Annotated in this window: 53 protein-coding genes, 1 pseudogene and 1 riboswitch (1 of these 55 cut by a window edge); of the genes and pseudogenes, 28 read left to right on the top strand and 26 right to left on the bottom strand. The window is 66.3% G+C overall.

The annotated features are described in order from the left end of the window. Positions 1-1,110: the 3' portion of a DNA polymerase Y family protein gene (locus Q0627_RS11585; RefSeq protein ID WP_298810006.1), read on the top strand. The gene continues 432 nt to the left of window position 1, outside the view; 1,110 of the gene's 1,542 nt are visible here — the last part of the coding sequence; its start codon lies beyond the left edge, outside the window; the stop codon is at positions 1,108-1,110. A gap of 4 nt (positions 1,111-1,114) precedes the next feature. Here the strand turns inward: Q0627_RS11585 and Q0627_RS11580 are convergent, their stop codons facing one another. From Q0627_RS11580 to Q0627_RS11570, 3 genes are all read right to left on the bottom strand, one after another. Next, entirely contained in the window at positions 1,115-2,497 is a 1,383-nt protein-coding gene (locus Q0627_RS11580) for an FtsX-like permease family protein (protein WP_291015973.1), read from the bottom strand. A 74-nt stretch (positions 2,498-2,571) separates the two neighbouring features. Further along, positions 2,572-3,366 (bottom strand): ABC transporter ATP-binding protein, encoded by a 795-nt coding sequence (locus tag Q0627_RS11575; RefSeq protein ID WP_291015953.1) that lies wholly within the window; start codon positions 3,364-3,366, stop codon positions 2,572-2,574. A gap of 365 nt (positions 3,367-3,731) precedes the next feature. Next, a complete protein-coding gene (locus Q0627_RS11570; RefSeq protein WP_298810001.1) occupies positions 3,732-3,923 on the bottom strand; it encodes a hypothetical protein in 192 nt (63 codons plus the stop codon). A gap of 88 nt (positions 3,924-4,011) precedes the next feature. Between Q0627_RS11570 and Q0627_RS11565 the strand changes: the two genes are divergently transcribed. Next, positions 4,012-7,275 (top strand): error-prone DNA polymerase, encoded by a 3,264-nt coding sequence (locus Q0627_RS11565; protein WP_291012904.1) that lies wholly within the window; start codon positions 4,012-4,014, stop codon positions 7,273-7,275. A 64-nt stretch (positions 7,276-7,339) separates the two neighbouring features. Continuing rightward, complete coding sequence (locus tag Q0627_RS11560) at positions 7,340-7,567, top strand: DUF167 domain-containing protein (protein ID WP_298810048.1); 228 nt, start codon at positions 7,340-7,342, stop codon at positions 7,565-7,567. 94 nt (positions 7,568-7,661) lie between these two features. Here Q0627_RS11560 and Q0627_RS11555 read toward each other — a convergent pair whose 3' ends face one another. After that, a complete protein-coding gene (locus tag Q0627_RS11555) occupies positions 7,662-8,600 on the bottom strand; it encodes a serine/threonine dehydratase (RefSeq protein WP_298809998.1) in 939 nt (312 codons plus the stop codon). Beyond that, entirely contained in the window at positions 8,597-9,061 is a 465-nt protein-coding gene (locus tag Q0627_RS11550; protein ID WP_298809995.1) for a tRNA (cytidine(34)-2'-O)-methyltransferase, read from the bottom strand. Before Q0627_RS11550 ends, Q0627_RS11555 begins: the two co-directional genes overlap by 4 nt. An 87-nt stretch (positions 9,062-9,148) precedes the next feature. Between Q0627_RS11550 and Q0627_RS11545 the strand changes: the two genes are divergently transcribed. The 3 genes from Q0627_RS11545 (at position 9,149) to Q0627_RS11535 (ending at position 12,159) form a co-directional block, all read left to right on the top strand. Next, positions 9,149-10,009: a bifunctional methylenetetrahydrofolate dehydrogenase/methenyltetrahydrofolate cyclohydrolase gene (locus Q0627_RS11545; protein WP_298809992.1), complete on the top strand. Its 861-nt coding sequence runs from the start codon at positions 9,149-9,151 to the stop codon at positions 10,007-10,009. Positions 10,010-10,140: 131 nt separating this feature from the next. Beyond that, on the top strand, positions 10,141-10,452 hold the full coding sequence (locus Q0627_RS11540; protein WP_291020024.1) for a DUF3017 domain-containing protein: 312 nt from the start codon (positions 10,141-10,143) through the stop codon (positions 10,450-10,452). 114 nt (positions 10,453-10,566) lie between these two features. Beyond that, a complete protein-coding gene (locus tag Q0627_RS11535; protein ID WP_298809989.1) occupies positions 10,567-12,159 on the top strand; it encodes an Hsp70 family protein in 1,593 nt (530 codons plus the stop codon). A 36-nt stretch (positions 12,160-12,195) separates the two neighbouring features. Here Q0627_RS11535 and Q0627_RS11530 read toward each other — a convergent pair whose 3' ends face one another. From Q0627_RS11530 to Q0627_RS11520, 3 genes and pseudogenes are all read right to left on the bottom strand, one after another. Beyond that, positions 12,196-13,380, bottom strand: coding sequence for a homoserine O-acetyltransferase (locus Q0627_RS11530; protein WP_298809986.1), 1,185 nt, complete (start codon positions 13,378-13,380; stop codon positions 12,196-12,198). A gap of 10 nt (positions 13,381-13,390) precedes the next feature. After that, a complete protein-coding gene (locus Q0627_RS11525) occupies positions 13,391-14,551 on the bottom strand; it encodes a homoserine O-acetyltransferase (protein WP_298810044.1) in 1,161 nt (386 codons plus the stop codon). A 32-nt stretch (positions 14,552-14,583) separates the two neighbouring features. Then, positions 14,584-15,895: pseudogene (locus Q0627_RS11520) on the bottom strand (bifunctional o-acetylhomoserine/o-acetylserine sulfhydrylase). 65 nt (positions 15,896-15,960) lie between these two features. Further along, a riboswitch (SAM riboswitch) is annotated at positions 15,961-16,077 on the bottom strand. A 276-nt stretch (positions 16,078-16,353) separates the two neighbouring features. On the opposite strand from Q0627_RS11520, the gene Q0627_RS11515 reads away from it, so the two are divergent. The 4 genes from Q0627_RS11515 (at position 16,354) to Q0627_RS11500 (ending at position 20,077) form a co-directional block, all read left to right on the top strand. Continuing rightward, positions 16,354-17,187 (top strand): exodeoxyribonuclease III, encoded by an 834-nt coding sequence (locus Q0627_RS11515; RefSeq protein ID WP_298809983.1) that lies wholly within the window; start codon positions 16,354-16,356, stop codon positions 17,185-17,187. Positions 17,188-17,255: 68 nt separating this feature from the next. After that, complete coding sequence (gene trpS, locus Q0627_RS11510; RefSeq protein ID WP_291020004.1) at positions 17,256-18,302, top strand: tryptophan--tRNA ligase; 1,047 nt, start codon at positions 17,256-17,258, stop codon at positions 18,300-18,302. 41 nt (positions 18,303-18,343) lie between these two features. Then, entirely contained in the window at positions 18,344-19,414 is a 1,071-nt protein-coding gene (locus Q0627_RS11505; RefSeq protein WP_298809978.1) for a YhjD/YihY/BrkB family envelope integrity protein, read from the top strand. Between the two features lie 102 nt (positions 19,415-19,516). Continuing rightward, the gene (locus Q0627_RS11500) at positions 19,517-20,077 is read left to right on the top strand and encodes a Uma2 family endonuclease (protein WP_298809976.1); all 561 of its coding nucleotides are present in this window, start codon (positions 19,517-19,519) and stop codon (positions 20,075-20,077) included. An 85-nt stretch (positions 20,078-20,162) separates the two neighbouring features. Here the strand turns inward: Q0627_RS11500 and Q0627_RS11495 are convergent, their stop codons facing one another. Genes Q0627_RS11495 through sdhC form a run of 4 tightly spaced genes read right to left on the bottom strand, consistent with a single transcriptional unit; the run spans position 20,163 to position 23,613 of the window. Continuing rightward, entirely contained in the window at positions 20,163-20,951 is a 789-nt protein-coding gene (locus tag Q0627_RS11495; RefSeq protein ID WP_291020086.1) for a succinate dehydrogenase iron-sulfur subunit, read from the bottom strand. After that, the gene (gene sdhA / locus Q0627_RS11490; protein ID WP_298809973.1) at positions 20,951-22,705 is read right to left on the bottom strand and encodes a succinate dehydrogenase flavoprotein subunit; all 1,755 of its coding nucleotides are present in this window, start codon (positions 22,703-22,705) and stop codon (positions 20,951-20,953) included. Before sdhA ends, Q0627_RS11495 begins: the two co-directional genes overlap by 1 nt. A 32-nt stretch (positions 22,706-22,737) precedes the next feature. Then, positions 22,738-23,193 (bottom strand): succinate dehydrogenase hydrophobic membrane anchor subunit, encoded by a 456-nt coding sequence (locus Q0627_RS11485; protein WP_298809970.1) that lies wholly within the window; start codon positions 23,191-23,193, stop codon positions 22,738-22,740. 12 nt (positions 23,194-23,205) lie between these two features. After that, positions 23,206-23,613 carry a succinate dehydrogenase, cytochrome b556 subunit gene (gene sdhC, locus Q0627_RS11480; RefSeq protein WP_298809968.1) on the bottom strand — a complete coding sequence of 136 codons (408 nt, stop codon included), beginning with the start codon at positions 23,611-23,613 and terminating at the stop codon, positions 23,206-23,208. Positions 23,614-23,837: 224 nt separating this feature from the next. On the opposite strand from sdhC, the gene Q0627_RS11475 reads away from it, so the two are divergent. From Q0627_RS11475 to Q0627_RS11465, 3 genes are read left to right on the top strand one after another with little or no spacing between them, the layout of a single operon-like run. Next, positions 23,838-24,242, top strand: coding sequence for a cytidine deaminase (locus Q0627_RS11475; protein ID WP_291020093.1), 405 nt, complete (start codon positions 23,838-23,840; stop codon positions 24,240-24,242). After that, a complete protein-coding gene (locus Q0627_RS11470; protein ID WP_298809964.1) occupies positions 24,239-25,567 on the top strand; it encodes a thymidine phosphorylase in 1,329 nt (442 codons plus the stop codon). Before Q0627_RS11475 ends, Q0627_RS11470 begins: the two co-directional genes overlap by 4 nt. A gap of 3 nt (positions 25,568-25,570) precedes the next feature. Continuing rightward, on the top strand, positions 25,571-26,686 hold the full coding sequence (locus Q0627_RS11465) for an adenosine deaminase (RefSeq protein ID WP_298809961.1): 1,116 nt from the start codon (positions 25,571-25,573) through the stop codon (positions 26,684-26,686). Positions 26,687-26,689: 3 nt separating this feature from the next. Here Q0627_RS11465 and Q0627_RS11460 read toward each other — a convergent pair whose 3' ends face one another. From Q0627_RS11460 to Q0627_RS11450, 3 genes are all read right to left on the bottom strand, one after another. After that, positions 26,690-27,946, bottom strand: coding sequence for a primosomal protein (locus Q0627_RS11460; protein ID WP_291020101.1), 1,257 nt, complete (start codon positions 27,944-27,946; stop codon positions 26,690-26,692). Positions 27,947-28,009: 63 nt separating this feature from the next. Beyond that, on the bottom strand, positions 28,010-29,152 hold the full coding sequence (locus tag Q0627_RS11455) for a C40 family peptidase (protein ID WP_298809958.1): 1,143 nt from the start codon (positions 29,150-29,152) through the stop codon (positions 28,010-28,012). Beyond that, positions 29,149-29,658 carry a type VII secretion target gene (locus tag Q0627_RS11450; RefSeq protein WP_298809955.1) on the bottom strand — a complete coding sequence of 170 codons (510 nt, stop codon included), beginning with the start codon at positions 29,656-29,658 and terminating at the stop codon, positions 29,149-29,151. The genes Q0627_RS11455 and Q0627_RS11450 overlap by 4 nt, the downstream gene beginning before the upstream one ends. A gap of 107 nt (positions 29,659-29,765) precedes the next feature. On the opposite strand from Q0627_RS11450, the gene upp reads away from it, so the two are divergent. Then, positions 29,766-30,389 (top strand): uracil phosphoribosyltransferase, encoded by a 624-nt coding sequence (upp, locus tag Q0627_RS11445; protein WP_291020108.1) that lies wholly within the window; start codon positions 29,766-29,768, stop codon positions 30,387-30,389. Positions 30,390-30,462: 73 nt separating this feature from the next. Here the strand turns inward: upp and Q0627_RS11440 are convergent, their stop codons facing one another. Further along, complete coding sequence (locus Q0627_RS11440) at positions 30,463-31,068, bottom strand: TetR/AcrR family transcriptional regulator (protein WP_298809951.1); 606 nt, start codon at positions 31,066-31,068, stop codon at positions 30,463-30,465. Positions 31,069-31,119: 51 nt separating this feature from the next. On the opposite strand from Q0627_RS11440, the gene Q0627_RS11435 reads away from it, so the two are divergent. Both Q0627_RS11435 and Q0627_RS11430 read left to right on the top strand, forming a co-directional pair. Continuing rightward, positions 31,120-31,242, top strand: coding sequence for a hypothetical protein (locus Q0627_RS11435; protein ID WP_298809949.1), 123 nt, complete (start codon positions 31,120-31,122; stop codon positions 31,240-31,242). After that, positions 31,242-31,481, top strand: a complete 240-nt coding sequence (locus Q0627_RS11430; protein WP_324384315.1) for a DUF1272 domain-containing protein — start codon at positions 31,242-31,244, stop codon at positions 31,479-31,481. Before Q0627_RS11435 ends, Q0627_RS11430 begins: the two co-directional genes overlap by 1 nt. Before the next feature lie 5 nt (positions 31,482-31,486). Here Q0627_RS11430 and Q0627_RS11425 read toward each other — a convergent pair whose 3' ends face one another. Further along, positions 31,487-32,272: an ABC transporter ATP-binding protein gene (locus Q0627_RS11425; protein WP_298810038.1), complete on the bottom strand. Its 786-nt coding sequence runs from the start codon at positions 32,270-32,272 to the stop codon at positions 31,487-31,489. Between the two features lie 13 nt (positions 32,273-32,285). Then, positions 32,286-33,011, bottom strand: a complete 726-nt coding sequence (locus Q0627_RS11420) for a hypothetical protein (RefSeq protein WP_324384313.1) — start codon at positions 33,009-33,011, stop codon at positions 32,286-32,288. A gap of 117 nt (positions 33,012-33,128) precedes the next feature. Here Q0627_RS11420 and Q0627_RS11415 point away from each other — a divergent pair, with 117 nt between their 5' ends. Both Q0627_RS11415 and Q0627_RS11410 read left to right on the top strand, forming a co-directional pair. Beyond that, the gene (locus Q0627_RS11415; protein ID WP_298809944.1) at positions 33,129-33,824 is read left to right on the top strand and encodes an enoyl-CoA hydratase/isomerase family protein; all 696 of its coding nucleotides are present in this window, start codon (positions 33,129-33,131) and stop codon (positions 33,822-33,824) included. Beyond that, entirely contained in the window at positions 33,821-35,002 is a 1,182-nt protein-coding gene (locus tag Q0627_RS11410) for an amidohydrolase (protein WP_298809941.1), read from the top strand. Before Q0627_RS11415 ends, Q0627_RS11410 begins: the two co-directional genes overlap by 4 nt. Before the next feature lie 2 nt (positions 35,003-35,004). Here Q0627_RS11410 and Q0627_RS11405 read toward each other — a convergent pair whose 3' ends face one another. After that, on the bottom strand, positions 35,005-35,481 hold the full coding sequence (locus tag Q0627_RS11405; protein WP_298809939.1) for a gamma-glutamylcyclotransferase: 477 nt from the start codon (positions 35,479-35,481) through the stop codon (positions 35,005-35,007). Between the two features lie 181 nt (positions 35,482-35,662). On the opposite strand from Q0627_RS11405, the gene Q0627_RS11400 reads away from it, so the two are divergent. The 3 genes from Q0627_RS11400 (at position 35,663) to Q0627_RS11390 (ending at position 38,474) form a co-directional block, all read left to right on the top strand. After that, on the top strand, positions 35,663-36,415 hold the full coding sequence (locus Q0627_RS11400; RefSeq protein ID WP_298809936.1) for a DNA alkylation repair protein: 753 nt from the start codon (positions 35,663-35,665) through the stop codon (positions 36,413-36,415). Positions 36,416-36,562: 147 nt separating this feature from the next. Beyond that, entirely contained in the window at positions 36,563-37,966 is a 1,404-nt protein-coding gene (locus Q0627_RS11395) for an NAD(P)H-quinone dehydrogenase (RefSeq protein ID WP_298809933.1), read from the top strand. A gap of 79 nt (positions 37,967-38,045) precedes the next feature. Further along, a complete protein-coding gene (locus Q0627_RS11390; protein WP_298809931.1) occupies positions 38,046-38,474 on the top strand; it encodes a hypothetical protein in 429 nt (142 codons plus the stop codon). 70 nt (positions 38,475-38,544) lie between these two features. Here the strand turns inward: Q0627_RS11390 and Q0627_RS11385 are convergent, their stop codons facing one another. Continuing rightward, positions 38,545-41,904 carry a DUF499 domain-containing protein gene (locus Q0627_RS11385; protein WP_298809926.1) on the bottom strand — a complete coding sequence of 1,120 codons (3,360 nt, stop codon included), beginning with the start codon at positions 41,902-41,904 and terminating at the stop codon, positions 38,545-38,547. A 121-nt stretch (positions 41,905-42,025) separates the two neighbouring features. Further along, a complete protein-coding gene (locus Q0627_RS11380; protein WP_298809920.1) occupies positions 42,026-42,661 on the bottom strand; it encodes a hypothetical protein in 636 nt (211 codons plus the stop codon). Positions 42,662-42,818: 157 nt separating this feature from the next. On the opposite strand from Q0627_RS11380, the gene Q0627_RS11375 reads away from it, so the two are divergent. Genes Q0627_RS11375 through Q0627_RS11365 form a run of 3 tightly spaced genes read left to right on the top strand, consistent with a single transcriptional unit; the run spans position 42,819 to position 44,036 of the window. Next, positions 42,819-43,067 carry an AbrB/MazE/SpoVT family DNA-binding domain-containing protein gene (locus tag Q0627_RS11375; protein WP_298809917.1) on the top strand — a complete coding sequence of 83 codons (249 nt, stop codon included), beginning with the start codon at positions 42,819-42,821 and terminating at the stop codon, positions 43,065-43,067. Next, positions 43,067-43,444, top strand: a complete 378-nt coding sequence (locus Q0627_RS11370) for a type II toxin-antitoxin system VapC family toxin (protein WP_298809915.1) — start codon at positions 43,067-43,069, stop codon at positions 43,442-43,444. The genes Q0627_RS11375 and Q0627_RS11370 overlap by 1 nt, the downstream gene beginning before the upstream one ends. Before the next feature lie 40 nt (positions 43,445-43,484). After that, positions 43,485-44,036: a hypothetical protein gene (locus tag Q0627_RS11365; protein ID WP_298809911.1), complete on the top strand. Its 552-nt coding sequence runs from the start codon at positions 43,485-43,487 to the stop codon at positions 44,034-44,036. A gap of 123 nt (positions 44,037-44,159) precedes the next feature. Here Q0627_RS11365 and Q0627_RS11360 read toward each other — a convergent pair whose 3' ends face one another. Then, entirely contained in the window at positions 44,160-46,934 is a 2,775-nt protein-coding gene (locus tag Q0627_RS11360) for a DUF1156 domain-containing protein (protein ID WP_298809909.1), read from the bottom strand. Positions 46,935-47,063: 129 nt separating this feature from the next. Here Q0627_RS11360 and Q0627_RS11355 point away from each other — a divergent pair, with 129 nt between their 5' ends. Beyond that, positions 47,064-47,516: a hypothetical protein gene (locus Q0627_RS11355; protein ID WP_298809906.1), complete on the top strand. Its 453-nt coding sequence runs from the start codon at positions 47,064-47,066 to the stop codon at positions 47,514-47,516. A gap of 77 nt (positions 47,517-47,593) precedes the next feature. Continuing rightward, positions 47,594-47,938: a hypothetical protein gene (locus tag Q0627_RS11350; RefSeq protein ID WP_291020142.1), complete on the top strand. Its 345-nt coding sequence runs from the start codon at positions 47,594-47,596 to the stop codon at positions 47,936-47,938. Positions 47,939-47,960: 22 nt separating this feature from the next. Here the strand turns inward: Q0627_RS11350 and Q0627_RS11345 are convergent, their stop codons facing one another. From Q0627_RS11345 to Q0627_RS11335, 3 genes are all read right to left on the bottom strand, one after another. Further along, a complete protein-coding gene (locus Q0627_RS11345; protein WP_291020144.1) occupies positions 47,961-48,185 on the bottom strand; it encodes a hypothetical protein in 225 nt (74 codons plus the stop codon). Between the two features lie 281 nt (positions 48,186-48,466). Continuing rightward, positions 48,467-49,714, bottom strand: coding sequence for an ATP-binding protein (locus tag Q0627_RS11340; protein WP_298809901.1), 1,248 nt, complete (start codon positions 49,712-49,714; stop codon positions 48,467-48,469). A gap of 176 nt (positions 49,715-49,890) precedes the next feature. Beyond that, the gene (locus tag Q0627_RS11335) at positions 49,891-53,382 is read right to left on the bottom strand and encodes a helicase-related protein (protein ID WP_298809898.1); all 3,492 of its coding nucleotides are present in this window, start codon (positions 53,380-53,382) and stop codon (positions 49,891-49,893) included. Positions 53,383-53,423: 41 nt separating this feature from the next. Here Q0627_RS11335 and Q0627_RS11330 point away from each other — a divergent pair, with 41 nt between their 5' ends. Then, positions 53,424-53,792 (top strand): helix-turn-helix domain-containing protein, encoded by a 369-nt coding sequence (locus Q0627_RS11330; protein WP_298809895.1) that lies wholly within the window; start codon positions 53,424-53,426, stop codon positions 53,790-53,792. 261 nt (positions 53,793-54,053) lie between these two features. Here the strand turns inward: Q0627_RS11330 and glpK are convergent, their stop codons facing one another. Beyond that, a complete protein-coding gene (gene glpK / locus Q0627_RS11325; RefSeq protein ID WP_298810033.1) occupies positions 54,054-55,541 on the bottom strand; it encodes a glycerol kinase GlpK in 1,488 nt (495 codons plus the stop codon). A gap of 253 nt (positions 55,542-55,794) precedes the next feature. On the opposite strand from glpK, the gene Q0627_RS11320 reads away from it, so the two are divergent. Continuing rightward, positions 55,795-56,962 (top strand): glycerol-3-phosphate dehydrogenase/oxidase (locus Q0627_RS11320; protein WP_298809891.1); only part of this gene is annotated, 1,168 nt, incomplete at its 3' end.

Here is a 56,962-nt window from a genome sequence, read left to right as displayed (position 1 = left end):
GCGCGGCGCGGGCAATGCGTCGAGCCGGGCGGTGACGCGGCCTGGCTGGCGCCGCTGCCGATTGCGGAGCTGGCCGTCGAACCCTGCTTCGACGGGCCCGGTCGGTCTGAACTGGTGGATCTGCTGCGCAGGCTGGGGATCGCCACGATCGGTGCGTTCGCCGGGTTCCCGATCCGCGATGTGGCCACTAGGTTCACCGCCGATGCCGTTGCCGCGCACCGGCTGGCGAATGCGGCACCGGCCCGGGGACCGGTGGGCGGACACATCCAGGAAGACCTGGCGATCGAGTACGACTGCGATCCGCCGATCGACCGGGTCGACGCCGCCGCCTTCGTGGGTCGGCGCCTGGCCGAGGAGCTGCATCGCCGGCTGGCCGCGGTATCGATGTCCTGCACTCGGCTCACCGTCGAAGCGGTGACCCAACTGGGGCAGCGTCATTCGAGGACCTGGCGGGCGGTGACACCACTGACCGCCGACGATATCGCCTGCCGGATCCGCTGGCAGCTCGACGGCTGGCTCACCGGTGGTCGAGGGAGTCACGTGCAGCGGCCGGATTCTCCGATCGTGATGCTGCGGCTCGAACCGGTGGAGGTGATCGGTTCCGGCGCAATGCATTACGCCCTGTCCGGGTACGGTCTGCCCGAGTCGGAGGTGGACAGTGAACGGGCCCGGACCGCGCTCGCCCGGGTGCAGGGGCTGCTCGGTGGCGACGCTGTCAAGATCCCCGTGCTCAGCGGTGGTCGGGGCCCGGCGGAACAGGTGAGATTGGTAACGCTGGGCGAAGACGCTGTGCCCCAAGGTGATCCGCTGGCCCCGTGGCCGGGACGGCTGCCACAACCCGCCCCGGCCACCATGGCGGCGGCCGCCGTCGCGGTACTCGACCCGGACGGCGATCCGGTGCGGGTATCGGCCCGGGGCGCGTTCAGTGCCGAACCGGCTCTGATCGTCGGACCCCGGAAATGGTCGGTGCAGTGGTGGGCCGGACCGTGGCCCACCGGTATCGACGGTGTCGGGGTCAGCGCCCGGGCGCAGGTCCTACTCGACGACGCCCGGGCACTGCTGCTGCACTACCGATCCGGAGGCTGGACAGTGGAAGGGGTCTACGAGTAGTTGGTCAGGCGACGGCGAGGGCGTCGACCGGTGATACCGCCACTGCCCGGCGGCTCGGGGGCAGTGACGCCACCACGGCCAGTGCGAAGGTGCCCGAGATGATCGCCACCAGCACGCCCCACGGCAGCCCGATCGGCATACCTGAGGACAGGTGGCCGATCAGTGACTGCGAGGCGATGCTGCCGAACACGATTCCGGCGAGCAGCCCGCACACCACCGCGGTACCGGTGAGCGCCAGGGACTCGCGGAAGATCATCGAACGCACCTGCCGTGCGGTGAAACCCATGGCCCGCAGCATGCCGATCTCGCGGGTCCGGGAGATCACTGTCAGCGACATCGTCGAGATGAACCCGACGGCGGCGATGATCACCGAGATCGCGATGATGGCGACGAGCACGGTCGTGGTGATCGACAGGATCTTGTCGTTGGTGGCGATCTCCTCGGGTGTCAGATCGGTCCAGTTGTTCCGGACCGCCTTGTGCAGCGATGTCATACCCGCGGCGATGGAGGTGACCAGGGTGACACCGATGAGCAGACCGACGGCCGACCGGGTGGTCCGGGTGGGGTCGCTGACCGCGTTCTTGCGGGCCAGCACCGCGCTCGGGCTCGCACCCACGGCCCGTCCGCACACCGATACCAGGCGCGGAACGATGACGGGGGCACTGATCAGAAAACCTACGGATACCAGTGCGGCCCCGAGAAATGCCGCGAAAAATCCTGCTGTGGAACCATTCTCACCCATCCGGCAGGCCAGACCCAGGATCAGGGCACCGAACGCGGCTGTCCCGGCGGCGATTACGGGACGCCACCTCGGCACGCCGCGCCGTACGGTCTGCAGCGCGGCCACCGAGGCCAGGGTGCGACGGGTGCCCACGAATGTGGCCACGACGGCGGTGCCGACGACGGCCAGCGCGGCTGGGACGACCATGACGGTGATCGCCGAATAGTCGGCCTCCGGTATTTTCCCGTTGTGCACCAGAATGATTCGGGTGATATCGACGGCAACGGTACCGACGGCGATGCCGACCGCCGCGCCGACGGCGGCCACTGCGCCCACCGCCCGGACCAGTCCGGCCCGTAGTTGCCGGCCGCTTGCGCCGATCAACCGGAGCAGCGTCAGTTGTCCGCGACGGCCCGCGATAACGGTGTCGACGCCGTTGCTGATCACGATCGCCGACACGAACAGGGCGATCAGGATGAACACCGATGCCACCGCGGAGAGCACCTGGCCGATCGGGTCGTCGCCCTCGGCCCGGCTGACGGTGTCGAGCAGATCGGCGGCACCCAGCAGCGCCGCGGAGTACGCCGCCCCGATTCCGCACACCACGCCCACCGTCGTCAGTTCACGCAGCGATCCGATGGTGAGTTTCGGGCTGGTTGCCGTGATTTCCCGATTCGTCATCGATAGTCCGGTCATCGTCCCTGCTCCTGCTCCTGTCGTTGTTGTCCCTGTCGTCATTGTCACCGTCGTGCCTCCTGCAGGCCGATGATGATTTCGGAGATCTGCCGGGGATCGAGCCCCCGGTATTCGCCGACGATCCGCCCGTCGGCGAGCATCAGGATCCGGTCGGCGTACGAGGCGGCGACCGGATCGTGGGTGACCATCGCGATGCCCTGACCGTATTCGTGAGCCGCGGTGGTCAGCAACGCCAATACCTCACGGGCAGTGCGGGTATCGAGAGCGCCGGTCGGTTCGTCGGCGAGGATGATCGACGGACGGTTCGCAAGTGCCCGCACGATGGCGACCCGCTGCTGTTGCCCGCCGGACAGTTCTGCCGGCCGGTGATCGAGGCGCTCACGCAGGCCGAGAACACCGATCAGGTGGGCGATCCACGCCTGTTGTTCGGGGGTGATCGGGTTTCCGGACAGGATGAACGGCAATTTGATGTTCTCGTTGGCCGTCAGTGTCGGAATCAGGTTGAACGACTGGAAGATGAAGCCGATATGCTTGCGGCGCAACAGGGTACGACCGGTGTCGTCGAGGGTGCCGACCGGCTCGCCTGCCAGCAGGATCTGTCCGGCGGTGATCTCGTCGAGTCCGGCGATCACGTTCATCAGCGTCGACTTGCCCGAGCCGGACGGGCCCATGATCGCGGTGAACTCCTGTCGGTACAGGTCGACCGAGACATCACGCAGCGCGTGCACCGGATTGGCCGGATCGCCGTAGGTGCGGGAGACCTCACGCAGGACGACGGCGGGGGCGTGCTGTTGCCGGGGCTGGGGGATACGTGGTCGTGTGTGCGTGTGAATTATCATGTCAATGACGCTATTTCGCATTCACGGTGCGCGCATCGGCCCCGATGACGAAATCCGGCACCCGGCTGGGATGACCGTCATACATCTCTGGATGTACGGCGGTACCAGGGTTGGGAGCCCTATCTCGCCGGACCCTTCGAGACGCGGTCGGCTCGCAAGCTCGCGCGACAGCCCTCAGGGATCAAGAAGGTGGATGAATCACTGTGACCGGTTCATGCCGTGCGATGGTGCTCAGGGATCAAGAAGGTTGTGGTCGGTCATCTTGATCCCTGAGGCCGATGCGAGGAACGAGCAAGGGTCTCGAAGGGTCCGGCGAGATGAGGCTGTACCTGCCCGGAGAACCTCGGCCCTGCCCAGATAGTAGATCACGCGAGAAGCTCGTTCAGCTTCTCCGACTTCTTCGCGATATCTGCCGACAGTCGAGCCACCCGCTTGTTCCAGATCGATTCGATGGCTTCTTCGGCCAGAACGGCTTTCTGGCTTCTTCCCGAACGCGCGGCTTCCTGTTTGATCATCTCGTGTTGTTCGTCGGTCAGTTCGACTGCCAGTGCGGGCATGTGGTGCTACTGGTACCGAACTATGGTACCCGGAATCAGTACTGCATAGTTGATCAATAATCGAAAGCGTGTTCGATATGCTGGGGTGGTGGGATGGAACAATGGGCCGCCGACCTGGTCGGAGATGGAGCGGGTGCTGTCGGGGCGCGCGCCCGAAGCGGGTGGCCGGATGGCCGAGACCTACGTGCCGGGGGATGGGAACGATTCGCCGGCCTGGTCTCGCAAGCGCGGGGCGTTTGTCGCCGACGACGTCGAACAGTGCGCGTCGAGGGTGGCCTATGCCGAACTGCACGCGCACAGTGCCTATAGCTTTCTGGACGGGGCGTCGATGCCGGAGGACATGGTCGCGCAGGCGCGGGCACTGGATCTGAAGGCTCTCGCGTTGACCGACCATGACGGCTTCTACGGGGTGGTCCGGTTTGCCGAGGCTGCCCGCGAATACGGGATGCCGACGGTGTTCGGGGCCGAACTGTCGCTGGAACGCGACGCCACCCGCACCGGCGTGCCCGACCCGCCGGGCGAGCACCTGCTGGTGATCGCGCGCAGTGGCGAAGGGTACCGGCGGCTCTCGCGCACCATCGCCGCCGCACACATGGCGGGTGGGGAAAAGGGGCTGCTGCGGTATCAACCCGATGCGCTGCCCGACGTCGCCGCGGGTCACTGGCTGATCCTCACCGGATGTCGTAAAGGGGCAGTGCGCCGGGCGCTCGAACGGGCCGGCGTGTCTGCCGCACACGAAGAGCTGCAGAACCTGATCGACCGGTACGGCCGCGACAATGTGGTCGTCGAACTGACCGCATCCGGACTGCCCGACGACGACGAACGCAACGCCGCCCTCGCCTCGATCGCCGCGGCCTGCGGTGTGCCGACGGTGGCCACCACCGGCGCGCACTTCGCCGCACCGGACCGCGGACGCCTGGCGATGGCGGTGGCGGCGGTCCGCGCCCGAACCGACCTCGACACCATCGAGGGCTGGCTGCCCGGGGTGGGTGGTGCGCATCTGCGCAGTGGCGACGAGATGATGCGCCTGCTGCCCGGACATCCCGGGGCCATCGACAACGCGGTGGGCATCGCCGCCGACTGCGCTTTCGAACTCGGCCTGATCGCCCCGCAACTGCCGCCCTTCGACGTCCCTGACGGGTACACCGAGAACTCGTGGCTGCGGGAGTTGACGATGCGGCGGGCGCGGCGGCGCTACGGTACCCCGGCGCAGCATCCCGACGCGTACCGCCAGATCGAACACGAACTGGCGATCATCGCCGCGCTGAACTTTCCCGGCTACTTTCTGGTGGTCGCCGACATCGTCGACTTCTGCAAGGACAGCGACATCCTGTGCCAGGGCCGGGGGAGCGCCGCCAACTCGGCGGTCTGCTATGCCCTGGGCATCACCAATGTGGATCCGGTGGCCAACAAGTTGCTGTTCGAGCGGTTCCTGTCGCCGGCCCGCGACGGTCCGCCCGACATCGACGTCGACATCGAATCCGATCGCAGGGAGGAGGCCATCCAGTACGTGTATCGGCGTTACGGTCGCGACTACAGCGCCCAGGTGGCCAACGTGATCACCTACCGGCGAAAGTCGGCGATCCGGGACATGGCCCGGGCGTTGGGTTTTGCCTCCGGCCAGCAGGACGCGTGGAGCCGTGATCCGGACGAGGCGCCCCCGCAGGTTGCCGAGCTGGCCGGTGAGATTCGAGGTATGCCAAGACATCTGGGCATCCACTCCGGCGGCATGGTGATCTGCGACCGGCCCATCGCCGATGTGTGTCCCACCGAATGGGCGCGGATGGAGAACCGCAGCATCCTGCAATGGGACAAGGATGATTGTGCCGCAATCGGTCTGGTCAAGTTTGACCTGCTCGGCCTCGGAATGCTGTCGGCACTGCACTACGCCATCGACCTGCTGGCCGAACACAAGGGTATCGACGTCGACCTGGCCAAGCTCGATCTGTCCGAACCCGCTGTCTATGAGATGCTGTGCCGCGCCGACTCCGTCGGTGTCTTTCAGGTGGAATCACGGGCACAGATGGCGACGCTGCCCCGGCTGCGGCCCCGCAACTTCTATGACCTTGTCGTGGAGGTGGCGCTGATCCGTCCCGGCCCCATCCAGGGTGGTTCGGTACATCCGTATATCCGGCGGCGCAACGGAAAAGAGAAGGTGACCTTCGAACATCCGTCGATGCGTAAGGCTTTGGAGCGCACCCTCGGAGTGCCGCTGTTCCAGGAACAATTGATGCAATTGGCCGTCGACGTCGCCGGATTCGACGCGGCTCAGGCCGATCAGTTGCGCCGGGCGATGGGTTCCAAACGTTCAACCCGGCGCATGGAGGAACTGCGCGGACGATTCTACGAAGGAATGGAACGTCTTCATCAGATCACCGGACCGACCGCCGACCGCATCTACGAGAAGATGGCCGCGTTCGCCAATTTCGGTTTCCCGGAAAGCCATTCGCAGAGCTTCGCCTCGCTGGTGTTCTATTCGGCGTGGCTGAAACTGCATCATCCGGCGGCTTTCTGCGCCGCATTGCTGCGCGCCCAGCCGATGGGCTTCTACTCCCCGCAGTCGCTGGTCGCCGACGCCCGGCGGCACGGGGTGCGGGTGCACCGGCCACACATCAACGCGTCCCTGTCGTGGGCGACATTGGAGAACGCGGGCACCGAACTGCGGCTGGGCCTCGCGGCGGTGCGCGGGGTGGGCGACGAGGTGGCAGGGCGGATCGTCGCCGAACGAGACCGGGGCGGGGACTACACCGACCTCGACGACCTGTCCCGCCGCGCCGAACTCGACATCCGGCATCTCGAAGGTCTGGCGGGTGCGGGCGCTTTCGATTGCTTCGGTCTCAGCCGCCGTCAGGCACTCTGGCAGGCGGGTGCTGCTGCGGCGGCACGGGCCGATCAACTACGGTTGGAGACGTCGGTGCCGGCGCCGGTGCTTCCGGGACTGTCGGAGATCGAGCTCGCCGCCACCGATGCGTGGGCCACCGGGATCACCCCGAACCTGTACCCGACGCGGTTCCTGCGGCCGCGCCTGGACGCGATGGGGGTGATTCCCGCCGACCGGCTGTTGTCGGTGGCCGACGGCGCGCGGGTACTGGTCGGCGGTGCGGTGACGCATCGTCAGCGGCCCGCGACGGCGTCGGGGGTGACCTTCATCAATCTCGAAGACGAGACGGGGATGGTCAACGTGGTGTGCTCGGTGGGCCTGTGGTCGCGGTATCGCGACCTGGCGCACTCGGCACCTGCGCTGCTGGTGCGGGGAAAGCTGCAGAACGCGGAAGGAGCCGTGACCGTGGTCGCCGAGCGCCTGCAGCGGATGAACCTGCGGGTGGGAACCCGTTCCCGGGACTGGCACTGAAGTCGGGACAGTACCGAGGTCAGGGCCGAACAAGTGAGACACGATAACGACGATCGGGGAAGTGATGTCGAAGACCGTGGTGGTCACAGTGAAACCGAACAGCAGCAAGGGCCCGCTGGTTGAGGCCGACGAGGACGGGGCGATCACGATCTTCGTGCGTGAACCCGCCACCGAGGGCAAGGCCAACAAGGCGGTCGGCGAACTGCTCGCCAAACACCTCGGCGTACCGAAAAGCAAGGTGGCCCTGATCGGTGGGGCAACCGCCCGCACCAAACGTTTTCGTATCGACTGAACGCGCCGTCGCATGATCCGCGCTTCGCAGGCTCGGCGACCTCAATCAACGGATCGGGATGGGCGCTGTCACCTACGCGTCGTTCTGAATCCGATCACAGGTCGACGGCGGTGTTGGCGCCGCAGAGCACCACACAGATTGTTGAATCAGGTTGTGTTGCAACCTGACCGGTGGTGACGGCGGCGAGCGCGGCGGCTGTGCCGTGTTCGACGAGCAGACGGTGATCGTGCCACAGGGCGGCTCGGGCGGCGACGATGTCATCGTCGGTCACCACGACGCTCGACACGTCGTCACGCCCGGCGACCGTGTTCCAGCAGATCTCGCCGACCTCGGTGGCGCCCAGCGAATCAGCGGCGATGCTGTCGAGTTCGGCCGGTATCCGGTGATCCGCGGCCAGAGCCTGATGCAGGCACGATGCACCCACCGGTTCGGCGCCGACGATCCGATCGCCGGACCGCATCCCGGTGGTCAGGCCGGCAATCAGTCCGCCGCCGCCCACACAGGTCACTATCGTCAGCGGGCCCTCGACATCGGCGGCCAGTTCGGGAGCGATCGTCCCGGCACCGGCGACGATGTCGGGCAGGTCGTAGGCGTGCAGCAGCAGGGCACCCGACTCATCCGCCATCGACGTGGCTACCTCGGCGGCCACCTGGTAGCGGTCGCCGGCCAGGTGCACCTGCGCGCCCAGATCCCGCAGCGCCGCGACCTTGACCCTCGGCGCGGCCTCCGGCACCACCACGGTGCACGGCACGCCCACGATCCTCGCCGCATGCGCGGCACCGATCGCCGCGTTCCCACCGGAGGCGACCAGCACCCCGGCCTCGGTCAGCAGACCCTGCTCCTGGGCGTGGAGAGTCGCATTGAGGCTGCCCCGGACTTTGAAACTGCCACCGAGCTGGGTGAACTCCAGCTTCAGTGCCACCTCGACCGCGCCGTTGACCGTCCCGATCTCGGTGCGCAATACAGGAGTTCGTCGCAGCCGCCCGGCGATGCGCGCGCGGGCGGACTGGATATCACCGCGGCTGATCCTCACACCGCACCCGCGAAATCGTTCTGACGCCACGCCTCGTAGATGGCGATGCTCGTGGCATTGGCCAGGTTGTGCGAGCGGCGGTCGGGCAGCATCGGGATGCGCACGGTGCCGGTGATGTGCGGGTCCGTCACGACGTCGTCGGGCAGGCCGGTCGGTTCCGGGCCGAACAACAACACATCGCCGGGCTGATACGCGATGTCGGTGTGCCGACTACGCGCGTGTGCGGTGAACGCGAACACCCGCTCGGGCCGCAGCCTGTCCCAGGCCGTGGCCAGATCCGGGTGCACGGTGACATTGGCCATCTCGTGATAGTCCAGACCCGCCCGCTTGACCTGGGCGTCGGTCATGGTGAAACCGAGCGGCTCGATCAGATGCAGCTCGCAGCCGGTGTTGGCCGCCAACCGGATCGCGTTGCCGGTGTTGGGCGGAATGCAAGGCTGAAAAAACATGATCCGGAACATGATGCCGGTCAGCTTAGTGGCCGGGCCGCCCGTCCCGGGGCGGCGGCCTGCCGCATGTGCCGGTGCGGTAATGGAACAATGGGCCGGGTGAGTGCGATACGACTTGACGGTAAGGCCACCCGCGACGAGATCTTCACTGATCTGAGCGTGCGGGTGGAGAAGTTGCGGGCCGAAGGCATCGTCCCCGGACTGGGCACCATCCTGGTCGGCGACGACCCCGGCTCGCACTCCTACGTCAAGGGCAAGCACAACGACTGCGCCCGCATCGGTGTCGAGTCCATCCGCCGGGACCTGGCCGCCGATATCACCCAGCAGCAACTCGACGACGCGATCGACGAGTTGAACGCCGACCCGGCGTGCACCGGTTACATCGTCCAGCTGCCGCTGCCCAAACACCTCGACGAGAACGCCGCGCTCGAACGCATCGACCCCGACAAGGATGCCGACGGCCTGCATCCCATCAACCTGGGACGGCTCGTGCTGGGTAAGGAATCGACGCTGCCCTGCACCCCGCGCGGTGTGATCCACCTGCTGCGCCGTTACGACATCCCGCTCGACGGGGCGCGGGTGGCCGTCGTCGGCCGCGGCGTCACCATCGGCAGGCCGATCGGGTTGCTGCTGACCCGCCGCAGCGAGAACGCGACCGTCACCCTCTGCCACACCGGCACCCGGGACCTGGCTGCCGAGGTGTCGCGGGCCGACATCGTCGTCGCCGCGGCGGGAGTCGGGCACCTGATCACCGCCGACATGATCAAACCGGGGGCCGCCGTCATCGACGTCGGGGTCAGCCGCAACGAGCAGGGACTCGTCGGTGACGTCGCCCCCGACGTGTGGGACGTGGCCGGGGCCGTCTCGCCCAATCCCGGTGGGGTTGGGCCGTTGACCAGGGCGTTCCTGCTGGTGAATGTCGTCGAACGGGCCGAAGCGCAACTCGCCGCACGCCGATGACCTCGCCGACGCCCGACGCATCGCCCCCTGACTCCGCGTCGCCTGACGCCACGCTCTCGGACAGCGCGGCCCCAGACGCCGTGGCCCCAGACACCGCAGTCCCGGACACCGCAGTCTCGGAAACCGGGGCACTGGACGAGGAACATGAGCGGGTGGGCCCGCTGCGGGCGCTGCTGGTGGAGTTGCCATACATCCTGGTGCTACTCGCGGCACTGCTCGCGGCCGTCTTCGTGACGTTCGATCGCTGGCGGCGTGGGGTATTCGTCCTCGGTTCGGCTTTGTTACTCGGTTCACTCCTACGGGCTTTGCTGCCGTCGGAGCGTGCCGGATTGTTGCAGGTCAGAGGGCGTGCGTTCGATTCGGCGCTGATGGCCTCCGCAGGCGTGGCGATACTGTGGCTCGCCACATCGATCGACTCGTTGGGCACGGATTCATTACAGTAGGATTGCTAACTACTTCAATCGATCGGGAGATCGCCCATCACTTTTCCAGCAGCACCCAGCAGAAACGCATCCCAGGGCTCCACAGCCCTGGGAGTATCGGTTGGGCGGGGCCTGGTGCACTACGTCCTGCTGACCGACGACGAGTCCGGGCGCAGCGTGGTGGACAGCAGAGTGATCGACGTCGACCATCGTGACGGTCTCGACGACGTCGGCCGGGTCAACGCCGGTATCGACATCATGCTCAACGCGGCCGGCGATCAGGATCTGCATGTCACGGCAATCGGGGTGGCCACCCCCGTCGGTACCCGGCGTCGCGCTGTGGAGGGCAAGGGATCGGGCACCCGTCGGCAGATCCGCCTCTTCGCCGACGACGAGGCCATCGCCAAGTACCTGTCCGGCACCGGTGAGATCGACAGGTACTCGTCGGTCCTCGTGGTGGATTGCGGCGACAGCGGAATGTCGATGTACACGGTCGACCCGGCAACGCTGTGCACCGGGGAGGCCATGCGTTCCCGGGCGATCAGCGGCCGCAGCATCGACGAGGCCATCGCCCGGTCGGTGACCCGGTCCGAACCGGACATCGCCGACGGCCCGGGATTCGGTCCGGGCCTGCGCGACGTGATCAGCGCCTGCCGCACGGCAAAAGAGGATCCGGCCCAGTCGGCACACAGCACACAGGGGCAGATCCCGCACGTCGCCGGGGTCGGCAAGGTCGACGTAACCGAGGGCATGGTCGCCGATGCGGTCGCACCGATGGTTGCGCGGGCCCGGCGTGCCGTTGCCGATGCCCTGGCCGTCGCGGCGAAGCGGGGTGCGGACCCCGAGGCCGTGGTCCTGGTCGGCGGGCTTGCGAACATTCCGGCGGTACGGACGATCGTGACCCGCCATGGGAGCAGAGCCGCGGTGATCCCGGCCATGCCGGAGCTGGCGTCGGCGGTCGGTGCCGCACGGCTCGCGGCAGCCCGGGCGGGCGCCTCGCGACAGACGGTCATCGGCGGCGGAATCACCCGCGGGCTGCTGTCCCCGCTGCCGCTGGCGGTAGTGGCCGCGCTCCTCGGTGCGGTGCTGATGACCCTGTACGCGGTGGGCACCACCCTGGCAGGACGTGAAGTGCCCGGCCCGGTGGAAGCACCGACCGTGGCCGAGCAACCGTCGATGGACCGTTCGTCGGCGGTCGGGGCGACGACGCGCTCATACCGGCGCCTACCCGAACAACGGCGGACGCAGCTGTCCTCCAGGGTTCCGCGGACCGAACCGTCGTGGACGGACACGCCGGGCTGGGCCACGATCGAACTCCCGCCGCCGGAGGCGTCGTCGACCACGACTCTGCGTCCGGCACCGCCCGCCGACGACGGTGTGCCGACGACCACGCTTGTCCCGCCTCCGCTGCGGCCCGAGACGTCAGCGCAGGCCCCGGGACAGTCGACGACCAGACCGCCGTCATTGACCGGGGAACCCTCACAGACCGGGGAACCATCCTCACCGGAGAAGCCGGAAACGCCGTCGTCGGGGAGTCCGGAGCCGAGCGACCCGGGCTCGGATCCGTCGTCCGGGCCGACCGCCGGTGAGGTGCCCTCGGATTCGGGGAGCGGTAACCAGATCAGTGCCCCGGCCGACGCCGGGCCCACGGCGGAGTCGACGTCGGGCACCGACCAGGAGTCAGGCACCGAGGTGCCGGAACCGGAAGGCACGTCGGAGAATCCCTAGGACCGCCGGTCCGGTCCGGAGACGGCTGTGCCCGTCCTACGGACGGGTTTGCCGCGCGACTTCGGCCGTGTACCGCAGCAGATCGGCGACCTCGTCGGTCTCGGTGAGGAAGCCGTCGTGTCCCTTCTCCGAATGCACCACATGCAGCCCGCCGACGGAGTTTCCGAGACCCTCGGCGAGCTCGTTCTGCAGGCGCAGGGGAAACAGCATGTCCGAGTCGATACCGCCGATGACCACGGGAACGGTACAGCCACGCAGCGCCGCCTCGACCCCGCCCCGATTCCTGCCGACGTCGTGGAGATTGGCCACCTCGGTCAGGAGGACATAGCTGCCGGGATCGAATCGCTCGATCAGTTTTTCCGCCTGGTACTCGAGGTAGCTTTCGATGGCGTAGCGGCCGCCGGTGAGGGGGTCCTCACCCGTTTGGGGTGAATTGCTGAATCGTTCGTCCAGCTCTGCCTCACCGCGGTAGGTCAGATGTGCGAGCCTGCGGGCGATACCCATGGCCGCGGCGGGAGACCTGCCGGTGCCGTAGAAGTCACCACCCTGCCAGTCCGGGTGGGCTCTGATCGCGGCGAGCTGCGCCGTTTGCATACCGACCTCGAACGCGGTGGCACGGGCGCTGATCGCCAGTACCAGTGCGGAGCGGAGCCGGTCGGGGAACCCGATGGCCCATTCGAGCGAGCGAGCGCCGCCCAGCGATCCGCCGATCACACACGCGACCTTGTCGATGCCGAGCCGATCCATCAGCCATACCTCGGCCCGGACCTGGTCGAGCAGCGTGATCCTGGGGAACCGCGAGCCCCAGGCCTTGCCGTCGGGTGCGATGGACGAAGGTCCGGTGGAACCCTGGCAACCGCCAAGGATGTTCATCGAGATGACACACCACTCGTCGGTGTCGATGGCACGCCCTTGGCCGATCACCTCACTCCACCAGCCGCCGGCCGGGTGCTCGTCATCGGCCGGGCCGGTGACATGGGAATCGCCGGTCAGCGCGTGCAACGCGAGGACCACGTTGTCGCGGTCCGCTGACAACGTGCCCCAGCGCTGGAACGCCATCGTCACGTTGTCGAACACCTCGCCGCTGTCGAGTGGCAGCGGTGCCAGCGTGGCGTAGGCCAACTGGCCGTCGGGAAGGTCCTCCCAGGACGTCACATCCGACAGACTGCCGACCCCTTGATTCGCGCTCGTTTGATTTGCGCTCGTCTGATTCGTGGTCATCGGCAGGAGTCTACCTGCGGCCCGCGCGGGCGATCTCGGTCGTGTACCGTAGCAGGTCCCCGATGGCGTCGGCCTCGGTGAGGAACCCGTCGTGGCCCTTGTCCGAACGCACCACATGCAGTCCGCCGACGGCATTGCCGAGGTTCTCGGCGATCTCCACCTGCAGGCGCAGTGGGTAGAGCCGGTCCGAGTCGATCCCGCCGACGACCACGGGTACCGTGCAGCCGCGCAACGCGGCCTCGACACCGCCACGTCCCCGGCCGACGTCGTGGGTGTTGAGCGAATCGGTGAGTACGACGTAGCTACCCGGGTCGAATCGCCGGCCCAGTTTGGCCGACTGATGTTCGAGGTAGCTTTCGACGGCGTATCGGCCGTCGGCGAGCGGATTCTCCGAACCCTGTGCGTCGTTGCCGAACCGGTCATCGAGTTCGACCTCGGCACGGTAGGACAGGTGCGCCATCCGCCGGGCGATACCCATACCGGTGGTGGGGGCCCGGCCGGTGCCGTAGTAGTCGCCGCCCTGCCAATCCGGGTCGGCCTTGATCGCGGTGATCTGGGTGGACTGGATGCCGATCTGATCGGCGGTGGCGCGCGCTCCGACAGCCAGCACCAGCGCGGACCGGATCCGGTCGGCGTGTCCGACAGCCCATTCCAGCGCCCGCGCACCACCCATCGAACCGCCGAGGACCGACGCCACCTGGCCGATGCCGAGCGCGTCCATCAGGGCCAGTTCGGCCCGCACCTGGTCACCGATCGTGACCCGCGGGAATCGCGATCCCCAGGGCCGGCCGTCCGGTGCGATCGATGACGGTCCGGTGGACCCGCGGCAACCACCGAGGACATTGGCCGAGACGACGCACCATTGGCCGGTGTCGACGGCGCAACCGGGACCGATCAGCCCGTCCCACCAGCCCGCGTCCGGATGGTTCTCGTCCGCGGGCCCGGTGACATGTGAGTCGCCGGTGAGAGCGTGCAGTGTGAGAACGACGTTGTCGCGGGCGGGCGACAACGTGCCCCAGCGCTGGAACGCCAGGGTCACGTCGTCGAGTCTCTCGCCGTTGTCGAGCGTGAGCGGCCCCACCGAGGTGTACATCAGCTCCCCGTCGGGAGTGTTCTCCCAGTCGAGGTCTCCGGTGGTCTCGGCTACCGGTTGGTCAATACTCACCGGCAAGAGTTGCTCACTTGTTCTCACGCATCACCTGTTCACTTGGCCGCGACGAATCCCTGCTCAAGGTCGGCGATGATGTCGTCGATACCTTCGATACCGACGGCGAGCCGGACCAATCCGGGGGTCACTCCGGCGGCGAGCTGCTCTTCGGGCGTCAACTGGCTGTGGGTGGTCGACGCCGGATGGATCACCAGGGAACGGACGTCGCCGATGTTGGCGACATGGCTGTGCAGCGTCAGCGCGTCGACGAACCGCTTGCCGGCATCGACTCCGCCGGTGATCTCGAACGCGACGATAGCGCCCTGCCCCTTGGGAGCCAATTCTTGCCCGCGCTCGTACCACGGCGACGCCGACAGACCGGCATACGTCACCGACGTGACCTGCGGATGATCGTTGAGATGTGCGGCGACGCGCTGCGCGTTGGCCACATGGCGCTCGACGCGCAGGCTCAGCGTTTCCAGACCCTGCGCCAGCAGGAAGGCGTTGAACGGCGAGATCGCCGCACCCGTGTCGCGCAGCAACTGCACGCGGATCTTCAGCGCGTATGCCGGCGCGCCGAGATCGGCGAACACGGCGCCGTGGTAGCTGGGGTCGGGGGTGGTGAATCCGGGGAACAGGTCGGTGCCGTCGCGCTGCACCCGCCAGTCGAAGGTTCCGCCGTCGATGATCACGCCGCCGATCGCGGTGCCGTGGCCGCCGATGTACTTGGTGGCCGAGTGGACCACGACGTCGGCGCCGTGGGCGAGCGGGTTGAGCAGGTACGGGGTGGCCACGGTGTTGTCGACGATCAGCGGCACGCCGTTGGTGTGGGCCACTTCCGAGATTCCCTTGATGTCGAGGATCTCGTTGCCGGGATTGGCGATGGACTCACCGTAGAAGGCACGGGTGTTGTCGCGGACCGCGGCCTGCCAGGAAGCGGGATCCTCGGGATCGTCGACGAAGGTGACTTCCACACCCAGCTTGGGCAGCGTGTAGTGGAACAGGTTGTAGGTTCCGCCGTACAGCCGGGGGCTCGCGACCACGTGACTGCCCGCCTCGGCCACATTGAGCAGCGCGTAGGTGGTGGCTGCCTGGCCCGAGGCCACCAGCAATGCCGCGACACCGCCTTCGAGTGCGGCCAGACGCTGTTCCACCGCGTCCTGCGTCGGATTCATGATGCGCGTGTAGATATTGCCGGGCTCGGCCAGGCCGAACAGGCTCGCGGCGTGCTGGGTGTCCTGGAAGGCATAACTGGTGGTCTGGTAGATCGGCAACGCGCGCGCCGGTCGTCGGATCCGGCGACTGGCCGACGTGGATCTGCTTGGTTTCGAAGCTCCAGTTGTCCGCTGGATTCGCTGCGTCAGACATGACGTGATACACAACTTTCTACGGTCGGCAGGGCCATGCGAGACCCTGGTGGGGTCCGACCTTCGGACCCGCGCTTGCCGGGAGGCCTGACGGCCCCCAACCCGGTCATCACCCGGAGCACCCCACCGCGGATGGAGGGTTGCCGATCAGCGAGCCGGGGCTTTGCGCTGATACTTATGACCTGGCGACAAGGATATAACACCGATTCGGGGCAAGGAGAACCCTCCTACTCAGATCGATTGCAACGCCGCCGATATCGGCGCCGCCATGAGCTGTGTGAACGATCTCACCGTGGCTCTCCGGAATGGTGCCGCCGTCCGTCGCCGTTGCGGCTTTCGTGCCGGCTGAATCCACCCGCCCCGTCCTGCAGTTCGCCGATCCGCCGCAACGAACCGGCGGTGATTCGTCGCGCCGTCCGGGGTGGGTGATCCTCGCGTCGGCACGTAGGCTCGGGAGCCGTGTCCATCGTCATCACCACGGTCAATGTCAACGGCATCCGAGCCGCGGTCAAACAACGCAACGAACGCAACGAGGGAATGCTGCGCTGGTTGTCGCACACGGCCTCCGATGTGATCCTCCTGCAGGAGATCCGGGCCTCGCACAAGCAGGCCCATGACGCGCTGGCTCCCGCACTGGCGAGGGGCTGGCATCTGACGATGACCGAGTCGTCGGTGAAAGGGCATGCAGGCGTCGGCGTGTTGAGCCGCACCGAGCCCGTCGCAGTGCGGACCGGATTCGGCAGCACCGAGTTCGACGGCCTCGGCCGGTATGTCGAGGCCGACTTCACCGACCCCGGTACAGGCGAGCTGACCGTCGCCAGCCTGTACCTGCCCAAGGGTGCCGCCGACACCCCGCAGGACGCGGCCAAGTTCGAGGAGAAGAAGCGCTTCCTCGACGAGTTCGGCGTCCATCTCGGCCACCTCGGAGCACAGTCGAGGGGAGTGGTCGTCGGTGGCGACTGGAATATCGCTCCCGCCGAGGCGGACATCAAGAACTGGAAGGGCAACCTCAAGAGCCCCGGATTCCTGCCGCACGAGCGCGAGTGGGTCGCGGGTCTGCTGGCGTCGGGATGGTCCGATGTCGTCCGGGACCTGCACCCACAGGCAGCGGGACCGTACAGCTGGTGGTCGTGGCGCGGTAAGGCCTTCGACAACGACGCGGGCTGGCGCATCGACTACCTGCTGGCGAATGCGCCGATGGCGGCGCGGGCGGGTGCGGCGGTCGTCGACCGGGCCGACGCCTACGATCTGCGCTGGTCCGACCACGCACCTGTGACCGTCACCTTCGGCTGACGTGCCCGCGCGCGACAGGACGACGTGCCGACATAATCCGGTTGAACGGCTTTGAGACACTGGAACCCATGACGAGTGAAGACGCCGCCGGCGCAGGAGCCGAACCCCGCAGCGGCAAGCGGGTCCTGTCCGGAATCCAGCCGACCAGTGACTCCTTTCATCTCGGGAATTACCTCGGGGCGGTCCGTCAGTGGGTGCAGCTGCAAGAGGATTTCGACGCCTTCTACTTCATCCCCGACATGCACGCGATCACGGTGCCGCATGACCCGAAAGTGCTGCGTGAGCGCACCCGGGTGGCGGTGGCGCAGTTGCTGGCGGTGGGCGTCGACCCCGGCCGCGCGACGATCTACGTCCAGTCGCACGTTCCCGAGATCGCGCAGCTGACGTGGGTGCTCTCGTGCCTCACCGGTTTCGGCGAGGCGAGCCGGATGACCCAGTTCAAGGACAAGTCCGCGAAGCAGGGGGTGGACGCGGCCGGCGTGGGCCTGTTCACCTACCCGATCCTGATGGCCGCCGACATCCTGGCCTTCCAGGTGGATCTGGTGCCGGTGGGTGAGGACCAGCGCCAGCATCTGGAGCTGACCCGCGATCTTGCGCAACGCTTCAACAAGCGGTTCGGCCGGGCGCTCCGGGTACCCGAGCCGTTCATCGTGTCCGAGTTCGCCAAGATCTACGACCTGCAGAACCCGACCTCGAAGATGAGCAAGTCGGCCGACACAGACAAGGGCCTGATCAATCTGCTCGACGACCCGAACCGCTCGGCCAAGAAGATCCGTTCCGCGGTCACCGACACCGGTGCCGAGATCAGCTTCGACCGCGAGAACAAGCCGGGTGTGAGCAACCTGCTGACCATCCAGTCCGCGCTCAGCGGCGTCGGTGTCGATGACCTCGTCGCCAAGTACGCGGGTAAGGGGTACGGCGACCTGAAGGTCGACACCGCCGAGGTGCTGTCCGATTTCGTGGAGCCCTTGCGTGGGCGGGTCGCCGAATACACCGCAGATCCGGCGTATCTCGACGGGATCCTCGCGGTGGGAGCACAACGCGCGCGCGAGATTGCATCGGACACACTCAAGGTTGTGTATGACAAAGTAGGCTTCCTGGCACCGAAGGTGTGAGGGCGCATCTCCCTCGCATCGCGACGAGGGAGACATCGGGGATGAGTTCTGCGATCGATTCGGCCAAGGGCGCGGTGAGCTCGGGGAAGGAGAAGTTCGCCGAGGCACAGCAACGATGGCCGTTGCTCAAACACATCCTCGACACGGTCACCCGATACGGCGAACGCCGCGGAAACCTGCACGGTGCCAGCATCGCCTTCACCGGCATCCTGGCGCTCATTCCGGTCCTGATGGTCGCGTTCGCCATCGCCGGTTATGTCCTGGCGGGCAATCAGGAGTGGCTCGACAAGATCCAGGACTCGGTCGTCGAGCAGATGCCCGGCGACATGGGCTCCCAGGTGTCCGATCTGATCGATTCGGCGATTTCCTCCCGCGCCACGGTCGGTGCGGTCGGTCTGCTCGGTGCCGCGTTCACCGGTGTCGGCTGGATGTCGGGCGTGCGGATGGCGCTGACCGAAATGTGGGGCGGCCGCATCAAACGCAACGCGGTGCTGGCCAAGCTCGGCGACCTGCTGACCTTCGTGGTCCTCGGCCTGGCATTCATCGTCACGATGGCGCTGAGCGCACTGGGCAGCAGCGGGCTGCTCAACGAGAGCATGAAGTGGCTGATGATCGACGACATGCCTTGGGCGGCAACCCTTATCCGGGTAACGTCGATCACCGTCTCGTTGTGTGCGTCGTGGATGCTGTTCACCTTCGTCCAGGCACGCCTGCCGCTGATGAAAGTGCCGTTCCGCCGTTGCCTGCGGGCCGGTCTGCTGATGGCGGTGGCCTTCGAGATCCTCAAGACCTTCGGTGGCATCTACCTGACATCGGTGACCAGAGGCCCGGCCGGTGCGGCCTTCGGCTCGATCATCGGCATCATGGTGTTCGCCTACCTGGCATCGCGAATCCTGTTGTACGCCACGGCCTGGTGCGCCACCGACCCGAGGAACGAGGCATACCAGGTGGTCGACCAGATCGAGCCGCCGACCGAAGAGGACGAGCAACGAACCGTCGTCGTTTCGCCGACGTATACGGTCAGCCCGACGCCGCGGCCGTCGGTGATCGCCGGTGCATTGGCGGCGGGGGCAGTTGTCGGCGCGGTGGTCGGGGGTCTTGTGCGGCACTGAGTCGCCGGAGCTGTGCGAGTTGTCCACAGCCGGGTAAGTGGTCTCCGAAAATCAGCCGTTGCGGGCCGATACTGGTAGTCGTGACCTGGGAGGAGAATTACCATGACTGCTATGCCGACCGAAGCGTTGGGGTTACCACGAGGACGGGATCTGACGCGCGATGATCTCGATGCGATGCCCGATGACGGGTACCGGTACGAACTCATCGACGGAATACTCATCGTGAGTCCGGCACCCCGGCGCGTGCACCAGCGGGCCGTCGGAAACCTGTACCTCGCTTTGCGGCAGTCTTGCCCGGCGGACCTTGAAGTACTGTTGGCGCCGTTCGACGTCGCGCTCTCCGACGACACCGTGATGCAGCCCGATCTGCTGGTCGCGTCCCGCTCGGCCACCACCGAACGGGACCTGCCGTCGGCGCCGCTGCTGGCCATCGAGGTGCTCTCACCGTCGACGCGCAGTTTCGATCTGCTGCTCAAGAAGGATCGTCTCCGGCGCGCAGGCTGCCCACACTATTGGGTTGTCGATCCCGGCGAGCCGTCGATACTGGCCTGGGGGCTCGCCGACGGCGAATACCGGGAGACGGCGCACGTCATCGGCGACGACACATTCACGGTGGAACAACCGCTCCCGCTGAGCGTCGTGCCGGCCGAACTCGGCAACTGAAAGTACTTCCACGCGGATGCCGAAAACAGAACGGCCCGCGGACGTTTCGGTCCGCGGGCCGCACTGGGGCTGAAGCGATGTGGGGTCAGCGCGAGAACATCAGGGCGCGCTTGACCTCGGAGATGGCCTGGGTCACCTGGATACCGCGCGGGCAGGCGTCGGTGCAGTTGAAAGTGGTACGGCAGCGCCACACGCCGTCGACATCGTTGAGGATGTCCAGCCGCTCGACGGCGGCCTCGTCGCGGCTGTCGAAGATGAACCGGTGCGCGTTGACGATGGCGGCCGGACCGAAGTAGCTGCCCTCGTTCCAGAAGATCGGGCAACTGGTGGTGCAGCAGGCGCACAGGATGCACTTGGTGGTGTCGTCGAAACGCGCGCGGTCGGTCTGGCTCTGGATGCGTTCGTACGTCGGCTCGTTGCCCGAGGTGATCAGGAACGGTTTGATCGCCCGGTACGCGTCGAAGAACGGCTCCATGTCGACGACGAGATCTTTTTCCACCGGCAGGCCCTTGATGGGTTCGACGGTGATCGTCAGTTCTTTGGACGAGTCCTTGGGCAGGAAGTCCTTCATCAGCAGTTTGCAGGCGAGCCGGTTGACGCCGTTGACGCGCATCGCGTCCGAACCGCACACGCCGTGTGCACAACTGCGGCGGAAGGTCAGGGTGCCGTCGAGGTAGCCCTTCACGTAGAGCAGCAGGTTCAGCAACCGGTCGGTCGGCAGCGCCGGGACACGGAAGCTCTCGAAGCCTTGGGCGTCGGGGTTCTCCGGGTTGAAGCGGTAGATCTTCAGCGTGATCATGGTCGCTTCGGCCGGCACCGGGGGCAGCGGCGGCTCGTCGGAGCGTGCGGCGGGGTTGTCCAGGATTGCGGTCATCAGTACTTACGCTCCATCGGCTCGTAGCGAGTCTGAACCACCGGCTTGTAGCCCAACTCGATGTCGGAGATGAGGTCGGTGCCCTTCTTGTACGCCATCGTGTGCATCATGTAATTCACGTCATCGCGCTTCGGGTAGTCCTCGCGGGCGTGACCACCGCGCGATTCCTTGCGATTGAGCGCACCGACGACGGTGACCTCGGCCATTTCCAGGAGGAAGCCGAGCTCGACGGCTTCGAGGAGGTCGGAGTTGAAGCGTTTGCCCTTGTCGTGCACGCGGACATGCTCGTAGCGCTGTTTGAGCGCACGCACGCCGTCGAGTGCCCGGGTGAGGGTCTCTTCGGTGCGGAACACCGATGCGTTGTCGTCCATCAGTTGCTGCAGTTCCCTGCGGATGTCGGCGACACGCTCGTTGCCGTGCTCGGAGAGCACTCCGGCGAGCCACTCGTCGACCATGGCCGTCGGGGCCTCGGGCAGCGGGACGAACTCGGCGGTGGCGGCGTACTCGGCGGCCGCGATACCGGCACGACGGCCGAAGACGTTGATGTCGAGCAGCGAGTTGGTGCCGAGGCGATTGGCGCCGTGCACCGACACACAGGCGCATTCGCCCGCGGCGAAGAGTCCGTGGACCACCTCGTCGTTGTTCCGCAGGACCTGGCCGTTGATCTTGGTCGGGATACCGCCCATGACGTAGTGGCAGGTCGGGTACACGGGGACGTACTCGGTGACCGGGTCGACGCCGAGGTAGGTGCGCGCGAACTCGGTGATGTCGGGCAGCTTTTCGTTCAGGACGTCTTCGCCGAGGTGTGTCACGTCGATGTAGACGTAGTCCTTGTTGGGGCCCGCGCCGCGGCCTTCGAGAACTTCCAGCACCATCGAGCGAGCGACGATGTCGCGGGGCGCGAGGTCCTTGATGGTGGGGGCGTAGCGTTCCATGAATCGCTCGCCGTCCACATTGCGCAGGATGCCGCCCTCACCGCGGACCGCCTCGGAGATGAGGATGCCCAGGCCGGCCAGACCTGTCGGATGGAACTGGTGGAACTCCATGTCTTCCAGGGGAAGTCCCTTGCGGAAGATGATGCCCATGCCGTCGCCGGTCAGCGTGTGCGCATTCGACGTGGTCTTGTACATACGTCCCGAACCGCCGGTGGCGAAGACGATCGACTTGGCGTGGAAGACGTGGATCTCACCGGTGGCCAGCTCGTAGGCGACGATGCCGGTCGCGGTCAGTTCGCCGTCCTCGTTCTCCGACAGGCACAGGTCGAGGGCGTAGAACTCGTTGAAGAACTCGACGTCGTGCTTGACGCAGTTCTGATAAAGCGTCTGCAGGATCATGTGGCCGGTACGGTCGGCGGCGTAACAGGCCCGTCGCACGGGCGCCTTGCCGTGGTCGCGGGTGTGTCCGCCGAAGCGGCGCTGATCGATGCGGCCCTCGGGGGTGCGGTTGAACGGCAGACCCATCTTCTCCAGGTCGAGCACCGCGTCGATGGCCTCCTTGGCCATGATCTCGGCGGCGTCCTGGTCGACGATGTAGTCGCCGCCCTTGACGGTGTCGAAGGTGTGCCACTCCCAGTTGTCCTCCTCGACGTTGGCAAGCGCGGCGCACATGCCGCCCTGCGCCGCGCCGGTGTGGGAGCGGGTGGGGTAGAGCTTGGTGAGCACTGCCGTGCGCGCCCGGGGAGCGGCTTCGATGGCCGCACGCATCCCGGCTCCGCCGGCGCCGACGATGAGCACGTCGTAGCGGTGTTCCTGCATAAGTCTTGGTCTCCTTTGTCCGACGCGCAGGGTCAGTCGACGCTGGCGACGTCGAAGGTGAGAAGGGCGTACGTGCCGAGAACCAGCACGAGCAGCATCGACAGGGCCAGAAGGACATTGAGCCAGAAGCGGGTCGAGTCCTTGCGGGTGTAGTCGGCGATGACGGTGCGCACACCGTTACCACCGTGCAACTGGGCAAGCCACAGCATGGTCAGATCCCAGATCTGCCAGAACGGCGAGTCCCACCGCTCGGCGACGTACGAGGCGTCGATGCGGTGCACGCCGTCCTCCCACGCCAGCATGATGAACATGTGGCCGAAGGTCAGGATGATCAGCGCCAGGCCGGAGAAGCGCATGAACATCCACGCGTTCTTCTCGAAGTTGCCGCCCTTGGGCTTGCGCGGGGAGCGCGGGTTGTCGAGGCTGGCCGGCCGGACGTGTTCTTTTTCGAGCGTCTTGGCCAGTTTCGGGTTTGCTGAAGTGGTCATGTCCGTCGGCTCCTAGAACGAATGCTCGATGAGGATCTGCAGGAGCCGGACCGCCATCGCGCCGAACAGCACGACGAACAGGCCGAGGATGCCCCACAGCATCTGCCGCTGGTACTTGGGTCCCTTGGCCCAGAAGTCGACCAGGATCAACCGCAGGCCGTTGAGGGCGTGGAACAGGACACACGCGACCAGGCCGATCTCCATCAGGCCGATGATCGGGGTCTTGTACGTCTCGATGATCTCCGAATACTTGTTCGGGTCGATACGGATGACCGCGGTATCGAGAACGTGAACGAACAGGAAGAAGAAAATAGTGACACCGGTAATACGGTGCAACACCCAGGACCACATGCCTGGATCGCCTCGGTAGAGGGAACGCTTACGCACCGGATCTGGTGCTACCTCGGTCGGCGTGCTCATCGGAAAGTTGGCCTCCAACACCGTCGATGGATTGGCTGGGCCGACTGCTCACGAAGCTGCGGGCGACCCATGCATGAGACTTTAAACCTATGCTGAGGCCATCGTTTAATTACCCGAACACATTTGAGAGACAAGATAACTCGAATTAGGTTTGCCTTACCAATGTCATCTATGACGTCGGGCTGGTCACATCCGGTCCGCGAAGTGATGTCGAGGAGGTTGTGATGGTCGGTACTGCCGAGTGGAAGACGTTGCGCGACAACGCAAGGATGATGATCGACAAGGCTTACGCACCGTATTCGAGATACCCGGTGGGTGCTGCCGCGATCACCGACGACGGTCGTGTGGTGTTCGGATGCAATGTGGAGAATGTCTCATACGGACTCACGATCTGCGCCGAGGTGACACTGGTGGCTCAGCTGGTGGCCACCGGCGGTGGGCGGCTGCGGGCCGTCGCGGTCTGTGACGCCGACGGGTCGCCACTGATGCCGTGCGGCCGGTGCCGGCAGGTGCTCCTGGAACACGGCGGGCCCGATCTGCTGGTCGACCACGCCGACGCCCCGCGCACCCTCGGCGAGTTGCTGCCCGACGCGTTCGGGCCGGCGGACTTGGATCGGATCACCCGGTGACGCCGGTCATCGACGCGGTGTCGGTCATCGCAGACAAACGCGACGGCCGCGAACTGACCGACGAGCAGATCACCTGGACCATCGACCGGTACACCCGTGCCGATGGCGTCGCCGACGAGCAGATGTCGGCGCTGTTGATGGCAATCTACCTGCGGGGGATGACCGATCGGGAGATCGTCACCTGGACGCGGTCGATGATCGACAGCGGCACGCGGATGGACTTCGGCGGCCTGCGCCGCGCCGGCAGGCCGGTCGCGACCGTCGACAAGCATTCGACGGGTGGGGTGGGCGACAAGATCACCCTGCCACTCGCGCCGCTCGTCGCGTCGTTCGGGGTGGCCGTACCGCAACTGTCCGGGCGCGGACTCGGGCACACCGGGGGAACCCTCGACAAACTGGAGTCGATCAGCGGCTGGCGGGCGGATCTCACGACGGCGCAGATGCATTCGCAGCTGGAGTCGGTCGGCGCCGTGATCTGCGCGGCGGGTGCCGATCTCGCGCCGGCCGATCGCAAGATGTACGCGCTGCGTGATGTCACCGGGACCGTCGAATCGATACCGCTGCTCGCCAGTTCGATCATGAGCAAGAAGATCGCCGAGGGAACCGGTGCGCTCGTACTGGACGTGAAAACCGGTTCCGGCGCGTTCCTTTCGTCGTCCGACGACGCGCGGCGGCTGGCTGAGACGATGGTCTCACTCGGCACCGCCGCCGGGGTACGGACCACCGCCCTGCTCACCGACATGTCCACGCCGCTGGGGCTGACCGCGGGCAACGCGGTGGAGGTAGCCGAGTCTCTGGAGGTGCTCGCCGGCGGCGGCCCGGCCGACGTCGTCGAACTCACTCTCGCGCTGGCGCGGGAGATGCTGGCCGTCGCCGGTCTGCCCGACGCCGACCCCGCCGCCCACCTGGCCGACGGCAGGGCGATGGATACCTGGCGGTCGATGATCGCCGCACAGGGCGGCGACCCGGACGCCCCGCTGCCGGTCGCCCCACACGTGGAGGTGGTGCGGGCAGCGTCGTCGGGTGTGCTGATGAGCCTGGACGCGCATGCGGTGGGGGTGGCGGCCTGGCGCCTGGGTGCGGGCCGGGCCGTGCCGGGAGCCGCGGTACAGGCCGAGGCCGGTGTGGTGCTGCACGCCAAACCCGGTGACGCGGTGGTCGCGGGAACACCCCTGTACAGCCTGCACACCCGGACGCCCGAGGCTATCGGCGGGGCCGTCGCCGCGCTCGAGGGTGCGGCCGTGATCGGCCCCACTGTGGTCGGTGCGGATCGGGATTCTCGCCCGCTCACCCGGCCGCTGGTGCTCGATCGCGTTACCGTCTGAGAGATGACGCCCCGACCACTCGATCCTCAGAATCTCGCCCTCGCCCCCAAAGCGCTTCTGCACGATCACCTCGACGGCGGGTTGCGGCCCGCGACGGTCTTGGAGCTGGCCCGCGACTGCGGCTACACCGAACTGCCCGCCGACGACGCGGAGTCGCTGGCGACGTGGTTCCGGGAGGCCGCCGACAGCGGTTCGCTCGAACGGTATCTGGAGACGTTCGCGCACACGGTGGCGGTCATGCAGACCGCTTCCTCCCTCGAACGGGTCGCGCGCGAATGCGTCGAAGACCTGGCGGCAGACGGCGTCGTGTACGCGGAGGTCCGGTTCGCACCCGAGCAGCATCTGGAGAGTGGGCTGACCCTCGACGAGGTGGTGGAGTCGGTGCTGGCCGGCTTCGCCAAGGGCGAGGTGGACGCGGCCGGGCAGGGTCGGCCGATCGTCATGCGCTGCCTGGTCACCGCGATGCGCCACGCCGCGCGCTCGCGCGAGATCGCCGAACTGGCCGTGCGATTCGCCGGACGCGGCGTCGTCGGCTTCGACATCGCCGGCGCGGAGGCCGGCAATCCGCCGACGCGGCACCTTGACGCATTCGAGTACATGCGTGCCAATAACGCCCGGTTCACGATCCACGCCGGTGAGGCCTTCGGGCTGCCGTCGATCCACGAGGCGCTCGCCCACTGCGGGTGCGACCGGCTCGGCCACGGCGTCCGCGTCATCGACGACATCACGCTGCCACCGGGCCTCACCCCGGCGGCGCACTCCTTCGCCGGTGCGGTGCTCGGGGACATTGCGGCGACGGTGCGCGACAAACGGATTCCGCTGGAGTTGTGCCCGAGCTCCAACGTACAGACCGGCGCGGTACCGTCATTGGCCGAGCATCCGTTCAATATCCTTGCGCGCCTGCGTTTCCGGGTCACCGTCAACACCGATAACCGGCTGATGAGCGACACCAGCATGAGCAACGAGTTCAAGGTGCTCGTCGACCACTTCGGTTACGGCTGGGCCGATCTGGAACGCTTCACCGTCAACGCGATGAAGTCGTCGTTCCTGCATTTCGACGAACGCATCCGGATCATCGACGAGGTCATCAAACCCGGATACGCCGTCCTCCTCGGCTGAGACTCAGTTCTTCTTGATGAGCCGGGCCTCGAAGTCGTGCTCGAGAGCCCGCCACGCCTCCGACTCGTTGTCGAACGGACCCGAGGGCGCGAGCCGCTTGGGGTCGGGATTGATGGCGTAGTCGACGAACCAACCGAGCGGCGTGGACGAACCCAGTGCCTCGCTGACAGTATCGTCGTCGCCGAAATCGGCTGCGTCGGTGAAGAGTTCGACGGCGAGGTCGAGCTGGTTGCGGTCGATGCGGCGGGGGCCGTCGGCGATGTCGGTGGCCAGGCCGGTGAGCACGTACACGTTCTCGTCGATGACGTCGAACTCCAGGGAGCCGTCGGTGGCCTCCACCCGAACACGGTCGAAGGTGGTCACGTCGAGCAGGTCGTGGTCGTTGCTGTCGGCGAGAAACTTGCTCAGCACCCGCGGTGAGGTGAACACGAAAATCTTGCCGTCGGCGCCGAGGAACACCGGATCGTCGCCGAGATAGCAGCGCAACGTCAGGTACTCGTCGTTGCCGGTGACGATCCGGATGGGGTCGATGCCGACCTGCGCCCACAGGCTGTCGTCGTCGTAATCGTCGGCGTCGTCCTCGGCGGCGTCATCGTCGTCGGCGCCGCTTTCAACCCGCTCGAGTTCGTCATCGACCGGTTCGTCCTCGTCCTCGGCGGAGGCGGCGGCTTCGAGCTCGGCCTCGGCGACCGCGACCGCCCCGGGGTCGACGGGCGGCTTGGTGAGCACGCCGTCAATGGCGTCGACGACGTCGTCCCAGTGCTTGGCGATGAGCCGGCCGATCCGCACCCACAGGTCGACGCCGTCGCGGCCGACGAAGTTGCGGGTACCGGTGGTGACCGCGCCCAGGATGGGGTTGCCGTTGAAGAACTTGGTCACGACGTTCAGCTCGCACACCTCACCGAGGATGCGGACGATCTCGAGTGCGTCCTCGAGCTCGGCGATGACCTCGGGGGTGGGGTCTTCGGCGGCGAGTTCGGGCACGCCGACGAGGTCGTAGGTGTGCCGGTCGTCGGGCAGCAGCTCGTCGGCGGACACCTGCTTGAGGGTTTCCCAGGTGGGGTGGTCCTCGAGGTCGTTCTCGGCGCCGGACCTGATGAACGCCGCCAGTTCGGCGACGCCGGGCAGCCCGTACAGATCCTCCTCGAGCCCGAGGAAGGCTTCCCACTCGTCGTCACCCTCGCGCCAGCGTGGCGCCCAGAGGGTGAAGACGTTTCCGTTGGTCAATCCGAGTTCGATGGGGACGATGTCTCCGGCCATGAGCAGAAAGCCTAACGCTAGAGGTGGGCAGCGCGTCACCATGGTAGGTCACGACCCGCATTTTCAGGTGACACGATAGAAGCCCTCGAAGGTCTGGCCCGCGTTGGTGGTGCGCAGCGGGGTCACACCGACGGGATCGCCGCCGGTTTCGACGAGCTGGCCGTTGCCGATGTACATGGCGACGTGGCCGGACCAGACGGCCAGGTCGCCGGGCTGTAGCTCTGCCTGCGAGATCTGCCTGCCGGCGGTGTCCTGGTCCTGTGCGAGGCGGGGCAGTTCGACACCCGCCTGCCGGTAGGCCCACTGGGTGAAGCCGCTGCAGTCGAATCCGGCCGTGCTGGTTCCGCCCCACACGTACGGGGTGCCCTGCCGGCCGAGTGCGGCGGTGACGGCGGTCGCGGCCTTCTGGTTGGGTGCGTAGGCGACGGAGCCGTCGGGGAGGGTGATCGGGATGCCCGACCCGGTGGCGCGGGTGTGGGCGGCGGTCGCGATGGTCGGGGTGTCCTGCGAGGCCGTCGTCGTGGGTGTCCGACGGTTCGTTCCGGTCGTCGGTGTCGTCGTTGTCGTCGGTGTCGTCGTTGTTGCCGGCGTCGTCGGTGTCGTCGGGGTGGTGTTGGTGGTGGTGACGGGTGTGGTCGTGTTCCGGGCCGGTGTGATCGCGGTCTGGGTGGTTGTGGGTGTGCTGCCCGTCCGGGTTTCGGCGGATTCGGTGGTTGTGCGGCTGAGCGCCCGCAGCCGGGCTGAATCGGATTCCAGTTGCGTGCGCGTCTTTTCGACGATCTGGATGCCGCGGTTGACGTGATCGATCGCGACGGGCACCAGGAGTGTGAGCCCACCGACCGTCAGGGCGTTGCCGCCGAGCGTCGATGCGGTGCGGCCGAAGGAGTCGACAAGTGCGTCGAGTTGCTTTGCGGCGGTGGCGACCTTGCCCGCGGCGTCGTCGACGATGGTGACGATGGAGTCGGTGTCGGTGGTGAAAGTCGTTGCGGCGGTGCTGGTGGCCTTGATCTGAGTGGCCATGTTCCGGGCGCCGTCACCCGACCACGACTTGAGGACGGTCGTCGTCGCGGCAGCCGAGTTCTTCTCCGCTTCGGCGAGATTCTGTGCGGTGGTGCGCAGCCTCGCGACCGGATTGTCCGCAGGCAGCACGCCGGTGCCGAGGGCATCGACGAGTGTGTGCAGGGGTGCGATCAGCAGGTTGATCATCGCAGGGACAGCTCCTTGTCGGCGCCGCCGGCCTTGGTGGTCGTGACGGTCGTCGTCGTTCCAGTGGGGGATGTCGTTGTGGTCGTGGTGGTCGATGTCGTGGTGGTCGATGTCGTGGTGGTCGACGGGGATGTCCCGTTGGGAGTGGCCCCGTGTGAGGTGACCTTGTCAGGTGTGGAGCCGTGGGAGGAGGCATTGTCGCTGGTCGTCACGGTCTGCGCGGCGCTGTTGTCGGTGGTGGCATAGGTGCCGGCCGCAGTCCCCGACTGGCTGCCGATCGACGCGTGTTTGTCGGCGATCGCGGTGACCTCCGTCGACTTGGCGTCGAGCACTCCGGTGAGGACGGTGAGGAAGTCGGCGCCGATGATGCCGAACGTGGGCGCGAGTTCGGCCGCAGCCGAGTCTGTGCTGGTAGCGGAGCTGCGGATCTCGCCGGCGATGGTGCTCTGTTGCTGGGCGAAGCGGCTGATCGCGGCCGGGTCGGCCTGAACCTGGGTGTTCGTCATGGGAGTCTGACGCAGCGGAAGCCCGTTTGGTTCCATCGAATTTTTGTTCGATGAATAGTTCGTGTTCCCCCACGCGGAGCGGTGTTGTCCGAACTAAGGTGATGCCCATGGATCTGCAGATCGTCAGTCACCCGCTCGCGGCCGTCCGGCTGACCACGTTGCGTGATAAACGCACCACCAATGCCGAGTTCCGGCAGGCGTTGTCGGCGTTGACGAAGATGCTGGTCTACGAGGCGCTGGCGTCGGCACCGGTTGAGGACCTGCCGATCGAGACGCCGGTCACTGCGTGCACGGGCCGGCGGCTCAGCGCCCCACCGCTGTTCGTCCCGGTGCTGCGGGCCGGGCTCGGGATGGTCGATCAGGCTCATGCGATGGTGCCCGAGGCCAATCTCGGATTCATCGGCATCGCCCGCGACGAGTCGACGGCCAAACCGGTCCCGTATCTGGCATCACTGCCCGACGACCTGTCGGACATCCCGGTGTTCGTACTCGACCCGATGCTCGCCACCGGCGGCTCGATGCTGCACGCCATCGACCTGCTGGTCGAACGAGGCGCCCAGAACATCACCGCCGTCTGCGTAGTGGCCGCCCCCGAAGGCGTCACCGCTCTGCAAAACTCCGGCCACCCGTTACGCCTGGTAGTCGCCGCAGTGGACGAAGGCCTCAACGACGCCTACTACATCGTCCCCGGCCTGGGCGACGCCGGCGACCGCCAATACGGCCCCCGCTGACTTCCCGCGCAACCGTTTCTTTCACCGCTGAGCGGATCCGTTTGGTGCGCAAGGAAAGCGTTGAGCGGGAAGGCTATTGGTGAAGGAGGCCTTCAGTCAGGATGGTGAGTTGGTGGGCGATGGGGGCGTGGGTGGTGTGGTGGGTTCCGATGTACATGCCTGCTTCGTTGAGTGCACCCAGGAGTAGCTGGGCGGACAGGAGTGGGTCGACGTCGTCGCGGAGATCGCCGTCGTCGGCGCACCGCCGGAGGATGTCGGCGATCAGGGTCAGTGATCGGCCGCCGTCGAGGGAGCGCCAGCGTGACCAGCCCAAGGCGGACGGCGCTTCGACGAACACGATCCGGGTGGTGCGATCGTCGGCGGCGAGGGCGTCGAGGATGACGGGTCCGAGTGCGGTGAGCTGAGCCCGGGCCGGTTCGACGCCGGACAGTCCGGCGACGACGCGGTCGACCAGTTGGCCCTCGATGTCGCCGAACACCGCCTCCATGACCTCGGTCATGTTGGCGAAGTGGTGGTAGAGGGCGCCGCGGGTCACGCCCGCAGCCGCGCACAGGCCGGTGGTGGTGACCGACGAGAACCCGTCGTCGCAGAACAAGCGGGTCGCGACATCGAGGAGGCGCCGGCGGGTCGCGAGGGCCCGGGTTTGCCGGAGTGTCGGTCCGGGTACATCTGGTGGCACGCCCTCGAATGTACCTTGACATACATATTGCATGTGACATTCACTATGGATGTGAAAACTCTCGATATCAGTTCACCGTCCAGCGGCCGGACCGTCACCTCGTGCGAGGTCGAAATCCGAACCGCCTCGGGAACATTGGTCGCCAAGGCGCTCGGCAACTACGAGGTGGGCTGATGCTCACCATGAAGACGGCCTGCGAACTGTGTGCCGCAGCACTGGAACCGGCTGGGCCCGCGTGGATCTGCTCCTACGAATGCACGTACTGCGACGACTGCACGCAACGCGTGGAAACCTGCCCGAACTGCGCGGGCGAGCTCGTCCCGCGGCCACGCCGCACCACGGGAGCCGCGGCTATCGCGGCACGTCTGCCGGCTCGGCTGGTCAGGAACGTAGGGCGCCGGCTCGGGCGGTAGTTCGGCTACACGGCCACCGCGGACCAGCGGCCGGCCGTGCGGCGCACGTCGACGGGGTGGTCGAAGCAGGTGCTGATCGTCTTGGAGGTGAGTGCCTCGTCGACGGTGCCGGCGGCGACGATCTTTCCGTCACGCAGCAGCAGTGCGTGACTGGTACTGGCAGGCAAATCCTCCAGGTGGTGCGTCACCAGAACCGTTGCGAGCGTGGGAACTTCGGCGCGTAGCTGGTCGATGCCGGCGAGCAGCTTCTCGCGGGCCGCCAGGTCGAGGCCGGTCGCCGGCTCGTCGAGCAGGAGTAGCGGAGGCTGTGGCATCAATGCCCGGGCGATCAGGGTGCGTCCTCGTTCGCCCTGACTCATGAACGGCCACAACGAGTCCCGCCGCTCGGTCATGCCCAGCATCGCCAGCAGCGCATCCGCATGGGCATGTTTGGAGTCGGTGTAGTCGTGCCGGTTGTCGAGTTCGGGGGTGTTGGTCAGCCCGGTGAGCACCACCTCGTGCGCCGACAGCGGGATGTCGATACGCCAGCGCGGATCGACGTGCCCGATGTGGGTGCGCAGGGCGCGCATGTCGACGCGGCCAAGCCGGTGACCCAGCACGTCGACGTGGCCTCGGGTAGGAAATCCACGCGCGCCCAGCAGCGTCATCAGCGTCGACTTGCCCGCACCATTGGGCCCGAGCAACGCCCAATGCTCACCGGGCAGCACCCGCATGCTGACGTCATCGAGCAGCAGGCGGCCACCGCGTACAACATCGAGGCCGGCGGCCTCGAGTACCGGCTGACCGGTCACGTTCACATGCCTCCTATCGCGACCAGTAGGCGGTGGCGGGTTCGTCGGCGATGGTGTTGCCGCCATCTCGGATCACCAGGCCCGACGGAGTGACGAAGTACTCGTACGATCCTGACCGCGCGATGAAGTACTTGCCCTGCTGGGTGGGGAAGTCGATGTGCTTGTGTCCCTCTGGGGCGACACCCTTGTAGTACAGGCCACCCGCACTGCCGACCTGGCAGATGATGACCCGTGAACGTGCGGTGCGCAAGATGGCCACCGCGGGATCGTTCGCGGCATCGCACCGGGGGCCGTCGGTGAAACCCTGCCAGTCGGCGCCGGGGACGGTCGGCGACGGGCGATCGGTGACCGTCGTGGTCGTGCCGGGCGGCGGGGTGAGGGTCACCGTCTGTGTGCCGACCGGCTGCGTGGACTGGCCGTCCTGCGACGACGTGACGGTATGGGTGGTGATACTCGTGCCGGGAGTCGCGATGGGATCGTCGTCGTCGCCGGACGGAATGAGCAGGACCGCGGCCAGGATTCCGCCGACCACCAGCAGGACACCGGCGGCCGCCGCCACCAGTACAACCGGCGACGCCCAGGGTGACCGTTCCGGCGCCGGATAGCCCCCACCGGAATAGCCGCTCCCGGGAAACCCCTGCTGATAGCCGTCGCTCTGTTGCCCGTAATACGGTGACTGGTCACCCTGGAACGCCGGGTATCCGTTGCCGTGCTGATCTGCTGGTCCGCCGGTTGTCATGTCCCGATTATGTCTGCCGACCCGCGGACAGGCATCGCCCATGCCGGTGAACGTGCAACTTCACGTTCGGGCGGGAGTCGCACGGGCACGGCGCGTGCCGGGCGATATTGTCTGTGCATGCCATTTCTGAACGCCGACGGCGACATCTACGAGCTCTACCTGGGTACCGAGGGCGCCGAACTCGACCCGGACAACCCCGAGAACCGGTTCGGGCTCGACTGGATCGAGACCGTGACCGGTCTGCTCGACGAGGCCGCCGCAAACGCGAAGGGCCTGGTGATCACCGCGACCGGCAAGTTCTTCACCAACGGCCTGGACACCGACTACGTCGCCGCCAACTATGCGCAGCTGCCGGCCTACCTCGACACTGTGCACGCCCTGTACACCAAGGTGCTTACGCTGCCGGTGCACACCGTCGCGGCGATCAACGGCCATGCCTTCGGTGCCGGGGCGATGCTCGCGCTGTGCGCCGACTACAGCGTCATGCGCGATGACCGCGGATTCTGGTCGCTGCCCGAGGCCGCGTTGTCGATGCCGTTCACGCGGGGCATGGCCGCGCTGGTACGTACGCGGCTCAGCGACGCCGCCGCCACCGAGGCGATGCTGACTAGCCGCCGGTACGGAGCACACGATGCGGCCGCGGCCGGAATCGTCGGCGAAGCCGTGCCCGTGGATCAGCTGCTTGAGCGGGCGCGGGCGGTGGCCGCCGAGCGGCAGCACATCGCCGGACCCAACATCGGGGTGATCAAGAAGGGTCTGCGCGCACCGCTGCTCGCCGACCTGGCCGTGGTCACCCCGGCGACAGTGTTGTGACCGGACCATCCGGCTCGTCGCGTAGCTCATCGGTGATCGACGGCTGGCTCGCCGCCAATCGCGAGAAGCTGGTTGCCTGGCGGCGGCAGATTCACGCGCACCCCGAATTGTCGCGGCAGGAGGTGGCCACCACGGATCTGGTGATGGCCGAACTGACCGCGCTCGGGCTCAGTCCACGGCGGCTGCCGCTCGGGACCGGCGCGGTATGCGATCTGGGGCCGGAGTCCGACACCCGGATCGCGTTGCGTGCCGACATGGATGCGCTGCCGATCACCGAACACACCGGTCTGCCGTTCAGTTCCACTATCGACGCCGTATCCCATGCGTGCGGTCACGACGCCCACACGGCGATCCTGCTGGCCACCGGCGCGTTGCTGGCCGGTGTCGACGACCTGCCGGTCGGTGTGCGGCTGATCTTCCAGGCTGCCGAAGAGGTGATGCCGGGCGGTGCGCTCGACGCGATCGATGCCGGCGTGCTGGCGGGGGTGAGCCGGATCTTCGCCCTGCACTGCGATCCGCGGCTGCCCGTCGGGTCGGTGGGTCTGCGGGCCGGAGCGCTGACCTCGGCCGCCGACCACGTCGACATCACCTTCCACTCCAAGGGCGGGCACACGTCGCGGCCGCACCTGACCGCCGACCTGATCTACGCCATCGGGACCGTCATCACCGGGCTGCCCGGCGTGCTGTCGCGGCGGGTGGATCCGCGGTCGGGGACCGTGATGGCGTGGGGTTCGGTGCATTCGGGCAGCGCTCCGAACGCCATTCCGCAGGAGGGCCGTCTGCGCGGCACCGTCCGTACCGGGGAGCGTGAGATCTGGGTGGAACTGGAACCGTTGGTGCGCAGCATCATCGGCGAACTGGTCGCCCCGCTCGGGGTGCAGTACGACCTCAACTACTTCCGGGGTGTGCCGCCGGTCGTCAACGACGAGGTGGCCATCGCCATGTTGTCGACGGCGGTCAGTGCTGTGGGCCCGAACGCCGTCGCCGACACCCCGCAGTCTCCCGGTGGCGAGGACTTTTCCTGGTACCTCGAACACGTGCCCGGCGCGATGGGCCGTCTCGGGGTGTGGGACGGACTCGGCCCGCAGGTCGACCTGCACAGCCCCAACTTCCGCATCGACGAGCGCGCGCTCGACGTCGGGGTGCGGGCGCTCGCGGGCGTCGTCCTGGGGGTGTGAACCTAGAGTTCGCCGGAACCGGGACCCACGTTGCGTGATTCGCGCAGCCGTAGGTTCTGGACGTAGTCGGCGGGAGCTCCCGCGATCTCCGCCGCCTCGGCCATCACGCCGAGATACCGCGCCGACGGCAGGCCGCCCTCGAAGGCGTCCATGACGTACAGCCATGCCAGGACCGGTCCGTCGGTGGTGTCGATGCGGGCCCGGACCTTGCGGTGGATCCCGAGTTCGGAACCCTCCCAGCGGTCGAGGGTCTCCTCGTCCTCTCCGGTCACGTCGTAGAGCACGACGAACACCCGCGCGTCCGGATTGTCCCGGTCCTCGGCAACCGTCGCGAGGGCACCCTCCCAGCCGATGTCGCCGCCGGCGAAGGTGAGCCGCCAGCCGTTGAGCCAGCCCGTCCCCGACATGGGCGAATGTGGTGCCCGTTCGGCCATCTGCTCGGGGTGCATATTCGACCCATACGCCGCGTAAGTCGGCACGTCGTCCTCTCCGCCCGCGCCCTGACGACACCCAGGGTCCGGCTCCTCGTCCTGCCTCGGACCACGCAACGATGGTCCGCCGACCAATCCTAGTGGCCCGTGCCGGATACGTGTCGGATAAGGACTGTGATCCGGGCCGTATGCCCCTGTTCGGTTTGCGGGACGATCTACAGTCGTGGCTGTGTCCCCATCGACGGTGCAGGCTCCCGAACAGACCGCGCAGGCCGTCATGGACGCGCTGTCCCGGATCGCCTCACCCGAACGCGCGGCAAGCAGCGCCCGCTTCTTCAAGACGGGGCCCGGCGAGTACGGGGAGGGTGACCTGTTCGTCGGCGTCACCGTTCCGGACCAGCGTAAGGTGCTGCGATCGTTCCGGAATCTGCCGCTCACCGAACTCACGAGGCTGATCGACTCCCCCTTTCACGAACATCGGCTGTGTGCGGTGATCGGTGCGACCGAACGCTTTCGCCGTGGTACCGGCGAGCGGGAGGCCATCAGCGGCTGGTACCTGGATGCGGCGTATCGAGGACGTATCAACAACTGGGACATCGTCGATACGTCCGCGGGTCCGATCCTCGGCGGATTGCTGTATGACCGTCCGCGTGGTCTGCTGTTCGAACTCGCGCGTAGCACCGGCGGCGGACCGAATGATCTGTGGCTGCGGCGGATCGCCATCATCGCCACGCAGGAGTTCATCAATCGGGGCGATGCGTCGACGACTCTTGAACTCGCCCCGATCTACCTCGACTACCCGGATGACCTGTTACAGAAGGCGACCGGCTGGATGCTGCGCGAGGTGGGCAAGCGTGTCGATCGTGATTTCCTGATCGGCTTTCTCGACGAGTACGCGGCCCGGATGCCACGCACAATGCTCGGCTATGCCGTCGAGCACCTGACCGTTGAACGACGCCGGCACTACCGTTCGCTGAAGTAAGGAGTGTTGAGCGGGCCGTTTCGGTCGCGGACACCCGGTGCCGACCACTAAGTTGGTACCCGGAGCCCGGCCGACGCTCAGCCCGGCCCGGACCGCGTCTGCGCTGTCCTGGTGAGAAATGCTGTCGGCCAGAACAGGAGTGACGACGTGACCAATATCGTGATCATCGGTGGGGGACCGGCCGGCTACGAGGCGGCGCTGGCCGCGGCGGCGTACGGCGCCGACATCACCGTGATCGATTCCGACGGCATCGGCGGCGCCTGTGTGCTGTGGGATTGTGTCCCGTCCAAGACGTTCATCGCCTCGACCGGTATCCGCACCGAGATCCGCCGGGCCGCGGACCTCGGTATCAGCCTGGAGACCGACCACACGACGGTGGCGCTGTCGCAGATCCATCAGCGGGTGCGTGACCTGGCCTTCGCCCAGTCCGCCGACATCAGGTCCCGGCTGATCAGCGAGGGTGTCCGGCTGGTGTCGGGGTCGGCGCGGCTCGAACCGACACAGACCGGGGTGCGTTCGCACAACGTCGTCGCGACGCTGGCCGACGGAACAACCGAAACCTATTCCGGCGAAGTGATTTTGATTGCGACCGGAGCCTCGCCCAGGATTCTGCCCGACGCCCAGCCCGACGGTGAGCGGATCCTCACCTGGCGTCAGCTGTACGACCTCGATGAGCTCCCCGAACATCTGATCGTCATCGGCTCGGGTGTGACCGGAGCCGAATTCGTGCACGCTTATACGGAATTGGGCGTCAAGGTGACGCTGGTGTCCAGCCGCGACAGGGTGCTGCCGCATGAGGACGAGGACGCCGCGCTGGTCCTCGAAGACGTCCTCGCCGAACGCGGCGTCGACCTTATCAAGCATGGCCGTGCGGATAGGGTTGTCCACGAAGGTGATTCGGTCACTGTGTATCTGGCCGACGGTCAGCAGGTGGTGGGCTCGCATGTGCTGATGACGGTCGGTTCGGTGCCCAACACACAGACGCTCGGGCTGGACGAGGCCGGTGTGGAAACCGATCGCGGTGGCTACATCACCGTCGACCGGGTCTCGCGCACGTCGGTGCCGGGCGTGTACGCGGCCGGCGACTGCACCGGGCTCTTCCCGCTCGCGTCGGTGGCCGCCATGCAGGGCCGCATCGCAATGTACCACGCGCTCGGTGAGGGTGTGAGTCCCATCAAACTGAAAACCGTTGCGTCGGCGATCTTTACGCGTCCGGAGATCGCGAGTGTCGGGGTGTCGCAGAAGGCGATCGACGCCGGCGAGTACCCTGCCCGAACCGTGATGCTGCCGCTGGCCACCAACCCGCGCGCCAAGATGAGCGGGCTGCGCCGCGGCTTCGTCAAGATCTTCTGCCGCCCGGCCACCGGCGTGGTCATCGGCGGAGTCACGGTGGCCCCCAACGCATCCGAGTTGATCCTGCCGATCGCTCTCGCCGTACAGAACAAGCTCACCGTGAGTGATCTGGCGCAGACGTTCTCGGTGTACCCGTCGCTGTCGGGGTCCATCACCGAAGCCGCCCGCCAGCTGGTCCGCCACGACGATCTGGACTGACTGGACCCGCCGTCCCTCACTAGACTGGCAGTTCCGCACCCTACTTCAAAGTGTGAAACTGTCAGTTCGGGGAGGAACTGTGAGTAGAATCGATCATCTCGGAAGCCGGATGACCGGGCTCGTCGACGCGCTGGACAAGGGTGACGTGGCGGCCTGCACCAACCTGCTGATCGTGGCGGTCGTCGACGGCACCGGCGTCGACAGTCTTGCCGAGGTGCGGGACACGCTGGCGCAGTGGCGAACCCACGGTGCACTACCAACAGGCCTGCGCATCGAACTCGACGCCGCCCGCATCCGCGCCGAGTTCACCGCCCACACCTGCCGTCAGAACGACGACCCCGCGGGCCAGCTCGCCGCCTTCCGCCGGGCCCGCGCCCTCGACTGCCTCCTGCGCGCGACCGTCCCCGGCCTGTCCCGGGAAGCGTTCACCGACGTCGTCTACGAAGCCGCAGCAGCGATCGGCCACGAGGCGGTGAGGGCAGCGTTGTCGGAGTATGTTCCCGCCTGACTGTGCGGTTGATCCCGGAAACCGGGATCGAGCGCATAGTCGACGGTGTGTCTGGGCGACGTTGTGGACGTCAGCCGATGTCGAAGTCGGATTCGTCGAAGCCGAGGGTGTTGCCGTTCTCGCGGACCGTTCGTTGGCAGGCCTCGTCGAAGCCCGACGGTGCGGTGGCGCTGATCTCGATGCGGACCTCTACAGAGGAGCCCGGTGTGGCCGCGAGGTGGTGCAGGATCTCCTGCTGGACGGTGGAGAAGTCCTTGGCCGGGAAGTCGGGATTCAGTGTCATAGCGCCCCAGTAGCGGGTCACCATTGGCTTGGGCTGGGTAGGGTCCGCCGGTTTGCGTGTGTTCTTGATGGGGCCGGGTACGTCGACGGGGTCGTCACCGGGGCCGTAGCGGGCGGCTTCGCGTTCGCGTTGTGCCTGTGCCAGATCGGGTTTGACGATGAGGGTGGAGTCGGTGAGCTGCGGAGTCGCGGCGTCGGTGGGCAGGTGCAGGTCGATGTACTCGTGCTCGGTGTCGTCCCAGCCGTAGGCGAACGCGAAGCCGTTGACGCTCCAGGAGGTGTCGTTGTACACCGACAGCAGCCCGTCGGTCAGGGCGGTCTTGTCGCGCAGCCGTGTGAGATACGGGTAGGTGGCGTACAGGTTGTACAGGTCGCCGACGCTCACATGCCCCGATGCCCATACCGGCGCGATGGGGCCGGACAGGTCCATCCCGATAAGCATCGACGACCTGGTGGTGGCGAGCTGACTGTTGTCGGAGATCTTGGTGCCGGTGCGGGCGACGAGGTCGTCGGTGGTGCCGCCGGTGTTGAGGGTGTCGAGTGTGTAGGTGGGCGCGTCGGGCGCCTGTGTGGGCAGGATCGCCCAGATGTACGTCTCCAGAAGGCGATCGGCGACGACGGTGTCGTGGCGTTGCATCCGGGTCAGGGCCTGTCTGGTCTGCTGGCCACCGAGGCCGAGGGTGTCGGCGTTCTGGTGAACGTAGCGCCACGCGAGGAATTCACGGACGGCTTCGTCGAGCTCGCGGGCGCGCTTGTCGTCGGCGGCCAGCACGATGAGACTGTTGCGGTAGCCCCGGTTGGCCGCACCCCGGTGTTCGAGCAGGTCCTTGGCCCACCCCAGCGCCTTCGACGACGTGGAGCGTGCGGTGTGGGTGAACTTGAGCGGCGCGATCACCAGGCGTGTCGCGGCCTCGTCGGGGACGTCGGACGTTCCGTCGGGGCAGACATGAACTCCCACGAAACTCCTGTCCCGTGACTTCTGGCGTGCGGCCTGCAACCGCTCGGCGACCTCGGCCCACACGTCGGCATCGGGGAGGTTGGCGGCGTGGTCGCGGGCGGCGCGGGTCGTATTTGCCTGCGTGTCATACCAATAGCGGCCGGCATCGGTGTACAGGTAGGTGGCGCGGTTGGCGAGGTGATCGAGCGCGGAATGGAAGTTGCCCGGAACGTCGCCGGGAATGGCGGTGCCCAGAAAGATTCGCGGCTTGTCGACGCCCTTGTGTGCGGTGTGCAGGGTGGGGGTGGCGCCCATGAAGACGGACCGGGCAAGGCGCTGGGTGGTGCGGCGTTTGCCGTACAGTTCGCTTTCCTTGTCGATGGCGAACGGGGTGGATTCCTCGCCCGCGACATCCTGGGTGAGCACCGACCGGAAATTGTCCTCCAGATACTGAGTGATCTCGGTGGTCACCGAATCCCGATCCAGCGGAACCGAACCCGGCATGATCAGCGGCCCGGCGTCCTCGCTACGCCACAGGGTGCCGACTATGCGGTTCATCATCCGCAGCACGCCGCGGGTCCGCTGGAAACGGTGCAGCGTCGACCAATCCTCGTACAGCCGGTCGAACAGTTCGGGATGGATCGGATACGACGCCTTGATGCGGTCGATGTAGGCGGGTTCGAGTGCCTCGCTGGGGAATTCGGTGCTATGCCTGCGGTAGTACTCGACGAGGCTCTTGGCGATCGAACTGATCTTGGCCAGCGTCGCACCGTCGGGCGCGGCAAAGATGCGGCGCCTTACGATCTCGAAGCTCTCCTGCGGGTTGGCGGGCAGCCAATGGTCGGCGGTGCGGCCGACGATCGACTTGAGCCGGGTGAGCGCTTGGCGCCCATGCTCGCCGCCTACCTCTTCGTCGTTGATGTCGTCACCGGCTGCGTCGCTGTCCGGCCGGTTGTCGTACGACGCAGGGATGGAGATGACCACCTGAATTCCCTTGGTGGCCTTGGCCGCTTCGGTTAGCGTCTGGGCGAAGGTGAACTGGGTGTCGAAGTCGCCGGCGGGCAGCCCGCTCGAATTCACCAATTGCCTTGCGTACGCCACCCATTCGTCGATGAGGATCACGGCGGGGGAATACAGGGCGAACAGTTCCCGCAGGGACGCACCGGGATTGGTGGAGGCACGGTCGGCATCGGCGACGATCTCGTAGGCCTCCTGGCCGCCGAGCTGCCACGCCAATTCTCCCCAGATGGTGCGGATTCCAGGCCGCCCGTCGGTGGTGTCGGTCTTGGCGGGCTCCATCTGATTGCCGACGAGCGCGACCCGGCGCACCCCGTTGGGCAGCGCATCCAGCGGTTTTGCGAGATCGGCGACGTCGTCGGGGTATTCGATGCTGCCCAGCCCGGATGCGAGATGCCACAGCGCGAGCATCGAATGCGTTTTGCCGCCACCGAAATTGGTTTGCAGGTTGACCACGGGTGAGGCATTCATGTCGCCGGCCAGGCGCCGCACATTGCGGTCGATGAGGTCGCGCAGGCCGTGCGTCAGATATGTGCGCTCGAAGAACTGCACGGGATCGGAGTACTCGCCGGCCTCCTTGCCCTGGGCGACGGTATAGAGGTCGGCGGCGAACTCGGCGGCGTTGAAGTTGTCGCTCGCGACATCGGGGTGCGGGCTGAGGATCTCGCGCCACGGCGGCAGATTGTCGGCGGCCACCGACGCGAGATCGAGTTGGCGGGCCGCCTTGGTGTCCTCACGGTCGGCGGCCACCCGACGCAGATCGACGCGCAGCTTGCGGACCTGCTCGGCCTCGGCGGGCGCGTTGATCGCCTTGAGTAGTCGTTCGGCGGTGTCGAGGATGCGCTGTGCGTCGTCGTTGTCGAAACTTTCCATGTGCGCCTGGCGGTTTCGTGCATCCCGTAGCTCGGAGGCGTAACTCTCCTGGACCCGCGACAGCATCCCATTGAGCGGATACCAGCCCTTGCGAACGGTTCCGGTCACGTTCTCGGTGATCATCCGCAGCCCGTTGGCCGGGTCGTCGGCGGTGTAGATCTTGTTCGACGCCGCCCCCTTGGACTGGTCCTTGATACGCAAGAGTTCCAGCCAGGTGCCGGTCTGCAACTCGGGGTCGATCGCCGTGGTGAGGAACCGGTTGAGCGCAGGTCCGAGCAGTTCCATCGCCTTGCCGATACGGTCCCGGTTGCTCAGTGCCATAACTCGCCTCACGTTCGTGTGCACAACATGTTGTGAGTTCCGACTGTATCCCGCGCCACCGACATGCGCGGTCGCCGGGTGAGTGTGTACGTAATCTCGGTTTCCGGGTCTGATCGCACAGTCAGGCGGCCGCGAGCTGGTGGCGGACGGTGACGATACGGAACAGCCTCACGACAACGCGCTCGGCCTCCGACCTCGATCCGGACCGCAGCAGGGTCAGGAACCGATTGATGCCCGCGATCCCGCGCCGCCCCGGATACCGCTCATGTGTTGCTTCGAGGCTGGACAGGGTGACGAAGCCACGCAGCAGTGCCGCGTCGATAACGCAGATGCCGAGAGTGAGCGCGGCATCGAGCACCGACATCTCGCGCGAGGTCACCCGCAACCCGTCGACGACCGTGATATCGCAGGGTTGCAGGTTCCGTTGCCGCACATGTGCTGTCGACGACGCGCGAGCATGCCGTCCGTGTGCTGCCGAGTACACGAGATGCCTGCTCGGCGGATCGTCGGTGATGCCGAGCCACCAGACTGCGGCCGCTCCGCCGAGCACTGCGTGATCCCCGACGGACAGTGCGGCGATCCGGGCCTGTGCCCGCGCCGACCGGTGATGCCCGGCCACGAGGTAGACCCCCGGGGTGACCGCTGTCCACTTGCCTGACGACAGCCGCCGCCCGATCGCCGACGTATTCAGGTGCAACCGTGCTTGCCGCGCGCTCAGTACCCCGTCGTGCCTGATGATGAACTCGTTCAGATCCATGGGGATCAGACGCACCGGCGAGGCGTTCGGTTCCATTTTCGTCTGAGGTTGCTGCTGATCCCGGTTTCCGGGACTGATCGCACAGTCAGGCGAGCATTGACGTGTGATTGTGAGGGTGTATGTGGCATCTCTTGGTTAATCGTGGCATTATTCTCTCATGAGTGTCACTGTGACTTTGGGGAAGCAAGGGCGGCTCGTGGTCCCGGCTGAACTGCGTACGGAACTTGGCCTCGGAGAGGGAGACGTCCTACACGTTCAGCGCGTCGGTAGGCGGATAGTCCTGGAACGGCCGGTGGACGCACTGCGCGAGCTGCGCGGAATTATGACTCCGGCGACGCGCGGCAAGTCGCTGGTTGAGGAACTGCTCGCCGACCGTATCGCGGAGGCGGAAGCCGACAAACGGTGATGATCCTGGATGCGTCGGCCGTACTGGCGTTTCTCAATGACGAACCCGGCGCTGACACGGTTGCCGACGCCATACCGGGCGCGCTGATATCGGCGGCAAATCTCGCCGAGGTGCTCGGGAAGGTCGGTGATTGGGGAGGCGACATCGTCGGCATAGAGGAACGACTGCGGGCCGCCGGCCTACAGGTTGCCCCGGTGCAGGCCGACGACGCGGTGGTAGTAGCGGCACTCCGTCAGCTCGACGGCGGCACAGCACTGTCGTTGGGTGACCGGTGCTGTCTTGTCCTCGGTATGCGGCACCGCCCGGCAACAGTGCTCACCTCCGACCGCGCCTGGGCGGAGCTGGACCTACCTATCGACATCGCACTGATCCGATGAGTTGTCTCGTGGGGCAACTCAGACCGTACGAGGGTGAGTCATGTTGACGGCGTGGGGCGACGAGAGCGGATCGCGACCTGATCGCGACGGCGGCGCGTACTTGATGGGTGCGGCGCTCTGTGATGACACCGATGTGAGTGCTGTCCGCGCCACCATGGCTGCCCTCCGGGCTACCGAGCCGAAAGTGCATTGGCACGGTAGCAGCGAGCTTCGTCGGCGCGACCTCATCGATGCCGTTGCGGCGCTGCCGATCATGGGTCTCGCAGTTGTGCATGTCGAAGTCGGCGCGACGGATCGGCGCCAGCGCCGTAAGCGTTTGGAGCACTTGCTTCCTCAGCTTGCGGATCTGCCGTGTTCGACCGTCACCCTCGAATCACGAAGCAAACAGGATGCGAGTGATCTGGATCTGTTGCAGAAACCGCGTGCCCGGCGGGTGATCGCCTCGACGTTGCAAATCAAGCACATCGTGGGTCGGCTGGAGCCAGTGCTGTGGGCGGCGGACATCATCTGTGGTGCGGTTGTCGCCGATCGCTGTGGAGCGGCCGACTACCTCAAGACTTTGGGCCAGGTTGTGGCGGTCCGGGTCATCTGACGGCAGATAGACCGCGAGCCACGGGCCTCGTCATCCGGCGAGTAATCCCGTGGCTCACTTCCACACCTACCGCGATAGGCGGGCTACACCAGGCACGCTACCGCATCACGCGGGCGATGTGCGTCAGTCGGTGAGGGTGGGTTGCCAGGAGGAGGTGGGGGCCTGGCGGGCGATGTCGTTCCAGGCGGCACCCAGGCTATTGAAGTCGACGGCCAGTTTCGTCTTCTTCTTGTCCTCGGCCAGCTTGAACAGCAGGTGGGCCAGTTCCTTGCACAGATCCCAGTCGACGCCGCGGGGCACCCGGCCCAGCAACGACGCCGCGGCCGGGACACCGTCGGAGGCCAGCACGCGGGTCACGTGCATCACCACCTCCCACTGGCTGATCGACTCGTCGGTGGCCGGATCGTAGTCGGCCGGCATATCCGACGGCGCGATCAGCGCCACCTTGCCGCCGCCCTTGGTCAGGATGCCCGCGCGTTCCAGACCGTCGAGTGACACCCCGCGTGCGTTCGCGATCGACTCCGCGTCGCCGAACTTCCCGGTGTCAAAACCGTTCTGGCGGAACCACGTCAACGCGAACCGCGTCTCCCGGTCGAAATCGTTCTCCAACTCCGTCAGCACCTCATCGAGAATCGCATTGATCCGCTGCAGGGCCGTGCGGACCGTCATTGTCGAACCGTCGTCCTCCAGGACCGCGCTGTAGCGGGAGAACACCGCCATTCCCGGGCCGATCGCGGCCTGTGGGAGATCCACCGGGGCTATCGAACCCTGTTGCAGTTCACGCAGTTTCGACGGAAGTTCCGACTTGAGGGCGGCGAGGAAGCCGCGGCGGTCGGTGCGTGGGGCCGATTCGGGGCGGGGGCGGCAGGCCAGGACAATGGAGGAGGCGAGGGCGTTGGTGCCCTGCGACAGCATCCGGTTACCCAGTTCCGAACGCATCGGCCACGTCGCGGTGATCGACCAACCCGACCGGATCATCCCCTCCAACAACGTTTCCCAACCGGTCGACGATTCGCCACCCGTCGCCGACTCCTGCTGCTTGAAGGCATAGTAGACCGTGATCGGATAGTCGGAGAGTGCGGTCTCTCGTGCGCGGCGGAACACCTCCCGGAAGCCGTCCTCGAAGAACTCCTGCGCACCGGCCTTGCCGTTGTGGCGGTACGGGTTCGCCACCAACTCTTCGTCTTTCGGGACCAGCATCGTCGACAGGATGCTCGGGTGCACGTCCCGTAGGGAGCGGCGGAGCCACACGTAGAAGAAGTCCGACAGGTCCGAGTATCCGATGTTGTCGTAGTAGGGCGGGTCGGTTGAGATGATGCTCGTCTCGCTGACACTCTTCGACGCATCCGACTGCATTCCGCGTCCGTCAATGAAAGCAGGTACACGCGAAAGTGCTTTGCTTACCCATGACAAATCTTCTACGAAATCACCGCCGGAACCACCCCAAGGGCTAGCCTCTGCGTAGTCCCAAGACATCGGGAGTGCCTGTCGTGCAAAGACACTCCGGACTGCCTCCATCTTCGGAGACGAATCCCAGCTACAGATCGTGGAGGACTTGTTCGTGGTGCGACTGATAGCGAACCCCAGGTATGTTGCGACCGCATCTGCGTAGGCTTCGGCTCCGACGCCGCCGTTGTCGAGGCGGTCGCCGGTGGGTAGGCCGGCGGCGAGGGCGTCGTGGAGGGCTTTGTCGCGGGCCTCGCCGACGAGGTCGCTGAAGGTGGTGAGGGCGGTGAGCTGGCGTGGGGTGAAGAGGGAGGCGAAGGTGGTCAGTCCGTATCGGACAACGTTGATACGTCCGGGCCAGTCAAACAGTTCGCCGGGTGGGACGTTGTCGGGAAGGGGGACGATGGCGGCGTCCGACTGCTCGGAGCTGGGAGGGAGATAGATTCGCTGCCGGGTACCTTCCGCGACTGTGGCCATGAGGGTTGATCCCATGCGGCCGGCGCGACTCTCGGAACGGACATACTCCAGTGCAACTGACGAATCACACCGCACACACGTCGCCCCCGTCCGCCCGACGGTTCCGTCGGTTTCCTTGGTGGGTGCGGCTTTCAGGTCGTGACCGATCTCGAAGCGGACGGTCTTGCCGTCGATGACGGGCACGACGTACGCTTCCTTGCCCTTCTTCTTGCCGAGCCACCACGATCGGACGAGTGGCATGGCGATGCCGCAAGCGGGGTTGGGGCACGTGACGGTCCGCGCCCAGATCCACGCGATGACGGTCGCCTTGGTGCCGTCGGGGAGGGTGGCTTTGGGATACAGGTGCCCGATGCGCTTTTCGGCTTCGTCGCGCATCCACTGGCCGTAGCGCCGGACGTCCTCGGCGAGTCCCGTTGTGCGGGGCCAGGTCTGGATGGATTCCTCGGCCGCGCCTGGGAAAACGGGACGCTGTCCGGCAAACTTGGGCGGGATCTCGATGAGTGCCTTGTTGATCAGTACCGCAACGGGATTCAGATCCGAGGCGTGGGCTTCGAGGCCGAGGCGTTGGGCCTCAAGGGGAATGGTGCCGCCGCCGGCGAACGGGTCGAGGATGGGCGGTGGGTTGCCGCCGGTCGATTCGAGGATCTTTTCGTGCGCTTCCCGCAGCAGCGTCTCGTCGTTGGAGTTCTCCCACACGACGAGTCGTTCGATCAGGGCGTGGAGCTTCTTGCGGGCGAGGGTCTGGTCCTCCTCGCTGGGATACAGGTCGGGCCGCGACGACGGATCGTCGACAAGCTGCGCGAACAGCACCGCCCGGGCGGCGGCGAGGGGGCGTCGCGCCCACCACAGGTGCAGCGTCGACGGATGTCCGTGCCGGATCGACTTCTCCCGCGCCGACTCGGCGTTGATGGTCTCCAACGGCAGACTGACCTCGATCAGCTTTCTCTTACCAACATGTTGTGCACCGCTCGGCATGGCAGCCCTCTCGCTTGAGACCAGAACGTTGCAGACTATTGCACAACAAGTTGTGTGCACAACTCACCGGTTGGATGTCGTAGGTGGCCGGTAGTGTCAGCGCGCCGGATATGTAGTGGAGGGGGATTCGTGCGGGGAGAGTCTGGTCGATCGCTCGACTCAGGTGAGCGCGGGCTGGAACGACTGCTGGATGCCGCGATGCGCCGCCGTATTCGGGATGACTCGGTCACCCTCGCCGACGTGCTGACCTTGGCTCGTCAGCTACATGACTATCGGGACGGGAACTCGCTACCTGCGCATCTCGACGATCGGGTCGGAGTGCTTGATGACAATGAGCGGGTTATCGCTGAGCTGCTTGTGTCCGAGGGTCGAAATGTCACTCATGTAGTTCGGCGCAAGTCAGGGGAACCGACCCCGGACCTGGTGGTAGACGGCGAATTCGCTGAGGTCAAGACCAGTATTGGCGCCAGCGTCGAGGGGTTTCGTCGTAGGCTCCACGGGGCGCAAGCTTCGCGTGTGTTTGTCAATGCACGCAGGTCGCTGATCGATCCTGACGCGATGGACGACCTGTATCCGGCCTGATCGGTGATGCGTGCCTAACGTATGCTCGGGTCATTGGCGAGGGCTACGACACAACGTACGGAGAGTGGTGATCGATGATGTCTGACGGCAGTCGTTACGACCTGCTGTACGTCGGTGTGGTCGGCGACGGCGAGCTGGTTGCCTTGATGGAGAAGGCGTTTGGGGTCGGTGGCACTTGGCGTGAGTTCCGGAATTCCCGCGGCTACTACTGCGACAGCGTCGGCTTCTGGATCACGATCGGCGGTGAGGCGGGCGAACACCCGCACGTGACCGTCGATGCCCCTACCGTCGGTGAGCAACAGCAGCGGGCGCTCGATGTGTTCGACCGGCTCGCCGCCGCCGATGCGTCCGTCGCACTGACCTTGGTTGCCGAAGACGACAGCGTTGTCCGGCGCAGACCGGCCGGCACACGAGTCGCATAGCACGGCGAAGTCCGTGGGCGCCTCAAACAAGCAGCCTCCCAGCGCTGTAGGTGTCGGCCAGGTGCTGGACGAACGCCGCTTCTCGTTCGTCCATCGGTCCGACGAATCGCCAGTTGCGTTCATAGAGGCGCAACGCTTCCGGTTCGCTGACCTCGGTGTCGTCTCGGAGTTGCCAGGAGATCGTCCGGAGCTGGGGATAGTCGCCGACGCGAACGACCGGCTCCGGCCGCGCGCTGGGCTTACGCATCCCATCCTCCTGTCGCGTGATCGTTGACACTACGCCTTCTCACGGTACGCCGTGCGGTGGATATCAGAGAGTGTGACGGCGGCGTCAACTACTCGACGTATGTCACCGGACCCTTCGTGACGCGTCCGGCTCGCAAGCTCACCGGCCGCTCCTCAGGGATCAGATGTCGCGTCCTGGCTCGCCGAATACGGTGCCGCAGATGCCGATGAAGAATGCCGCCACTGCGCCAGTACGAACTCGAGGGACGGGACAGCTGGGTTGGTAGGAATGGTCGTGGGCCATCAGGCCGTCCAGATGGTGTCCAGCGGAACTGCTGCGATCCGGTCGCCGACCGGGATGCCTGTTCCGCCGGTGTGGAGGACGAGGCCGGTGACGAATCTCTTGCCGAGTTTGTCGCGCAGCTGACCCAGCCACTTTGCGTCGTGACCGCTCAGTCGTGAGCTCGACTTGACTTCGATTCCTGCTACGCGGCCGTCCGGGGTTTCGAGGATCACGTCGACTTCACCCGCGGCGCGGTCGCGGAAGTGGCTCATCCGGAAAGTTTCCTCGGCCCACGCCTGTTGGCGGCGTATCTCCGCGGTGACGAACCCCTCCAACAGGTGGCCGGCGACCTCGCCGTACTTGTCCGGTCCGGCTCCTGCCGCCGAAAGGTTGAGGAGTCGGGCCGCGAGACCGGTATCGAGGAGGGATGCTTTGGGGCGGGACACGGCTCGTTTGGTGAGGTTCGTCGACCAGGCAGGTATCCGTTGGATCAGATATATCGTCTCGAGCAGATCGAGCATGCGGTTCAGGGACGTCGTGGGAATCTCGGATTCCTTCGACACGTCGGAGAGATTGAGTTCTTCGCTGTTGCGAGCGGCGAGCACACCAAGGAGTCGGGGCAGTTCATCGATACGTTGCAGGCTGCTGATCTCGCGGGCGTCGCGTTTCACGATGCTGTTCAGGTAGTTGTCCATCCAGGCTGCCCGGCGGCGTCCCGGCGGACGGGACAGCGCTTCTGGATAACCACCCGACACGGCTCGTTCCAAGTAGTCAGAACGCGTCAGAGTGCTTGTGTGACCGGTGAATCGTTCGCCCGCGAATAGCCGATCAACGAACGTCTCGCGATGTCCTGCGAGCTCACCCTGGCTGAACCCGTGCAACTCGATGCTCTCGACCCGGCCTGCGAGGCTGTCTTTCGCTGCGGGCAGTCTCAGCAGATCGGCCGAGCCGGTGACGAGGAAGCGACCGGGTCGTTGATCGCGGTCCACCACGTACTTCAACGCCGACACCATCTCGGGTGCGAGCTGAATCTCGTCTATCGCGAGGAGGGGCTCGTCGTGCTGCAGGAAACCTATCGGATCGGCCCGTGCCAGGTTCAGTGTGGTCTCGTCATCGAAGGTGACCAGGCGACCGCCGCGTGCCGCGACGATTTCCTGCACGAGAGTGGTCTTGCCGACTTGTCGCGATCCTTGGAGTGCGACGATCCTCGTGTCATCCAGCGCTTCGTAGATGCGCGGCGTCACGTGTCGGTCGATATGCCCGTTCACCTGGCTAAAGTAGCATCATGGCGGCTGTGGTGCGGCGCTGAGGTGGTGGATTCGCACCATTTCTGTGGTGGATTTGCAGTACTGAAGTGGTGGATTCGCACCATTTTGCTGGTGGATACGCAGTATCTGGATGATGGATTCGTACAGCGTCGGCGAGCGGAGCCGGCCAGTTGTGATCAGTGTGGGGGCTTGCCCTTGGCCCAGGATTTGCGCCAGTCGAGTTCGATGCCGGAGACGTCGGTGCCGCCGATGTCGAAGCCGCTGAAATGGTCGGTGAGGTAGCGGATGTCGTCGTGGTCGGGGCCGGCATCGCTGACCGAGACCAGGGCGAGGCGATGGCGGGTGCCGGTGTTGCGGCCGTGCAGGATCTCGTTGTAGGTGACGAAGAAGGAGTCGGCGCCCTCGATGCGGCCCTTGACCTCGATGAACACCGTCGGGCCGCGGACGCCGTCGGCGTCGGGTAGGGGAACCGAGCGGATGTCGTAGCCCTTGTTGTTGTGCGGCATCTCCTCCGGCTCGCGGCCGAGGGCACGTTCGGCGGCCAGTACGGCGGCGACCGCGCGGGCCTCGGTGATCGTTGTGTCCTTGGCGTGCTTGGCCACCGCACCACCGATCAGGCCGGCGGGGATCACGAGCATCACGGCGGTCAGCGTCGGTGGGCGGGCGGTGAGTGCGGCGTCCTTGGCGAGGTCGGCCATGCGGGCTTCGTGGCGGGCCTGCAGGTCGCGGGCCTGGTTCTGCAGCCGGTCGGGACTGTGCCGCAACCGCTTTCCGGCCTTGCCGGCTGCGATAGCCTCACGCAGGCGCGCGGCTTCACCGTCGAGGTAGTTGATCTGGGACACCAGCCGGGACTTCACCGCGGACCTGGTCTTCTCGATGGTCGGCAACAGTCGTTCCCGGACTTCGCGGAGGTGCTCGGGCTGTGCGACGCCCGCGGCCCAGGTCATCGCCGCGACGTGTGCGTTGGCGGACACCTGCGTGCGGGCCTGTTCGGCGAGCGACCCGGCGCTGTCGGGGAGGGTCGTGAGATCCAGGTGCGGCGCCGAACCGGCATCGGCGAGCACCGGTTCGTCGTCGGCGCCGGCAGTCACCGAGACAAACGCGAAGCGCTTGCTGACGGTGATGCCGTGGCCGTCGACGATCTCGCCGGTCATCGCGACGATCACCGAGGGCACCGTCCCCGGATCGGTCGGATCGAACAGCACCGCACCGTCACTCAGTGCCCGCTGGCCGCGCTCGATGGTGACGTCGAGCAGGGTGTCCAGCAGCGGATGGCCGGGGGCGAGCAACTCGGCGCGTTTGGATCCCGACACCGCGGCGGGCTCGAATGTGACCCGCTCGTACGAGGTGACCACCGGGCGGCCCGCGTGTTCGCGTCGTACCGGTCGATGCCGAAGTGCACCAGGAACATTCGAGATCTGATAGCGATCCTTCTCGCGGGGCTTCACCCGTCCGCCCAGCGCGCCGAACGCGTCGACGAAGAACTTCTCGATGTAGTGCGGCTGTAACCTGCGTGCCGTCGCATCGTCCATCGCTCGGCGCAGCCGGTCCAGTTCGAGCGGTCCCAGCGTTTCCCTGGCCAGGGCGCGTCCCTCCACGAGTTCGGTGCAGCCGTCGGCCACCTGGGCGTCGACGACCCGCTCGATCTCCGCGATCCGGGCCGGGTCGTCGCCGTACCGGATCGCCTCCATCAGCAGTGTGCGCAACGGGGTTTCGCTGAACGCGTCACCGAGGACGTCGAACAGTCTGCCGCCGTAGGCCTTTCGTTGCTGCTCCATCTTGACCAGCAGGCGCTGATACACCTGTCCCTCGCGGGTCTGGTCGGCCACCAGATTCCATAACCGGCACACCTTCTCTTGACCGATCCGGTGAATCCGGCCGAACCGCTGCTCGAGCCGGTTCGGATTCCACGGCAGGTCGTAGTTGATCATCAGGTGCGCGGCCTGCAGATTCAGGCCCTCACCGGCGGCGTCGGTGGCGATCAGCACCTGCCGGTGCGGCTCCTGGGTGAACTGTTCGCGGACGGCCACCCGGTCGGTGCGGCGGGTGCCGCCGTGGATGGTGAGCACGGCGTCGTCGGAGCCGATGACATTGCGCACCTGTCGGGTCAGATAGTCGAGGGTGTCGCGGTGCTCGGAGAAGATGATCAGCTTGCGGGGATTTCCGTCGTCGTCGCGCAACAGTGAACGGTCGATGAGCAGTGACCGCAGCTCCGCCCACTTGCGGTCGTTGCCGCTGTCGCGGACGCGCGTCGCCAATTCCACCAGGTCGTCGAGGATCGCGATCTCGGCGTCGAGTTCGGCGACCGTACGGGCTGCGGTGGCCGCGTCCACCACCTCTTCCTCGACACGTTCGTATTCCTCGGCGCTGAACTCGTCGGGATCGTCGAAATCCTCCGGCCGGGGAACCCTGCCCGGATCGGTGTACCGGCCCGCGGCCATGTCGGCACGTTTGGTGGCCAAGCGGTCGCGGCGTCGTTGCAGACTTCGCAGAATCGCGTGGGTGCTTGATGCCAGGCGTCGTTGCAGGACGGTCAGCGCGAACCCGACTGTTCGTCGTTGCGGCGAGTCACCGTGTGAATCAACCCGATTCATCTCGTTTCGGACGTAGCCGGTCACCGCCTCGTACAGCTCGAGTTCGGCCTGGGACAGTTCGTACGGAACGGTCTCGGCGATCCGTTCGGGGAACAACGGCTTACCGTCGAAGGTCAGCAGTTCCTCCTTCACCATCCGGCGCATGAGGCCGGTGGTGTCGGTGGATGTGGTCTCGCCGCGTGCCTCGCCCTCGAATCGGTCCGGGTCGAGCAAGGCCAGGAACGCCTGGAAACTCGTCTCGATACCCGAATGCGGGGTCGCCGTCATCAGCAGCAGATGCCGGCTGATCGAACCCAGCAGCTCGCCGAGCTCGTAGCGCGAGGTCTTGCGTAACTCGCCGCCCCACCAGTTGGCCGACATGCGATGCGCCTCGTCGACCACGACGAGATCCCATTCGCTGCGGCTGAGAATCTCCTTCAGCTCTTCGTCGCGGGCGAGCTGATCCATCCTCGCGATCAGCAGCGGATGGGCGGGGAACGGATCACCTCCCAGGCTCGCGTTGATCAGCTCGCGGGTCAGGATGGTGGCCGATATCCCGAACTTGGAGTCCAACTCGTCCTGCCACTGCTCCACCAGACCGCCCGGTGCGACGATCAGCATTCGCGTCAGGTCGCCGCGCAGCATCAGTTCCTTGGCGTAGAGTCCGGCCATGACCGTCTTACCGGCGCCGGGGTCGTCGGCGAGCAGGAAGCGCAGCGGCGTGCGGGGGAGCAGTTCGCCATAGACGGCCCGGATCTGGTGCGGCAGCGGCGAGATGTCGCTGGTACCGACGGCGAGCATCGGATCGTGTAGCCCGGCCATCCGGATGCGCAGAGCCTCGGTGGCGAGTTTGAACTCGCGGGGGTCGGCGGTGAACGTCCAGCCCGCGGCGTCGTCGGAGACGATCTCGATACCGTCGAGGTCGCCTGCGAAGAACATTTCCTCGCTGATCGTCCCGTCGGTGCGGCGCAGGATCACCGTAGACGCGTCGGGGCCGAGTGGTACCACTGCGACGACGGTGACGGGTTCGGGCCAGCGGCCCCGCAGCCGGATCTGCGGCTTGAGGTCGGCCATCGTCAGTGGTGCACACATCATGATGTGCTGACAATACGTTGTGTGTCCGACAAATTGGTTGGGTGCCTGCCCGAGAACGTGGATCCCTCGACTGGGGGACCTACGGAGATTCCGTCGCGCGCCGGCTCTCATTCATCCGTGGCCACCGGGGTCTGTCCCAGGAAGAAGTGGCCAATCGGTCGGGGATGCACCGCAACCAGGTGTCCAACCTCGAACGCAATCATTCCAACCGTGATCCGTACATCGCCGACCCGCAGTTGTCGACGATCTACCGGCTCGCGCTCGCTCTCTCCGTGCCGCCTGCGTGGTTGCTGCCCGATATCGACCGGCCCGTGCAGCGACGGTCGCCGGAGCAGGCGTCGAACAAGGCCGTGTCGGTGGTCGAGGCGGAGTTGGAGCGGTTGTTGTCGGAGCAGGAAGCCGAACGCTGACTGGTGTATCGGGGTGTGGTACTCGGGTTTTGAGGTGGTTGCGTCAGGTGTGGATGGTCGCCGGACCCTTCGTGACCCTCGCTCGTTCCTCGCTTCGGCCTCAGGGATCAAGAAGGTTGGTTGCTTCGGGTTTGGTTGTTGAGAAGGTGGTTGCTTCGGGTTTGGTTGTCGAGAAGGTGGTTGCTTCGGGTTCGGGGGTTGAGAAGGTGGTTGCTTCGGGTTCGGGGGTTGAGGAGGTCGGTTGCTTTGGGATCAAGGTAGTCAGGCGAGATTGAAGCTGTGTTCTACGGCTCGGTTCCAGCCGGCGTAGAGGTCTTCGCGTTGGGTGGTGGGCATGTCGGGGTGCCAGCGTTTGCCCTCGGCCCAGTTGGCGCGGATATCGTCCTGGCTGTCCCAGTAGCCGACGGCCAGGCCGGCGGCGTAGGCGGCGCCGAGGGCGGTGGTCTCGTTGACGACAGGGCGCACGACGGGGACGTCGAGGATGTCGGACTGGAACTGCATCAGCAGATCGTTCACCACCATTCCGCCGTCCACCTTGAGTGTCGACAGGGTGACGCCGGAATCGGCCTGCATCGCCTCGATGACCTCGCGGGTCTGAAAAGCGCTGGCCTCCAACGCAGCCCGGGCCAGGTGGCCCTTGTTGACGTACCGGGTCAGGCCGACGATCACCCCGCGGGCGTCGGGTCGCCAGCGCGGTGCGAAGAGTCCGGAGAACGCGGGTACGAAGTAGGCTCCGCCGTTGTCGTCGACGGATGCGGCGAGTTTCTCGACGTCGGCGGCGTCGGAGAACAGGCCGAGATTGTCGCGGAGCCACTGTACGAGTGATCCGGTGACGGCGATCGATCCTTCGAGGGCGTAGCGGGCGTCGTCGTCGCCGATCTGATAGCAGACGGTGGTGAGCAGGCCGTGCAGGCTGAACACCGGCACCACGCCGGTGTTCATGAGCAGGAAATTGCCTGTGCCATAAGTGTTCTTGGCTTCGCCGGGGGACAGGCACGCTTGCCCGAACATGGCGGCCTGCTGATCGCCCAGGATCCCCGCGAGCGGGACGTCGGGCAGGGGGCCTTTGTCGCGCATCGGGCCGTATTCCTGCGATGAGCTGCGGATCTCCGGCAGCAACGACATCGGGATGCCGAAGTCGGCGCAGATCTCCGGATCCCATTGCAGCGTACGGATATCCATCAGCATGGTGCGTGAGGCATTGGTGACGTCGGTGATGTGCTGACCGCCGTCCGGGCCGCCGGTCAGATTCCAGGCGAGCCACGAATCCATTGTGCCGAAACACAATTCGCCCGATTCGGCGCGGGCGGCGAGCTCCGGATACTCCTCGAGCAGCCAGGCGATCTTGGGGCCGGAGAAGTAGGTGGACAGCGGCAGTCCGGTGCGATCCTTGTAGCGGTCGACGCCCGCGTCGCCGGCGAGCCGCTCACACAGGGCGCCGGTGCGGGTGTCTTGCCAGACGATCGCGTTGTGCACCGGTTCGCCGGTGTTCCGGTCCCACAGCAGGGTGGTCTCGCGCTGATTGGTCAGCCCACACGCGACGATGTGGTCGGCGCGAAGGTCGGCCGAGGCCAGCGCGGCGGCCGCCACCCGGCGGGTGTTGACCCAGATCTCGGCGGCATCGTGTTCCACCCACCCGGCCTTTGGGAAGATCTGCCGGTGTTCGAGCTGTTCACGGCTGATCACCGCACCCGATCGGTCGAAGACCATCGCCCGGGTGGACGTCGTCCCCTGATCGATGGCCATCACATACGTGTCCGCTTGGCTACCCACGCCGCACAGTTTTACACGCCCCGTCGGACATCGGGTCCGTTTGGGCTCGGCGGCTGCCGGACCGCGGTGTTGTACGTCTTGCCGGGTGTCGGGTGTGTTTGGGGTTGGTGGCTGCTGGAGCGCGGTGTTGTACGTCTTGCCGGGTGTCGGGTGCGTTTGGGGTCGCGGCTACCGGGGCCGTGGTGTCCCGTGCTGTGGCGGGTGCCGGGTTCGATTAGGCTCGGCAATCATGAGTGAGGAGTTCAATCCGGACCGCCCCGCCGATATGGGACCGCTGTACCGCGACGAGGCGTGGCGCCGGTTGGGGTCCGAGCAGTTCGACATCGTCGTGGTCGGTGGTGGTGTGGTGGGTGTGGGTGCCGCACTCGACGCCGCCACCCGTGGGCTGCGGGTGGCGTTGGTGGAGGCCCGCGACATCGCCTCCGGAACGTCGAGCCGGTCGTCGAAAATGTTCCACGGGGGATTGCGATACCTGGAACAGCTCGAATTCGGTTTGGTCCGTGAGGCTTTGCGGGAACGTGAACTGTCGCTGAGCACGCTCGCACCACATCTGGTCAAGCCACTGCCATTCCTGTTCCCGCTCACCGGCCGGGTGTGGGAACGTCCCTACATCGGCGCCGGAATCTTCCTGTACGACCGGATGGGTGGCTCCAAATCCGTTCCGGGACAAAAGCATGTCACCCGATCCGGGGCGCTGCGGGTGGCGCCCGCACTCAAACGCAGCTCTCTCATCGGCGGGATCCGCTACTACGACACCGTCGTCGACGACGCCCGGCACAGTCTCACCGTCGCCCGTACCGCCGCCCACTACGGCGCGGTCGTCCGCACGTCGACGCAGGTGGTCGGGTTCCTCAAAGAATCCGACCGGGTGCTCGGGGTGCGGGTGCGTGACACCGACACCGGCGAGACCGCCGAGGTACGTGGGCACTGCGTGATCAACGCGGCCGGTGTGTGGACCGACGAGGTGCAGGCGCTCAGCAAACAGCGAGGCCATTTCAAGGTCCGTGCCTCCAAGGGCGTGCACATCGTGGTGCCCCGCGACCGCATCGTCAGCGAGACGGCGATCATCCTGCGCACCGTCAACTCGGTGCTGTTCGTGATCCCATGGGAAACGCACTGGATCATCGGCACCACCGACACCGACTGGAACCTCGACCTCGCGCACCCGGCCGCCACCCGCGCCGACATTGACTACATCCTCGAACGCGTCAACGAGGTGCTCGTCGCCCAACTCACCCACGACGACATCGAAGGTGTGTATGCCGGTCTGCGGCCCCTGCTGGCCGGCGAGGACGACGACACGTCGACGCTGTCGCGCGAACACGCGGTCGCGGTGGTCACCCCCGGGCTGGTGTCGATCGCCGGCGGCAAGTACACCACCTATCGGGTGATGGCGG

Origin of the sequence: uncultured Gordonia sp. (assembly GCF_937858515.1) — a bacterium.
Lineage (GTDB): Bacteria > Actinomycetota > Actinomycetes > Mycobacteriales > Mycobacteriaceae > Gordonia.
This window is presented reverse-complemented; position numbering and strand designations above follow the sequence as displayed.

What these genes read in the sequence shown, in the direction of transcription:
- Q0627_RS11575 (WP_291015953.1), bottom strand. Translation starts at nt 3,366, where the DNA reads ATGATAATTCACACGCACACACGACCACGTATCCCCCAGCCCCGGCAA.
- Q0627_RS11570 (WP_298810001.1), bottom strand. Translation starts at nt 3,923, where the DNA reads ATGCCCGCACTGGCAGTCGAACTGACCGACGAACAACACGAGATGATC.
- Q0627_RS11560 (WP_298810048.1), top strand. Translation starts at nt 7,340, where the DNA reads ATGTCGAAGACCGTGGTGGTCACAGTGAAACCGAACAGCAGCAAGGGC.
- Q0627_RS11550 (WP_298809995.1), bottom strand. Translation starts at nt 9,061, where the DNA reads ATGTTCCGGATCATGTTTTTTCAGCCTTGCATTCCGCCCAACACCGGC.
- Q0627_RS11530 (WP_298809986.1), bottom strand. Translation starts at nt 13,380, where the DNA reads ATGACCACGAATCAGACGAGCGCAAATCAAACGAGCGCGAATCAAGGG.
- trpS (WP_291020004.1), top strand. Translation starts at nt 17,256, where the DNA reads ATGACGAGTGAAGACGCCGCCGGCGCAGGAGCCGAACCCCGCAGCGGC.
- Q0627_RS11505 (WP_298809978.1), top strand. Translation starts at nt 18,344, where the DNA reads ATGAGTTCTGCGATCGATTCGGCCAAGGGCGCGGTGAGCTCGGGGAAG.
- Q0627_RS11500 (WP_298809976.1), top strand. Translation starts at nt 19,517, where the DNA reads ATGACTGCTATGCCGACCGAAGCGTTGGGGTTACCACGAGGACGGGAT.
- Q0627_RS11495 (WP_291020086.1), bottom strand. Translation starts at nt 20,951, where the DNA reads ATGACCGCAATCCTGGACAACCCCGCCGCACGCTCCGACGAGCCGCCG.
- sdhA (WP_298809973.1), bottom strand. Translation starts at nt 22,705, where the DNA reads ATGCAGGAACACCGCTACGACGTGCTCATCGTCGGCGCCGGCGGAGCC.
- Q0627_RS11485 (WP_298809970.1), bottom strand. Translation starts at nt 23,193, where the DNA reads ATGACCACTTCAGCAAACCCGAAACTGGCCAAGACGCTCGAAAAAGAA.
- sdhC (WP_298809968.1), bottom strand. Translation starts at nt 23,613, where the DNA reads ATGAGCACGCCGACCGAGGTAGCACCAGATCCGGTGCGTAAGCGTTCC.
- Q0627_RS11475 (WP_291020093.1), top strand. Translation starts at nt 23,838, where the DNA reads ATGGTCGGTACTGCCGAGTGGAAGACGTTGCGCGACAACGCAAGGATG.
- Q0627_RS11465 (WP_298809961.1), top strand. Translation starts at nt 25,571, where the DNA reads ATGACGCCCCGACCACTCGATCCTCAGAATCTCGCCCTCGCCCCCAAA.
- Q0627_RS11460 (WP_291020101.1), bottom strand. Translation starts at nt 27,946, where the DNA reads ATGGCCGGAGACATCGTCCCCATCGAACTCGGATTGACCAACGGAAAC.
- Q0627_RS11455 (WP_298809958.1), bottom strand. Translation starts at nt 29,152, where the DNA reads ATGATCAACCTGCTGATCGCACCCCTGCACACACTCGTCGATGCCCTC.
- Q0627_RS11450 (WP_298809955.1), bottom strand. Translation starts at nt 29,658, where the DNA reads ATGACGAACACCCAGGTTCAGGCCGACCCGGCCGCGATCAGCCGCTTC.
- upp (WP_291020108.1), top strand. Translation starts at nt 29,766, where the DNA reads ATGGATCTGCAGATCGTCAGTCACCCGCTCGCGGCCGTCCGGCTGACC.
- Q0627_RS11430 (WP_324384315.1), top strand. Translation starts at nt 31,242, where the DNA reads ATGCTCACCATGAAGACGGCCTGCGAACTGTGTGCCGCAGCACTGGAA.
- Q0627_RS11420 (WP_324384313.1), bottom strand. Translation starts at nt 33,011, where the DNA reads ATGACAACCGGCGGACCAGCAGATCAGCACGGCAACGGATACCCGGCG.
- Q0627_RS11415 (WP_298809944.1), top strand. Translation starts at nt 33,129, where the DNA reads ATGCCATTTCTGAACGCCGACGGCGACATCTACGAGCTCTACCTGGGT.
- Q0627_RS11385 (WP_298809926.1), bottom strand. Translation starts at nt 41,904, where the DNA reads ATGGCACTGAGCAACCGGGACCGTATCGGCAAGGCGATGGAACTGCTC.
- Q0627_RS11380 (WP_298809920.1), bottom strand. Translation starts at nt 42,661, where the DNA reads ATGGATCTGAACGAGTTCATCATCAGGCACGACGGGGTACTGAGCGCG.
- Q0627_RS11375 (WP_298809917.1), top strand. Translation starts at nt 42,819, where the DNA reads ATGAGTGTCACTGTGACTTTGGGGAAGCAAGGGCGGCTCGTGGTCCCG.
- Q0627_RS11370 (WP_298809915.1), top strand. Translation starts at nt 43,067, where the DNA reads ATGATCCTGGATGCGTCGGCCGTACTGGCGTTTCTCAATGACGAACCC.
- Q0627_RS11365 (WP_298809911.1), top strand. Translation starts at nt 43,485, where the DNA reads ATGTTGACGGCGTGGGGCGACGAGAGCGGATCGCGACCTGATCGCGAC.
- Q0627_RS11360 (WP_298809909.1), bottom strand. Translation starts at nt 46,934, where the DNA reads ATGCCGAGCGGTGCACAACATGTTGGTAAGAGAAAGCTGATCGAGGTC.
- Q0627_RS11350 (WP_291020142.1), top strand. Translation starts at nt 47,594, where the DNA reads ATGTCTGACGGCAGTCGTTACGACCTGCTGTACGTCGGTGTGGTCGGC.
- Q0627_RS11345 (WP_291020144.1), bottom strand. Translation starts at nt 48,185, where the DNA reads ATGCGTAAGCCCAGCGCGCGGCCGGAGCCGGTCGTTCGCGTCGGCGAC.
- Q0627_RS11335 (WP_298809898.1), bottom strand. Translation starts at nt 53,382, where the DNA reads ATGATGTGTGCACCACTGACGATGGCCGACCTCAAGCCGCAGATCCGG.